This is a genomic window from Roseibium sp. ROS1, assembly GCF_054658215.1.
Genome location: NZ_BAAGIG010000005.1, coordinates 339,226 through 396,896 on the forward strand (window position 1 = coordinate 339,226; position 57,671 = coordinate 396,896).

At 57.9% G+C, this 57,671-nt stretch carries 50 protein-coding genes (1 of these 50 running past the window's edge); 31 read left to right on the plus strand and 19 right to left on the minus strand.

The window, feature by feature from the left end; translation table 11 throughout:
* Positions 1–313, minus strand: the 5' portion of a protein-coding gene (locus ACYQ6M_RS27715; protein ID WP_460076881.1) for a helix-turn-helix domain-containing protein. The gene continues 908 nt to the left of window position 1, outside the view; only the first 313 of its 1,221 coding nucleotides appear in the window; its start codon is at positions 311–313; its stop codon lies beyond the left edge, outside the window.
* A 104-nt stretch (positions 314–417) separates the two neighbouring features.
* Between ACYQ6M_RS27715 and ACYQ6M_RS27720 the strand changes: the two genes are divergently transcribed.
* From ACYQ6M_RS27720 to ACYQ6M_RS27735, 4 genes are all read left to right on the plus strand, one after another.
* Complete coding sequence (locus tag ACYQ6M_RS27720; protein ID WP_367021718.1) at positions 418–711, plus strand: hypothetical protein; 294 nt, start codon at positions 418–420, stop codon at positions 709–711.
* Between the two features lie 2 nt (positions 712–713).
* Positions 714–1,406 (plus strand): DUF899 domain-containing protein, encoded by a 693-nt coding sequence (locus ACYQ6M_RS27725; RefSeq protein WP_367021717.1) that lies wholly within the window; start codon positions 714–716, stop codon positions 1,404–1,406.
* Between the two features lie 442 nt (positions 1,407–1,848).
* Entirely contained in the window at positions 1,849–2,331 is a 483-nt protein-coding gene (locus ACYQ6M_RS27730) for a hypothetical protein (RefSeq protein WP_460076884.1), read from the plus strand.
* Positions 2,328–3,539 (plus strand): HlyD family secretion protein, encoded by a 1,212-nt coding sequence (locus ACYQ6M_RS27735; protein ID WP_022999521.1) that lies wholly within the window; start codon positions 2,328–2,330, stop codon positions 3,537–3,539. Before ACYQ6M_RS27730 ends, ACYQ6M_RS27735 begins: the two co-directional genes overlap by 4 nt.
* A gap of 221 nt (positions 3,540–3,760) precedes the next feature.
* Here the strand turns inward: ACYQ6M_RS27735 and ACYQ6M_RS27740 are convergent, their stop codons facing one another.
* The 8 genes from ACYQ6M_RS27740 to ACYQ6M_RS27775 form a co-directional block, all read right to left on the minus strand.
* Positions 3,761–4,513 carry a transcriptional regulator NanR gene (locus ACYQ6M_RS27740; RefSeq protein ID WP_286185517.1) on the minus strand — a complete coding sequence of 251 codons (753 nt, stop codon included), beginning with the start codon at positions 4,511–4,513 and terminating at the stop codon, positions 3,761–3,763.
* 72 nt (positions 4,514–4,585) lie between these two features.
* A complete protein-coding gene (gene apnL / locus ACYQ6M_RS27745; RefSeq protein ID WP_460076886.1) occupies positions 4,586–6,415 on the minus strand; it encodes a D-apionate lactonase in 1,830 nt (609 codons plus the stop codon).
* 1 nt (position 6,416) lies between these two features.
* A complete protein-coding gene (locus tag ACYQ6M_RS27750; RefSeq protein WP_460076888.1) occupies positions 6,417–7,442 on the minus strand; it encodes a Gfo/Idh/MocA family protein in 1,026 nt (341 codons plus the stop codon).
* Positions 7,443–7,452: 10 nt separating this feature from the next.
* Positions 7,453–8,517, minus strand: coding sequence for an ABC transporter permease (locus ACYQ6M_RS27755; RefSeq protein WP_055660605.1), 1,065 nt, complete (start codon positions 8,515–8,517; stop codon positions 7,453–7,455).
* Positions 8,514–10,076, minus strand: coding sequence for a sugar ABC transporter ATP-binding protein (locus ACYQ6M_RS27760; RefSeq protein ID WP_460076890.1), 1,563 nt, complete (start codon positions 10,074–10,076; stop codon positions 8,514–8,516). The genes ACYQ6M_RS27755 and ACYQ6M_RS27760 overlap by 4 nt, the downstream gene beginning before the upstream one ends.
* Positions 10,073–10,741, minus strand: a complete 669-nt coding sequence (locus tag ACYQ6M_RS27765) for a DUF2291 family protein (RefSeq protein WP_460076893.1) — start codon at positions 10,739–10,741, stop codon at positions 10,073–10,075. The genes ACYQ6M_RS27760 and ACYQ6M_RS27765 overlap by 4 nt, the downstream gene beginning before the upstream one ends.
* A gap of 112 nt (positions 10,742–10,853) precedes the next feature.
* Positions 10,854–11,792, minus strand: a complete 939-nt coding sequence (locus ACYQ6M_RS27770) for a D-ribose ABC transporter substrate-binding protein (RefSeq protein WP_022999528.1) — start codon at positions 11,790–11,792, stop codon at positions 10,854–10,856.
* A 110-nt stretch (positions 11,793–11,902) separates the two neighbouring features.
* Complete coding sequence (locus tag ACYQ6M_RS27775; RefSeq protein WP_460076896.1) at positions 11,903–12,727, minus strand: phosphogluconate dehydrogenase C-terminal domain-containing protein; 825 nt, start codon at positions 12,725–12,727, stop codon at positions 11,903–11,905.
* Between the two features lie 116 nt (positions 12,728–12,843).
* Here ACYQ6M_RS27775 and ACYQ6M_RS27780 point away from each other — a divergent pair, with 116 nt between their 5' ends.
* From ACYQ6M_RS27780 to ACYQ6M_RS27790, 3 genes are all read left to right on the plus strand, one after another.
* On the plus strand, positions 12,844–14,112 hold the full coding sequence (locus ACYQ6M_RS27780) for a ribulose-bisphosphate carboxylase large subunit family protein (RefSeq protein ID WP_460076898.1): 1,269 nt from the start codon (positions 12,844–12,846) through the stop codon (positions 14,110–14,112).
* Entirely contained in the window at positions 14,109–15,434 is a 1,326-nt protein-coding gene (locus ACYQ6M_RS27785) for a four-carbon acid sugar kinase family protein (RefSeq protein WP_460076901.1), read from the plus strand. The genes ACYQ6M_RS27780 and ACYQ6M_RS27785 overlap by 4 nt, the downstream gene beginning before the upstream one ends.
* 288 nt (positions 15,435–15,722) lie before the next feature.
* Positions 15,723–16,343 (plus strand): YdeI/OmpD-associated family protein, encoded by a 621-nt coding sequence (locus tag ACYQ6M_RS27790; protein WP_168687825.1) that lies wholly within the window; start codon positions 15,723–15,725, stop codon positions 16,341–16,343.
* A gap of 70 nt (positions 16,344–16,413) precedes the next feature.
* On the opposite strand, the gene ACYQ6M_RS27795 is transcribed toward ACYQ6M_RS27790, so the two are convergent.
* The 3 genes from ACYQ6M_RS27795 to ACYQ6M_RS27805 all read right to left on the minus strand — a co-directional run bounded on the left by ACYQ6M_RS27795 (position 16,414) and on the right by ACYQ6M_RS27805 (position 18,361).
* Positions 16,414–16,851 carry a PACE efflux transporter gene (locus ACYQ6M_RS27795; RefSeq protein ID WP_460076903.1) on the minus strand — a complete coding sequence of 146 codons (438 nt, stop codon included), beginning with the start codon at positions 16,849–16,851 and terminating at the stop codon, positions 16,414–16,416.
* A 270-nt stretch (positions 16,852–17,121) separates the two neighbouring features.
* Complete coding sequence (locus ACYQ6M_RS27800; RefSeq protein WP_031268836.1) at positions 17,122–17,568, minus strand: VOC family protein; 447 nt, start codon at positions 17,566–17,568, stop codon at positions 17,122–17,124.
* A 136-nt stretch (positions 17,569–17,704) separates the two neighbouring features.
* Entirely contained in the window at positions 17,705–18,361 is a 657-nt protein-coding gene (locus tag ACYQ6M_RS27805) for a glutathione S-transferase family protein (protein WP_460076906.1), read from the minus strand.
* A gap of 1,119 nt (positions 18,362–19,480) precedes the next feature.
* On the opposite strand from ACYQ6M_RS27805, the gene ACYQ6M_RS27810 reads away from it, so the two are divergent.
* Positions 19,481–20,572, plus strand: a complete 1,092-nt coding sequence (locus tag ACYQ6M_RS27810) for an acyltransferase family protein (RefSeq protein WP_460076908.1) — start codon at positions 19,481–19,483, stop codon at positions 20,570–20,572.
* A gap of 102 nt (positions 20,573–20,674) precedes the next feature.
* On the opposite strand, the gene ACYQ6M_RS27815 is transcribed toward ACYQ6M_RS27810, so the two are convergent.
* The 4 genes from ACYQ6M_RS27815 to ACYQ6M_RS27830 are packed head-to-tail and all read right to left on the minus strand — an operon-like array spanning position 20,675 to position 24,106.
* Positions 20,675–21,871, minus strand: a complete 1,197-nt coding sequence (locus tag ACYQ6M_RS27815) for a DegT/DnrJ/EryC1/StrS family aminotransferase (RefSeq protein WP_460076911.1) — start codon at positions 21,869–21,871, stop codon at positions 20,675–20,677.
* An 11-nt stretch (positions 21,872–21,882) separates the two neighbouring features.
* Entirely contained in the window at positions 21,883–22,572 is a 690-nt protein-coding gene (locus tag ACYQ6M_RS27820) for a PIG-L deacetylase family protein (RefSeq protein ID WP_447239580.1), read from the minus strand.
* Positions 22,569–23,489 carry a methionyl-tRNA formyltransferase gene (locus tag ACYQ6M_RS27825; protein ID WP_460076913.1) on the minus strand — a complete coding sequence of 307 codons (921 nt, stop codon included), beginning with the start codon at positions 23,487–23,489 and terminating at the stop codon, positions 22,569–22,571. Before ACYQ6M_RS27825 ends, ACYQ6M_RS27820 begins: the two co-directional genes overlap by 4 nt.
* The gene (locus ACYQ6M_RS27830) at positions 23,486–24,106 is read right to left on the minus strand and encodes a sugar transferase (protein WP_460076915.1); all 621 of its coding nucleotides are present in this window, start codon (positions 24,104–24,106) and stop codon (positions 23,486–23,488) included. The genes ACYQ6M_RS27825 and ACYQ6M_RS27830 overlap by 4 nt, the downstream gene beginning before the upstream one ends.
* A gap of 1,054 nt (positions 24,107–25,160) precedes the next feature.
* Between ACYQ6M_RS27830 and ACYQ6M_RS27835 the strand changes: the two genes are divergently transcribed.
* The 20 genes from ACYQ6M_RS27835 to ACYQ6M_RS27930 all read left to right on the plus strand — a co-directional run bounded on the left by ACYQ6M_RS27835 (position 25,161) and on the right by ACYQ6M_RS27930 (position 51,069).
* A complete protein-coding gene (locus ACYQ6M_RS27835) occupies positions 25,161–27,191 on the plus strand; it encodes a polysaccharide biosynthesis protein (RefSeq protein ID WP_460076918.1) in 2,031 nt (676 codons plus the stop codon).
* Positions 27,191–28,480 (plus strand): glycosyltransferase family 4 protein, encoded by a 1,290-nt coding sequence (locus ACYQ6M_RS27840; protein WP_460076919.1) that lies wholly within the window; start codon positions 27,191–27,193, stop codon positions 28,478–28,480. Before ACYQ6M_RS27835 ends, ACYQ6M_RS27840 begins: the two co-directional genes overlap by 1 nt.
* Positions 28,477–28,905: a GtrA family protein gene (locus tag ACYQ6M_RS27845; RefSeq protein WP_168687789.1), complete on the plus strand. Its 429-nt coding sequence runs from the start codon at positions 28,477–28,479 to the stop codon at positions 28,903–28,905. The genes ACYQ6M_RS27840 and ACYQ6M_RS27845 overlap by 4 nt, the downstream gene beginning before the upstream one ends.
* Complete coding sequence (locus ACYQ6M_RS27850) at positions 28,902–30,554, plus strand: ArnT family glycosyltransferase (RefSeq protein WP_460076922.1); 1,653 nt, start codon at positions 28,902–28,904, stop codon at positions 30,552–30,554. Before ACYQ6M_RS27845 ends, ACYQ6M_RS27850 begins: the two co-directional genes overlap by 4 nt.
* A 112-nt stretch (positions 30,555–30,666) precedes the next feature.
* Entirely contained in the window at positions 30,667–31,473 is an 807-nt protein-coding gene (gene rfbF, locus ACYQ6M_RS27855) for a glucose-1-phosphate cytidylyltransferase (RefSeq protein ID WP_460076924.1), read from the plus strand.
* 10 nt (positions 31,474–31,483) lie between these two features.
* The gene (gene rfbG, locus ACYQ6M_RS27860) at positions 31,484–32,620 is read left to right on the plus strand and encodes a CDP-glucose 4,6-dehydratase (RefSeq protein ID WP_460076926.1); all 1,137 of its coding nucleotides are present in this window, start codon (positions 31,484–31,486) and stop codon (positions 32,618–32,620) included.
* A 30-nt stretch (positions 32,621–32,650) separates the two neighbouring features.
* Complete coding sequence (locus ACYQ6M_RS27865) at positions 32,651–33,883, plus strand: DegT/DnrJ/EryC1/StrS family aminotransferase (RefSeq protein ID WP_022999556.1); 1,233 nt, start codon at positions 32,651–32,653, stop codon at positions 33,881–33,883.
* Between the two features lie 164 nt (positions 33,884–34,047).
* Positions 34,048–35,292: a class I SAM-dependent methyltransferase gene (locus ACYQ6M_RS27870; RefSeq protein ID WP_289809586.1), complete on the plus strand. Its 1,245-nt coding sequence runs from the start codon at positions 34,048–34,050 to the stop codon at positions 35,290–35,292.
* Positions 35,293–35,301: 9 nt separating this feature from the next.
* On the plus strand, positions 35,302–36,264 hold the full coding sequence (locus tag ACYQ6M_RS27875) for an NAD-dependent epimerase/dehydratase family protein (protein ID WP_460076927.1): 963 nt from the start codon (positions 35,302–35,304) through the stop codon (positions 36,262–36,264).
* Positions 36,261–37,250, plus strand: coding sequence for a glycosyltransferase family 2 protein (locus ACYQ6M_RS27880; protein ID WP_022999559.1), 990 nt, complete (start codon positions 36,261–36,263; stop codon positions 37,248–37,250). Before ACYQ6M_RS27875 ends, ACYQ6M_RS27880 begins: the two co-directional genes overlap by 4 nt.
* A gap of 3 nt (positions 37,251–37,253) precedes the next feature.
* Positions 37,254–38,381 carry a glycosyltransferase family 4 protein gene (locus ACYQ6M_RS27885; RefSeq protein ID WP_460076929.1) on the plus strand — a complete coding sequence of 376 codons (1,128 nt, stop codon included), beginning with the start codon at positions 37,254–37,256 and terminating at the stop codon, positions 38,379–38,381.
* A gap of 132 nt (positions 38,382–38,513) precedes the next feature.
* Positions 38,514–40,424, plus strand: a complete 1,911-nt coding sequence (locus ACYQ6M_RS27890; protein ID WP_022999561.1) for a GumC family protein — start codon at positions 38,514–38,516, stop codon at positions 40,422–40,424.
* Between the two features lie 293 nt (positions 40,425–40,717).
* Positions 40,718–42,490, plus strand: coding sequence for a GumC family protein (locus ACYQ6M_RS27895; protein ID WP_460076931.1), 1,773 nt, complete (start codon positions 40,718–40,720; stop codon positions 42,488–42,490).
* Positions 42,480–43,886: a pectate lyase family protein gene (locus ACYQ6M_RS27900; RefSeq protein ID WP_460076933.1), complete on the plus strand. Its 1,407-nt coding sequence runs from the start codon at positions 42,480–42,482 to the stop codon at positions 43,884–43,886. Before ACYQ6M_RS27895 ends, ACYQ6M_RS27900 begins: the two co-directional genes overlap by 11 nt.
* Positions 43,886–45,223 (plus strand): lipopolysaccharide biosynthesis protein, encoded by a 1,338-nt coding sequence (locus ACYQ6M_RS27905; protein ID WP_460076935.1) that lies wholly within the window; start codon positions 43,886–43,888, stop codon positions 45,221–45,223. Before ACYQ6M_RS27900 ends, ACYQ6M_RS27905 begins: the two co-directional genes overlap by 1 nt.
* Entirely contained in the window at positions 45,220–46,479 is a 1,260-nt protein-coding gene (locus tag ACYQ6M_RS27910; protein WP_022999566.1) for an O-antigen ligase family protein, read from the plus strand. Before ACYQ6M_RS27905 ends, ACYQ6M_RS27910 begins: the two co-directional genes overlap by 4 nt.
* 192 nt (positions 46,480–46,671) lie before the next feature.
* A complete protein-coding gene (locus ACYQ6M_RS27915) occupies positions 46,672–47,889 on the plus strand; it encodes a polysaccharide biosynthesis/export family protein (RefSeq protein WP_460076937.1) in 1,218 nt (405 codons plus the stop codon).
* Positions 47,890–47,902: 13 nt separating this feature from the next.
* Positions 47,903–49,096 (plus strand): glycosyltransferase family 4 protein, encoded by a 1,194-nt coding sequence (locus tag ACYQ6M_RS27920; RefSeq protein WP_460076938.1) that lies wholly within the window; start codon positions 47,903–47,905, stop codon positions 49,094–49,096.
* On the plus strand, positions 49,089–49,919 hold the full coding sequence (locus ACYQ6M_RS27925; RefSeq protein ID WP_075283062.1) for a sulfotransferase family protein: 831 nt from the start codon (positions 49,089–49,091) through the stop codon (positions 49,917–49,919). Before ACYQ6M_RS27920 ends, ACYQ6M_RS27925 begins: the two co-directional genes overlap by 8 nt.
* A 4-nt stretch (positions 49,920–49,923) precedes the next feature.
* On the plus strand, positions 49,924–51,069 hold the full coding sequence (locus tag ACYQ6M_RS27930; RefSeq protein WP_460076942.1) for a glycosyltransferase: 1,146 nt from the start codon (positions 49,924–49,926) through the stop codon (positions 51,067–51,069).
* A gap of 25 nt (positions 51,070–51,094) precedes the next feature.
* On the opposite strand, the gene ACYQ6M_RS27935 is transcribed toward ACYQ6M_RS27930, so the two are convergent.
* From ACYQ6M_RS27935 to ACYQ6M_RS27945, 3 genes are all read right to left on the minus strand, one after another.
* Entirely contained in the window at positions 51,095–51,766 is a 672-nt protein-coding gene (locus ACYQ6M_RS27935) for an HAD family hydrolase (RefSeq protein WP_460076945.1), read from the minus strand.
* A 129-nt stretch (positions 51,767–51,895) separates the two neighbouring features.
* Positions 51,896–52,867, minus strand: a complete 972-nt coding sequence (locus tag ACYQ6M_RS27940; protein ID WP_460076948.1) for an ATP-grasp domain-containing protein — start codon at positions 52,865–52,867, stop codon at positions 51,896–51,898.
* 203 nt (positions 52,868–53,070) lie between these two features.
* Positions 53,071–54,192, minus strand: a complete 1,122-nt coding sequence (locus ACYQ6M_RS27945) for a response regulator (RefSeq protein ID WP_460076950.1) — start codon at positions 54,190–54,192, stop codon at positions 53,071–53,073.
* 201 nt (positions 54,193–54,393) lie between these two features.
* Between ACYQ6M_RS27945 and ACYQ6M_RS27950 the strand changes: the two genes are divergently transcribed.
* The 3 genes from ACYQ6M_RS27950 to ACYQ6M_RS27960 all read left to right on the plus strand — a co-directional run bounded on the left by ACYQ6M_RS27950 (position 54,394) and on the right by ACYQ6M_RS27960 (position 57,582).
* Entirely contained in the window at positions 54,394–55,374 is a 981-nt protein-coding gene (locus ACYQ6M_RS27950; RefSeq protein WP_031268848.1) for a hypothetical protein, read from the plus strand.
* A gap of 436 nt (positions 55,375–55,810) precedes the next feature.
* Positions 55,811–56,245 carry a putative pterin-binding protein gene (locus ACYQ6M_RS27955; protein WP_460076952.1) on the plus strand — a complete coding sequence of 145 codons (435 nt, stop codon included), beginning with the start codon at positions 55,811–55,813 and terminating at the stop codon, positions 56,243–56,245.
* The gene (locus ACYQ6M_RS27960) at positions 56,242–57,582 is read left to right on the plus strand and encodes a sensor histidine kinase (RefSeq protein ID WP_460076953.1); all 1,341 of its coding nucleotides are present in this window, start codon (positions 56,242–56,244) and stop codon (positions 57,580–57,582) included. The genes ACYQ6M_RS27955 and ACYQ6M_RS27960 overlap by 4 nt, the downstream gene beginning before the upstream one ends.
* Positions 57,583–57,671 lie beyond the last annotated feature (89 nt).

Genomic DNA, 57,671 nt, shown 5'->3' on the forward strand with positions numbered 1-57,671 from the left:
GGTCACCACCGGCTTCGAGCGTCGCGCGGGTTGCACCGAGCGTTTGAAAGGAACGGCCGAGGTCGCGGCAGACCAAAGCGATCTCTGCTTCGGCAACCATGCAGCGTGCACGCGCCATCGGCTCATCCGGCCCGAAGGCGCGGGCCGCATCCTTCAGCAGCTCTCTGGCGCGCGCAAGGTCGCCGAGCTGGGCCATGGCAATGCCGCGCAACGCCAATGCCGGCGCGTCGTTGCGCAGTGCCACTCGTTTCAATACCGCCAGAGGATCCCCGGACGAAAGGGCGCGCGCCGCCGCGGCGATCAGCATGTCCATGGAAATCCCGCCAAACTTGTAACTCTCACCCGCCCCGTCTCCGCATCTATGTCTTTGCTCACCGGGCGATGGTCGCAAACGCCGGATCATACGGAGGACCGATAATGACGATGTTTGCAGGTACAGGGAAGACACAAGCACCCTCTGGTCACCACCGCGACACAGCAGGGTGCCTTCGGCTGGCCGCCGCGCCAACCTTTGGCTCAATGGCATGGATTTCCGCAACCGGAGTGCAGGGGTGGGAGATCTGTTCATCCGTTCCAGGCTTCCTGCCTGTGAATGACATGACCCTGATGTACGTCCTGATGGGCCTGTTCCACCTGCCGCCCTGGCTCAGGCTGATGTCCGCCCGCTCGCGGCGCTTCGATATCCCCACCACCCAAACTGAAGGAGAATGATCATGCAAAACGCTGTTGTTTCACATGAAGACTGGCTCGCCGCCCGGCGGGACTTGCTGCAAAAGGAAAAGGAACTCACGCACCTGCGCGACAGTGTCGCCAGCAAGCGCCTTGCCTTGCCGTGGGAACGCATCGAGAAGGACTACGTCTTCGATACACTTGACGGCCCGCGCTCGCTTGCCGGGCTTTTCGAGGGACGGTCTCAACTCGTGGTGCAGCATTTCATGTTTGCGCCGGGATGGAAGGAAGGCTGCCCGAGCTGTTCTTTCATGGCCGACCACGCAGACGGCATGAACCTGCATCTTGCCAACCATGACGTGACCATGATTGCGGTCTCCCGCGCACCACTTGCCGATATCGAACGCTACCGCAAACGCATGGGCTGGAGGTTCGGATGGGTCTCGTCCTTCGGAAGCGACTTCAACTACGACTTCCAGGTCAGTTTCACCCCCGAGGAAGTCGCCAGCGGGCACATCGACTACAATTTCGGCGGTTGGAACATGACGGGCGAGGAATGGCCCGGCGTCAGCGCCTTCATCAAGAATGAGGCCGGCGAAGTTTTTCGTACTTATTCGACCTACGGACGCGGTGTCGAAGTGATGATGGGCACTTATGCCATGCTCGACCTGACGCCCAAGGGGCGTAATGAGGCGAGGGGAATGGACTGGGTGCGCCGACACGATCGCTACGAATAAGCACCTGGGAATTGAGTGCGCAATGCATGTCGGCATCGCCGGAAAAGGTAAGATCGCCGGGCCTGCAAAGGCCCGGCAATTTGCAAATTAGCCTCTAGGCCCACCGGCTTCTTTCCGGACAGCTGCGACCAGGGCGAACGGCTGATTGGAAGCGGACGACCTGAGGCAACCCTCGCTGCGGCCAGCGTGCCATCACGGAGACCACAGTCGAAATCCTGAGGGTCGCTCGGGACGTCTACACCAACCATCTCGTCATTCCGGAAAGACATTGCCTGAAACCCTTCGATCCGGCCTCGGAAGGTGCGTGTCACACCGACTGCGGATCAGGCCGACCTAACGTGTCCTCGGTCAGAGGCGCAATTTCTTGTTTCAATCGGTAATTCCTGCAGACATTATGTTTCCGGTGACGTTGGGTCACAGCACATCGGGTGGGGGAACATTCATGAGCACAACGGCAACGACGGCGCAGACACTGGACCCACCGCCGGATTCCTGGGTCGCGCCCGGCGCCAGCGACGGCTTTGCCACGGCCGGGTTGATCACACTGCTGCTGCTCCTTTTCCTGGTGATCTACCTCTATGCCGTTTTCGACCGCTACGCGGAGCACAAGGGATCGAGGACGCCGATCCGCACCACGATCCCGACCATGCTGGTGATCGGCCTTGCCTATGATCTGGTGCCGCCCTTGCGGGACGTGAGCCTTCTGTTGCCGTTGACCCTGATTTTTGCCGCCTTTGCCTATGACGTCGTTCTCTGGATGAAGCCGGAACCGGCCGCGGACGAGACGTTGCAGGAAGAGGAAACAGCATCAGCCGAGACCGTTTCGCCTGCCAATGGGACGCCCCCTGCCAAAGAACAACCGATAGCAGAGCAGTCGGTTGCGGATCTGCAGACACCGGTCGAAGGAAAAGGAGCCAGCGCATGATCGAGCTGCTCATCACCTGCTTTCCGCTGTTGCTGCGCATGGCCTATCTGCGCTGGCGGGGACGCCCCGTGACGCTCTACAACGTCCACCGCGCACTGTTCGTCTGGATTGTCTTGTTCGTCGCGCTGATCTTCACGGTCGAGTATTATCATCCGGACACCCCAAATGCGTTGATCCCCTACCGTGTCGTGCCGATCGTCACCGAACGTGGTGGCACGGTTACCGAAGTGCCCGTTAAAGCCGGTCAAACCGTCAAGGTCGGCGATCTGCTTTTCACGGTCGATGACAGCAGCGAAAAGGCGGCGGTCGCAACCGCCCAGACCGCGGTCGGCGAGGTGAACAGCCAGATCGATGTCGTCAAGGCACAGATCAAGGCAGCCGCGGCCGACCTCGCCCGGACGAAAGCGGTTCTCGACACCGCCAACCTGACCCTGTCGGAACAGCAGGACCTCAAGGACAAGAACTCGCCCGCCTACACGCTGAACAGGTACGAAAACGCAAAGGCCGCACAGGAGCAGGCGGCCGCCAATGTGAACGCCGCCAACTCCAAGATGGAAGCGCTGCAAGTGCAGCTCGATCAGGTCCTGCCTGCAGAACTGAAGTCCGCGGAAGCCGCCCTAGACCAGGCCAAGGTCAATCTTGCCAAAACCAAGGTTTATTCGTCGGTTTCCGGCAAGATCGAGCAGCTAACCCTGAATGTCGGCGCTCGCGCCGCGCAGTTCTCGGTTAATCCGGCGATGGTCATCGTGCCGGATCGCGACGAGTCCGATCCCATCGAAATCGTCGCTGGTTTCAGCCAGACAAACAGCGCGGTTCTGCATGTCGGCATGCCTGCGGAGGTCGCCTGCGAGAACAACATCAACAGCGGCATGGCGAACACGGTGCTGGCAGCGCGCATCGTCCGCATCCAGGACGTTATCGCGACCGGCCAACTCGGTCCGACCGGCGTGCTGATGCAGCCGTCAGACCGTCGCGGCCCCGGTGACCTGGTCGTACATGTTCGGCTCGAATATCCCGAACAGAACGCTCTGCTGGTTGATGGTGCCAGATGTCTGGTACAGGCCTATACCACCCATATTTCCGGCTCGCTTCAGGGCACCTTCATGGGTGGCATCATCCAGGCCTGGGCGCTGGAAAAGGCGCTGATCATGCGGATGAAGGTCTGGATCATGCTCTTCGCTGGAACGGGACTGATCGGCGGGGATTGAGTCGGCAGAAAATCGTCAGATCCGTGACGCGATGCTCGATGTCATCCGCAAGGACAGCGCAAATTCGACTTGTTGACCAGCTGCGGGCATTCCCCGCTGATGATTGGGTCGGGTTTCCGGATCCTGACGAGAGCCGCCGAAAGACTGATATGGGGACGCTTTGCCGGCTGGCAGGCGCCGATGGCACCAACCGCGTGCGCAACGAAACCTTTGGTGCAGTGTCAAATGTGATGCCGGTAAAGGTCCTGAGATCTGTTCAGGTGCGAGCGCATTGCGCTTTCGGCCTCTTCAGCGACGCCGCCTTCGATGCACTCGACGATTTTCGAATGCTCGGCAAGCGTGACGTTCTCCCGTCCCGACCAGATCAACAGGTCCGTATGATAATTGAACAGCCAGTTGAGCATGGCGTCACTTACTGCTGCAAAAATCGGATTGCCCGAGATCGAGGCAATCTTGCTGTGAAACGCGATGTCGGCCTTGATGAAGTCGGACGGACTGTCGAGCATGTCCTCTTGATGGCTTATGAGGTGTTTGAGCTCGGAAATGTCTTCTGGCGTTGCCATTTCCGTCGCGATCCTGACCATGCCGACTTCAAACAGTCTACGCGCCTGCTTCAGGTGCTCCAGATTGTCCGAAGACGCAGACAGCAGCATGCGGGCCACCATATCCATCTGCCGAAACGCAAGATCGGCCGAAAGCTCACTGACCCTGGAGCGCTCACCCTGCGAGATCGAAATGAGACCCTGGGTGTGCATCGTCTGCATGGCCTCGCGCACCGCGGGCCGGCCGACGCCGAAACGTTGCATCAGTTCACGCTCAGACGGCATTGGGTCACCGGGTCCAAGCTCACCGCGTACAATCATTTCACGCAATCGATCGAAAACCTGATCGGAGAGTTTTCGCCGGACAATCTTGTCGTCACCGGTCCCCAAGCCGTTCCAGTTTTCCATGACCCGCCAATCTGATCTCTTCATTGTTGGGGTGTCTGAACGTCGCGACAAGCACGGCGTCAAATTCGCCAGCCGCTTCAACACCCTTAGGAAGACTTATAGCCGGATAACTTCAAATGGGCCAAACGTCCTGCGTTCCCCAAAGCCAATTTCCAGTTCCCGATTTGTCAGATTTGCAGCAAACCGCAAGACCTCACCGTCCTTCTCCACACAAAGGGCAGCGACGCTGGCTGGTGTTTCATCGCTGCAATCGATGACATCCCCTTCGCTTAGCCCAGCAAGGAGCGAGACAACTTCACCGACAGGCAGAAGAGATCCGCTTTCTGTGTCCACGATTCCTCTCGGGCCTGTGAAACTGGCCGGGATCCATTGGCGAATATCAGCGTTGGCAATTGCGGACGCATACCCCATGGTCCAGGCAGCGGCGAAAAGGCCACGCTGACGCGGATCGTCGTGGGTCATGCAGATGCGCTCGTTTCCGGGATTGGCGAATGTCTGCGAACCGTAAGGATTCTGGCGCATTCCTATGGTTGTCGGTCCCAGTCTGTATTCCTTGTCCTTGCCGATGATCGCACGGGCAGTGCGTGTGATGTGCGGCAGGGTCTCGAGTGTTTCGAGAACACTCTCGTCATCAGCGGCATGGACAATCGGATTGGTCGCGTGGGTCACGAAGTCAAGCAACGACACCGGAGGTCGCTTGCGATTCAACTCGGTGAAATAGCTGAACATGCCGCCCCCGAGCCTCATGCCGGGGAAACAGTGCCTTGCGGCCGTATAGATGCCCGCCAGGGGAGGGCATTGCGGCCATTCGCTTCCAGGTGGTGTCGATTGTCGGTCAACGGAAGGACAGACCGCAATGGAAGCCAACTCGAGCCCGCTTCGATCGATCATGTCGGCGAGGTTTTGAAACTCGGCCAAGAGGTCTCCCTTACAGGAAACCACATATTCAAGTTCATAGGACGCCGGGAAACGAACTTGCAACTCCCTGAAACCCTCGAGCGCCTCCTGCCCATGCAAAGCAGTTGGATCAAGGTGACACAGGATTGCTGGAGGGTTCACTTTCCTCAGGAGGTCAATGTGATTGATGGCGGACTTCAGGTCTTCCGGGCTGATCAACAAACCGATGCGCGGAAACCTGCTTTTTGTTTTCTTTCCCGCTTTAAGTTCGACACCCCCGGTGGAGGTGCTTAGCGGTGTTATGGTCGATGGGGCAGTCTCGTTTGCAAGATTTTCTATCTGAAGGGTAATCGACTGCTCGACCTCCTTGCCCGCTTCAATGACATATGGCCACGGAAGCGCCAGGGGTCTCACATAGGTCTTGTAGGAAGCGTCTGACCAGTTGCGCTGGTCCTCCATTTCGAACGTGTCGCCGTCCATCTGGCATCGGGCCTTCAAGTGCGGCGCAGGTGCGTGGGTCAGCGACCGGATCGACTTGAACGGTTGCCAGGGATCTATGAGGTCTGGAAACCAGGTTTGGACGACCGAACCATCACAATGCTCCACTTCGACAGGTTCACCGGCTACTCCGTTGATCGGATGCAGCACCGTGAAACCACAGCGGTTGGTTTCGAAGGCGCTGTCGGCAACAGCCGAGGAGGCAAATCTCAAGGAACCGGTTTCCGTGCCGGTGATGCGTGCCGTGACGCTGAGACCCGCCCCCTGGTTTTTGTAGCGGGAAACATAGGAAATCTCGAACTTCCCAGGCTCTTCCAGGACAACGAGATCGGAGATGGCTCCGGCCAGCGTGCCCCAGTCCTTGTCACGCACCACGTAGGAAATAGCGCGCAGCACTTCGTGGCCCTCGAAACCGACGTAGCGCAGGTTTCCGTCTTCCAGCCGTACTTCCAACGGTCCTGCGCGCAATATCCGGAAAGACTCCGGCGCACTTTCCGTTCCATACAGGCGCATGCGGCTCACGGTACTCATCTCAGGCGCTGCCCAGTATGATTGTTCGGCTGTTCCCGGCGGCAGAAAGATACGCAGCCTCGACCAGTTCCAGCGTCTTCAGGTTGTCCGTTCCAGATGTCTCTGGCGTGCTGGCAGCATTCAGGCAATCGATGAAGTGCCGTTGAATGTTGTAGACACTTTCCTGAATGTTGTGCCAGGGGCACTCCGCCCAGGAAAGCAATGGGGGCGAAACGTCCAGTTCTCTGGTGCCGGACGCATTGTGCAGCACCAACCTGTAATCAGGCATCAGCCTCAGCGTCCCTTCACTGCCATCCACTTCAAGAAGGCTTTCCGGAAAACTTTCCCGGGACAGCCGTGATGCGTAGCTGCAGTCGACAACACTGGTGACGCCGCTTTCGTGAACCAGCATCATGGTGGCAACGTCTTCCGCCTTTATTGCCGGATTGACCCGCTTGGTGCTTGCCGAGATGGTACGCGCGTCACCGAACAGGAAACGGGCGATATCCAGGATATGAATCCCGAGGTCCTGGATGATGAAACGGTCATCCGTCGCAAGATACGGCTGGCTGGCATAGACATCATAGGCCGAGCGGAAACTGACCCGCCCCCAGAACGGCGTTCCGATACTTCCCTTTTCGATTTCGGCTTTCGCCGCGCGGATTGCCGACTGCCAGCGAAAGTTCTCGTGCACCATCAGGGTCACGCCGGCCGATCCAGTAGCATCGACCATTGCTGTGGCGTCTTCCAGTGTGTCCGCGAAAGGCTTCTGGCAAATGATGTGCACTTTCGACCTCGCCGCGAGTTCCACCAGGGGCCGGTGGGTCTGAACTGTCGTCGCGATGTCGACAAAGTCGAGCTCTTCCGATTTCATGAGATCGACCGCGTCGGAATAGGTCCTTTCAATGCCAAAGCGTTCGGCCGTTTCCTGCAGGCGTTTGTCGTCGCGATCACACAGCGCGATGATGGCTGCTCCGTCGACATCGGCCCAAGCATGCATGTGATTTTGGGCGAAAAAACCGCAGCCGATCAATGCGCCTTTCTTCATGAAACTCTCCTCAAGCTGCCGCGGCCTGCTGTTGTAGTGCCACACGGGCCTGCAGCTTTTGCTGTGCCTGGTCGACAACTACGGCGGCGATGATCACCAGGCCCTTGATAACGGTCTGCCAGAAGGAACTGACCCCCATCATCACCAGTCCGTCGGACAGAACGCCTATCACGAATGCGCCGACAATCGTTCCACCGATCCGTCCGCGTCCACCCGACATGGATGTGCCGCCGAGGACCGCCGCCGCAATCGCATTGAGTTCGAAGGTCTCTCCCGTTGCCGGATGCGAAGCCACCAGCTGAGACGAGATGACAAGGCCGACAATGGCCGCGCAAAAGCCCGAGAACATGTAGACGAACATCTTGACGCGGTTGACCTTCACACCCGAGAGGGCGGCTGCCTTCTCGTTGCCGCCCACCGCATAGATGTGCCGTCCCAGTGGTGTTCGGCCTGCTATATACGCGGCAATCAATCCGACAGCTATCAAGAGCCAGATGGACACCGGGATACCGAGAAAGCTACCAGTGCCGAGCATGTCGAAACCCGTAGATCCATAGGCCTCCTTGCCGACGAGGTTTGGAAACGTCGCCCCGTCAGAGGAAAGCAGCGCTAGCCCGCGTGCCACGTAAAGCGTTCCGAGCGTCGCGATGAACGGTGCCACATTGAGACGCGTTATCAGCACCCCATTTATCGCTCCCACGAAAACACCGACGGCGAGCGTGATGAGAATGATCTCGAAGATATTGAAATAGAGCGAGTACCCGATCCCCAGATCGACACCGTTGAGAATGAGATAGCCGGCCACCATTCCGCAAAGGCCGACAATCGACCCGACCGAGAGATCGATCCCGCCGGTAATGATGACGAAGGTCATGCCGATCGCCAGAAACGCGTTCAGCGCCACGTGCTTGGACATGATGACGAAATTCGCGGTGCTGAGGAAATTTGGAGCCGCAAACGAGAAGAACGCAAACACCGCAATCAGGGCGATGAAGGTCCTGAGCTTCAGGAGCAGCAGGATCATCGGTTGTCCGCCGGAGGTGCCTGAAGGCTGCATGGTGGTGACTGATGTCATCCGTTACTACTCCCAATGAAATGACCTGCTTCGGAGGCAGGAGCGTGCCCGATCGCAGACGCCGCGATTATCTGTTCTTCCCGCACGTCGGCGCCCTCAAACTCGCCCGTAATGCTGCCGTTCGACATCACGATGATCCGGTCGGACAGGGACATGACCTCTTCAAGATCCGAGGTGACGAAGAGAATTCCCAGTCCTTCAGCCGCAAGCCGCCGCATGGTGCGAAAAACCTCGGCCTTTGCGCCAATGTCGATACCGCGGCTCGGCTCGTCCATAAGCAGGACCTTTGGCGAGGTCATCAGCGCCTTGCCGATCACGACTTTCTGCTGGTTGCCTCCCGAAAGAGAGCTGACCGGGTTTTCCATGCTGGCAATCTTGATGGCCAGGTCCTTCACGAACCGCTTCACCGTCTCCCGCTCTGCCTTGAGGCTGAGGTGAATGCCCTTCACGAACCTGCCGAGGCTCGACAAAGACATGTTCTCCCGGATTGGCAGGATCTGGATCAGACCTTCCGACTTCCTGTCTTCGGGGATTAGCGCCAGCCCGCGTCCGATACGCCCAGCAACGTCCGGTTCGTTCAGATGGCGTCCCTCGACGTAGAAGTCCCCTGTGCAATGGGGATGCTGGGCCATGATGCACTCGAACAATTCGGAGCGCCCCGCACCCATGAGGCCGTAGATGCCGACAATCTCGCCAGCCCGCAGGGACAACGACACGTCATCGACAACGAACTTTCCCGTCCGGCCCATCAGGCTGATGTTCTCGCAGCGAAACACTTCGTCGCCGAAGTCGTGCTCGACCGTCTTGGCGAAGTCCTTTGAGGCTGCACCGATCATGTTCTGCACGATCCAGGGCACATCGACGCCGTCCATGCTCCTGGCACCGGTTCGTGCACCGTCCCTCAGCACCGTGATGTAGTCGCCGATCCGGATCAGTTCCTCCAGGCGGTGCGAAATGTAGACGATGCCGACACCGCGTTTCTTGAGGTCCGCGATGACCCGGAAGAGGATTTCGACTTCTGCCGCACTGAGGGCGGATGTCGGTTCGTCCATGATCAGGATCCGGGCATCCTGGGCCAGCGCCTTGGCGATCTCGACAATCTGCTGTTCGCCGATGCGAAGGTCGGACACCATCGCATCCGGCGAAATGTCGTGCTCGAGACGCTGCATCAGCGCTGCGGCTTCCGACCTCTGGTCGCTGGCGGCGATATCCACCCCGGCGCGGGTCTTTTCCCGTGCGATAAAGATATTGTCGGCAACCGACATGTTGGGAAACAGGTTGAGTTCCTGGAAGACGATGCCGATCCCGTGTGCCGCGGCCGTGCGCGTATCGGGGAAAGAGACCTTTTTCTCTCCCATCAGAATATCACCCGAGGTCAGCTGCTCGACGCCGGCGATCACTTTCATCAAGGTGGATTTGCCAGCGCCGTTTTCGCCAACGAGCACATTCACTGCGCCAAGCCGGACATCGAAGTCCACGTCCTTCAGCGCATGTGTACCTGGATAGAGCTTGTTTGCGGCGCGCACGGACAAGCCGATCTGGTGCTTTGCTTCTCTCATGACCCACCAATTTTTGTCTCAACGGGTGTGATCAGGTACGGCGGACCATCACCGCGCACCGTAAAGGCACCAAGCACGTCAACCGTCTTGCCCACGAGATCGTCGCGGGGCAGATCTTTCAGAGCGCTTTCGTAAGCGCGTGTATTCAGGGAGCGGGAGAGCTGGGCAAACTCTATTTGATCGGTAAATGAGGAGAAATCTACAAAGGGAAGGATGTCCCGGAGTGCTGTTCCGCGGATCACCGGACCAAGCTGCAGGATAACATCTGCTTTGCCATCAGCGGTGACGTCCACTTCCGCGGTGGCGGCACGCGTATCGGTCTTGGCCGCCAAGATTGTGCCCTGTACCCGGGCTGCAAAGTTCCAGGGACTTCCCTCGCTGGACGGACGATAACCATGTGCTTCGCCGGCGACGTCAACATCTCCTGCGATCGCTTCGCCGAGAACGGCCATGTCGGTCGCCGTTTGCTGAAGATGTGGCAAAACCTGTTTGGACCAGATGTCGGCGACAAGGGCATCCATGTCGCCGCCAGGATCGCTTGAAACGACTTGCTGGGCCTGACCGTCACCGTCATTGGTGGCAACATGCTTTTCGAGTTTGCAGCCGCCCAGGCCGGCGACAACCGCAATAACTAACAACAGGGAAGGAACTGCGCCGCGATCCACTGTGCAACCTCCTTGAACAGAACCCTTCCGGCGGTATCCGGCAGGACTTTTTCAGGTTTTCGTGGGAAAGATCACACCGCCGCGGAGTATCCGCCGCGGTGTGATAAAGGGCCTAGTTCAGCGCGAAAGTCTCAAGGTTACCTGCATTCGAACCATTGATCAGGACGCAATCCATCAATTGCTTTTCGTCCTGACCGGTCGATCCTGTCTTCAGGTACTGGTCTGCCTGCTCCACTGCGATCTGAGCCTGCCGGTAGGCTGGTTGCAGCACGGTTGCCTTGATGCCGCCTTCCAGAATGGAGTCGCGTACATCGTTGCTGCCATCAAAACCGACAACAATCACATCCGTCCGCCCGGCTGCCTTGAGAGCCGCCCAGGCTCCCATGGCCATGGTGTCATTTCCTGAAATGACACCCTTGATCTCGGGGTTGGCCTGAAGGATGGTTTCCATCTTTTCGTAGGCTTCGGTCTGGCTCCAGTTGGCTGATTGCTGGGCAACCATCTCCAGATCGGGGTACTGGTCAATCACATCATGATAGCCTGCAGAGCGAATTCCGGCATTGGTGTCGGCTTCGCGGCCCAGCAGCTCGGCATATTTGCCTTCTTCACCCATCAGCTTGACGAACTCCTCCGCGCCGAGCTGTGCTCCCTGGTAGTTGTTGGAGACGATCTGGGAAACGGCAATGCCTGTTTCCTTGATTTCGCGATCGATCAGGAACGACGGAATGCCGGCTTCTTTCGCGCGGCGGACTGGAGCGACAGTCGCATCCGCACCGGCATTGTCCAGGATGATCGCCTTCGCACCACGGGCAATTGCCGTATCGAAGAGCTGGTTCTGCTTGTTCGGATCGTCATCGTGGACCAGCACGAGTGTGTCATAGCCGAGGTCTTCGGCACGTTTCTGCGCGCCTTCAGCTTCCGCCTTGAAAAACGGGTTGTCATGCGACGGTGTGATGATTGCAATGAGGTCGGCTGCGGAAGCGTAAGCGGGTGCAAGCAGGGTAGCTGCAACAGCAGCGCTGGCAAGCAGGATTCGTCTCGTGAATTTCATGTTGTCCTCCCAACAATAGGTTCAATCTCGTGCCAGGTCCCGCGGGGTCCCTCCAAGACCCCGGCGGCACCAATCTGAACGTTCGCCATACGAGATGGCGGACCGCTCAATCAGGTGATCTGCCGGATGCTTTCCCTGATTTCGTCCGGCTTGAACACGCCGATCCAGTCGTCTCGCATGAGACGTTTCTTGCCATTGGTGATGGCCTTGTTGCAGGCATCGGAGAAGACGCCGTCGACTTCTTCCATGACGACTGCTCCAAGAATGTTCATGTGTCCCAGAAGAAAGTCCCGGGCCGCCACGGGGTCGACTCCTCGCCGGATGACTTCATCCATTGCTTCCTTCATCACAACGAGAAGGGTCGCGCAGACGGTTTCGGACAGGCCCGGCTCCAGGAGCGCCATTTGTTCCACCGAGACCCGGTGCGAACGCAGGATCGGCTGAAAAATGGTTTTCGCGATCTCCTCCCCGATTGCATAGTCCTCTTCCGGACCCTGCATGAGGGCGTTCACGATCGCCTGTTTGGCAGCAATTCCGCCGAAGTAGTCGCGTTTCGCAGGCAACTGCGTTTCATCGTTGAATATCGGCGGATGGCAGGGATGGGTGACGAAATAGGTCACGTCCTTGCGCTCTGGAAAGTGCCCTGCAAAGGGGGCAGCTGCGTCCAGTGCGATCAGCATCGTTCCTGGCGCAAGCTTGTCGATGATGCCTTTCGCCACCGCCCGGATCGCAGTGTCCGGCACAGCAAGAATAACCGCACGTGCGTCTTCAAGCGCGGTGTCGACGTCGACACAGCCGACGCCGACTTCCGCCTTCAGCCGATCTCTGCCTGCATCGCTGACTTCCACATGGGCAACGTTGAAACGGGAGCCTTTCAGGTTCTGGGAGAGCCGCACTCCCATTTTCCCCCCCGCACCGATGAGAGCGATTTTCATGTGTCCTCCAAATTTGTTGCGCAAATAAATTCACATACAAATCATGTTGTCAACTGGTATGATAAGTTGATAGTCATATAAGCAATGCGCAACTTGGAACAGGACAGAGGACGAGAATGGGGAGGCTCTTTGCAACATATGATCTTGAAACACCGACAACTCTGGAGCGGGCCGCCGAGGTAATCGCAGGTGAACAATCCTCGGGAACATTCCTGAAGCTGCCGGGTGAAACAGACCGGTTAAAAGAGCTCTCCGGGGCAAGGGTCGAGCGGGTCACGGCAACATCGAGCAGCAGGGTTCCCTCGCTGCCGTGCCGGATCAGCGCGGAGACCTACACGCGCGGCGAGATCGTTCTTTCCTGGCCGCTCGAGAACATGGGCACATCCCTTCCAAACGTCCTGGCAACCGTTGCCGGCAACCTTTTCGAACTGACAGACGTGTCCGCGCTTCGCCTGACGGACATTTCGTTTCCTGAAGAATTCGCCGTGGCGTATCCGGGTCCGGCCTACGGCCGGCAGGGAACTCTGGCGCTTGCCGGGGTCAGGGACCGGCCGATGATCGGCACGATCATCAAACCAAGCGTCGGTCTCTCACCTGCCGAAACAGCGTCTCTTGTCGCAAAACTCGCCGACGGTGGAATCGATTTCATCAAGGATGATGAATTGCAGGCGAACGGTCTTCACTGCCCGTTCGAGGATCGCCTGAACGAAGTCATGAAAGTCATCAATTCGCATGCGGACCGCACCGGCAGGAAGGTGATGTACGCCTTCAACATCACCGACGAGCTGGACGCGATGCGCCGTAATGCCGACCTCCTGCAACAAGCCGGCGGCACCTGTGCGATGGTCAGCCTGTTTTCACTTGGCCTTACGGGCCTGACCGCCATCCGGCGGCACGTTGATCTTCCACTTCATTGCCACAGAAACGGTTGGGGCATCTATTCCAGATCGCCGGATATCGGCATCTCGTTTCGTGTCTGGCAGAAGTTCTGGAGGCTCGCCGGAGCGGATCATCTGCATGTCAACGGGATCGCGAACAAGTTCACAGAGGCCGACACCACGGTTATCGAAAACGCCCGCTCTCTCGATGATCCCTTGTCAGAAGAGCGCGGATATCAGGCGATGCCGGTATTCTCGTCGGGTCAGACAGCCGTTCAAATGGAAGAGACCTGCCGGGCCGTAGGGCACACCGACTTCATTTATTGTGCCGGGGGCGGGATCATGGGACACCCCGGCGGTGTTGCCGGCGGTGTCGCCAGCCTGAAGCAGGCTGCAGAGGCTGCCGTCGGCGGAATTCCGGCACATGTTTTCGCGAAAGATCACAAGGAACTTTCCGAGGCCCTGGACCTGTTCGGCAAAAAAGACGGCACCGGAGCAAGGAAATGACCGGCGATCTTCTCATTTCCTATTACGGTGACGATTTCACCGGATCGACGGACGTGATGGAAGCCCTGACAACCGGAGGCGTCGAAACCGTCCTGTTCACGTCAATCCCGGGTGAAAAACAGCTCGAAAAGTTCAAGCATTGTCGAGCGGTCGGCCTGGCAGGCATCAGCCGTAGCCAGACACCCGATTGGATGTCGGAGCACCTACCGGCGATTTTCTCCTGGCTGTGGACGCTCGATGCGCGTTTCTGCCACTACAAGACCTGCTCGACCTTCGACAGTTCGCCAGAAAAGGGCTCCATTGGCCGAGCCCTGGAAATCGGCCTGGAAACGTTCAGCCAGAAACGGACAGCAGTTGTGGTCGGGGCTCCTCAGCTTCGGCGCTACACCTATTTCGGCAATTTGTTCGCGGCTTACCGGGATGAAGTCTACAGAATAGACAGACATCCCGTGATGAGCAGGCACCCGGCAACACCGATGCACGAAGCGGATCTGGTAAAACACCTGTCAGGGCAAACGAACCTGCCTTTTGAATGCCTGACCCCGCTGGACGGTTCCATCGCCGCCAAGCACGGCAAGGTCCCGGACATCGACCAGGTGCGCAACCCCAATCTCCTGATAGATGTTTACGACAGCCTGTCCCAGGTGGCCGCGGGAAGTTATCTCGAAGAAAGCAGGCAGGGCCTGGGTCCATTCATTGCCGGCTCGTCCGGCGTTGAATACGCCCTCTTGCACAAATGGCGCGAACTTGGCCTGCTGCAGCCGCCGAAACCATCTCCGCCCCTGACGTCCAAGTCCCGTATCGCAGTTGTCTCGGGAAGCTGTTCACCAACTACCGCGCGCCAAATCGAAACCGCGGAACATTTGGGCTTCAGGGGCATCGAAGTCGATTTCAATGCACTGGCAACCGGCAACGGCATCAAGCAGGAATTCGAACGCGTGCTGCAGATCGCTTCCGAGGCACTCGAAACCGGCCAAAGTCCGATCCTTTACACCGCCAAAGGTAAGACCACCGAACAGGTAACAGGGTCCTTGAACCTCGATCAGGTCGGCAAAACCCTCGGCCGCCTTCTGGCTACCCTCAAGGACCGGCATGGTCTCGAGCGTGTTGCCGTAGCCGGCGGTGACACATCAAGCCACGCTCTGGCGGAACTGGACATTTTCGCCCTGACACTCCGCCAGGCCATCCCGACCACACCCGGTTCGCCAGTGTGCACCGCGCAAACCCGCGGAGGATCAGAACTCGAAATTGCGCTAAAGGGCGGCCAGATCGGAAATGACAGCTATTTTGCAGATCTTCGAGACGGCACGTTCAAGCCCTGACGACCAATGCGGGAAAGCAATTGCGTGGTCGCTCTCCGTGCTGAAATCCGCCCAAATGAAGCCCCACTCACGGTGGAGTTTCCACGGGTGGTATGTCGGTGGAATTACGGCTCCCTGACACCAGGCAAGCGGTGGCAACCTTCCATGAAAAGCCATATGGTCCTTTCATCGCCACAACCTTTGATATATTCCCGTGGAGAGTTCCCACCATATCAACAGGTCATGGGCTAACGCTGGCCGCAAACCCAAAATGAAGAATGCAAGCAAGAGGGCTGGCAACCGATGCCGATGATCACGGATCCGGAAGATTTTTTTACCAAGGGCTGTGGTCGTTGTGAACGCTTTGAAACGCCTGACTGTTCAACCCGTCCCTGGATCGACGGTCTGAGGCATCTGCGCCGTATCTGCCTTGACATGGAACTGGAAGAAACCGTCAAGTGGGGGCATCCCACCTATATGCACGCTGGTCGAAACATAGCGATTTTTGGGGCGTTTCGCAGCGATTTTCGTCTGAGTTTCATGAACGCCGGTCTCCTGAATGACACGGAAAATGTGCTTGAACCACAGGGACCGAACGCTCGTACGCCGAGCATAATCCGCTTTGCCGATGTGGCCCTGGTTGAAGAGATGGAACCAGTGATCCGCGCGTACCTTCGGCAGCTTATGGAGCATGCGGAAAAAGGCACGAAGCCACCAAAGGTACGAACGGAAATTGACATGCCGGATGAATTGGCTGAGGCCCTGCAAACGGACCGGGAGCTGGCCGATGCATTTTATGCGCTCACGCCGGGTCGGCAAAGAAGCTACATGTTCAATCTTAACCAGGCCAAACAGTCCGCAACACGTGTCGCTCGAATCGAGAAGTTCCGCCACAAGATCATTGCCGGCAAGGGCGCCATGGAACGTTAGAATGTGCGGCCACAGCTCTGGAACCGTTGCGGACGTCCAAGTCTATCCAGACGTTTTTTCTCGATTGCCACTACCTAGTAACGGGCCGATTTCTCCACTCGGGCAACGGGAAGAGTTTGTCGTAAACCCAGTTAAAGGCAAAAGCGTAGACCAGGTAGAACGCTACGAAAAACAGATCCATTACCAAAGCCTGCCAAAGGGACACACCCAGATACCAGGCAATGAATGGCATCAGAACGATCAGCAGACCAATCTCGAAGAAAATCGAATGGATGATGCGCACAATGAGCGTCTTCAGGGTCTCGCCCGTGAGGCGCTTGTAGGTCACGTCGAAAACGAAATTATAGACGACGTTCCAGAGCGTCGCGATGGTTGCGCTGACAACGCCGACGACGCCAACATCATGCATTGGCACGCCAAAGGCGACCGTTGCGAGCGGAACGGCCAGGACGAGTGCGATAATTTCGAAGCTTAGTGCTTGTCGAAGACGATCGAGTGGGGACCGCATTGAAACCTCAACAATGGTAGCGGGTCGTCCCGCTTTGTTATTTCCACATATGAGGTCGTCCTCAACGCGCCGATATAGAAATCCTGCACGATCTTTTCAAGTTGAACAGATGCAGCCTGAAAGTGCCTGGACCTGAGATGGTCACCCATCAAATTCGGCCTCATAATGCGGCTTCTCGGGCAAAAGCGACACCAAAATGTGCCGCAGCAAGTTTGGAAGCCAAAAGACCTGGTCCAAACGGCACGTCACTTCGACGGAGGGCGTTCCAGTTCAACCCTGCTGCGGGCGCCAGTCAGCCGATGGAATGACGTTGATCATCCATGGAATGCCGAAGCGGTCGACCAGAGAGCCGAAACCTGGTGACCAGAAGGTTTCTGCAAACGGCATCACCGTCTTGCCGCCTTCGGACAGTTGACCGAACCAACGTTCCGCTTCTGCCTTGTCTTCGGTATGCAGTGTGACATCGAAGCCGTTTTTGGGTTTATCGATGCCAGGCGCCCATCCGGTGTCCATATCGGCACCCATCAGCGCCTGGTCACCAACTTCCAACCAGCAGTGCATCAGCCAGGTCTTGTACGCCTCATCGGTGATGGGCATGCCTGGAGGTGCGTCGGCATAAGGCATGGCGGCTGTAATCTTCCCGTTGAGTACCTTCGCATAATACTCAAAAGCCTCACGACACTGGCCCCGGAAGCTTAGGCTGGTAACGATTTTCACGGTTGTCTCCTTTCGATTGGTGGTTCCAGGTGCTCCCCGCGAGACGCCGAGCCCGGAATTGCGAAACTGAGCTGCTCCTGTCTTTCAAGAAGCGCAACGGCGGCACGGTCGTTGGTATCGCGGAAGAGGTTCATTTTCAGGCGTCCGCATGCACTGCCACATCGATTGACGGCAATGGGGGCGCATCCAGGCCGTTGAAGGGGTCACGCCAGGCATCGATCTCTTCGAGCTGGTGATACCAACGAGCGATGCAAGAATAGTCTTCGATCGGCAGTCCTGCGACGTCATTGAAGGGCAGATACGCCGCCATTCGGAAGTCGGCATAGGAAACCGAATTTCCGACGAGCCACTCGCGTTGAGAAAGTTCGACTTCGAGAATTTCCGCGGACCTGCGGAAGAGGCGTAGACCTTCCTCGATTTTCTTCGGGTCAATCGAACCAAGCCGGTAGCGCTGTTTGGTCCCCCGTTCGAAATGAACAATATCGCAAGCTTTCTCGAAGTTCTCCTTGCTCCAGCTCAGCCAACGGATCATCTCCGGTTCGTCGTCGCCGGTGCGCCAGAAATTCGAACGTCCGAGGCGCGAAAGCCGGCAGGCAATTGCATCGGTCTCCCAAAGGCTTTTTCCCGAGTCTGAGAGTATGGGTAACAACAGATTGGGATTTAGCGGTAGAAACCTCTCGGCCTCACCAGGGGCGAGGGGCGAGGCAAATTCGAACTCGATATTTGCGTCGAGATAGCGAGCCACCGCGACCGCCAGTCGAGGATTGGGATTTCGGCTGAAGAACAGTTTCATTCCATATCACTCCCGGTGTTCGTCCATTCCAAGCGAAATGCTGACTGCACCCGGCGGCCTTTTCGTTAGCAGTAATATCAATCCAGACATTTCCAACATCGCCTTTGCAGAGGCATTCTTTCCGCAGACAAAAAGTAATCTGCCAGGCAACAAACCGTCGACCTTGGCACTGCTCGCAGGTGTTTTTCCCGACCTTGGCTCTACCTCAAGCAGATCTTTTTCCCTGTGAAGATCACTCTTTTGGCTCCCCACTCCGCGATTGTTTCGCCAGTCAAAGTAGGAGGACTATCGTGCGCCAGCGAAGGATGACAGATTTAGTATTAAAAAACAACTGACAGTATTAAAAAACTATCAACCAGCCGAAACTGTTCAAATTGCAAACACTTCCGCTGACTTGTCACCTCAAACGGTGGCTGGCGTTTCCTTGGCGTTGAGACCTGCAAGGCCAGGCTCTTCATTGTTCAAATAAAGAGAGAAGCCGTTCGCTTGTTCATCGCCCAAGTGAGCGTGAAGCAGTATGCTGGGGGTCAGGCAATCGCCTGCACTTTGCAAGCGGCAAGGGAGCGGCGGGACCTAATACCGCGCCTGCATCCTTCCCCCCCTATCACTTTGCCACCGGCTCGAACCCGCTGTCCGCGACCGGTCAACGCGATGAACCACGAGAGGTGGAGGGACAACATAACCCGTATAGTAAAGAACACCGTGATTGATCGGAAAATAGCGGCGCAATGTACCGGCTTGCTCAAAAGTGCCCCATACGAACCGAATCAGCGCAACATGCTCTAAAGTCAACAAAATTGAAAGAGACGTCTCCTCAAGCAATTTTGAAGAGGAGACTGAACTGCCTTTGATGAGATCTACCATCAGGCAAATCGAAATTGACAACGCTATTGTTTTCGATAATATTTTTGAAATACTAATTTGAAATTGAAAATAACGTTAGCAGTCGCACGGTCGTTGATAACGAAGAGATACCTGCGACCAGACATGCCGAGCAGGCTCGATACAAGACTTCTGATTGTACTTTTTGAATGTCGAGCAGCCACGTCGTTTCAGACCAACCAGGGCTGACAATGGACGTTAATCACCTTTGTTTTCGAAAATTGAATATGGTCCGCTATGAATTCCACTTCGCCGCAAAGTTCGCAATTCAACTATTCCGTACACGGTCTGCGCGGCGTTGCGTCGATCATGGTGCTGGTCGCTCATATTCTCGGTGGAACAGCCGAACACATCTACAATGACAGGCAGGGATATGTTGAAGGGATTGTGCCGTTTCACAACTTCGGCACATCCGGCGTCATGTTGTTTTTCGTAATCAGCGGGTTTGTCATCCTGCCGAGCGTGATGAGGTATTCTCCGTCAGAGTTTGCCCTCAGGCGCCTTCTGAGGCTCTATCCGCTCTTTCTCGTGTCGACATTGTTTTTTGCCGTCCTGAATGGCGCGACAAACAGGTACCCGGAACTGAACAACCTTGAGTCAGTCCTGTTTTCCCTGACATTCCTGGATTTGTTCACAACAACAAAGCAGGTTGCCCCGAACGCCTGGAGCCTGACCTATGAAGTGATGTTTTATACGTTGGCCTGCATGACGTATTTTTTCCTGACAAGAAAAATGAACATCGTCTGGAAGATCGCTTCCCTGGCGATACCGGTACTGTTTACCTACTACTATCCGAAGGCGCTGTTTTTTCTGTCCGGGGCCGCCATCTACTGGATGTACAGGAGCGAAATCACCAACGGCTTGAAGTACACGAAAACGCTTGAGGCCATTTCGTTTTTCGTCTGGGTCTATCTGGCTTCCACGTGGGACTTCAAGTTTCGGACCTACGAGTTCTATGAGGCCTATCCGACCATCATACCCGCCCCGGCGCTCCTGGTCCTGGCCACCGCGACCTACTTCTTTTTTGCGGCTTCGAGAGACAGCCTGACCGGGAAATTACTGAACAACAGGATCATGTTCTTCTTCGGAACAATAAGCTACAGCTTCTACCTGGTTCATCCGTATATATACTTTGCTACACGGCAAATTTTCTCATCTCTCGGCCTGTTTGGCGACAATATATTTGTGTCCCTTCTAATTTTTGGCACGGTCGTATTTATTCTCACAACAATCTTCTCGCACTTCTCCTATCTGATACTCGAGAGACTGCCGTACCAAATCTTCTTCGGTCAGAAAATCTACCGAAACAGAAGGGTTCAGAACGCCTGATAACGTGGCACACGCCAATCAACGCTGGACCGCGTGTGAACCCGAGGCATTGATGGCCTTATGGCCAATCTGGGTTGATCGGCATGACGCTGGCGGCTGCTTTCAGGCGGGGGCCTTTGCAGGTGACTTGTGCGACACCGCAAGCGATCGATCAGCGATCGAAGCGACTTTTTCGGCCAGCTCGATGATCCGCTCCTGTTCCCACGTGGTATCCACGAGGAAGGCGAGACTTGTCTCGCCCAGCTGCCTGGCAACGGGAAGCGGTTTGTCGGGCCCCAGCCCGCGGTCGCGAAACATTGCCTCTTTGTAGATCTCCGAACAGCTTCCGGAAAACGCGGGCAGACCCGCTTCGGCAATTTCGGCAAGGATCCGGTCGCGCGACCAGCTGTCGGCCATGGCTTCCGGGCGTACGAAGGCGTAAAAGCGATAATAGGCATGGGTGAGGGACTGAGGCGGAACGGGAACCCGTAACGCATTCGATCCGCTGAGGATTTCGGCAAGCGTCAAGGCATTGCGCGTCCGGTGGGCGCGGGTTTCCGAAAGCCGCGACAATTGTATGCGCCCGATAGCGGCGGAAGGTCCCGCCATGCGAAGGTTGGTGCCCGGGCCTGAATCATGCAGCCATCGAAAGCCGGGCTGATGGTCTTTTTCAAACACCGTCGCATAGCCCTTGCCATGATCCTTGAAACTCCAGGCGCGAGACCAAAGGTCGGGATTGTCGGTGAGAAGCATCCCCCCTTCGCCCCCTGTCGAGATTATCTTGTCCTGACAGAATGAATAGGAGCCGAAATCACCCAGTGTACCCACATGCCGTTCACCGATCATCGCGCCATGTGCCTGGGCGCAATCTTCGATCACCCAGATATTGTGGGCGCGGGCAAGAGCCAGGATGCCGTCCATGTCGCAGGGCCAGCCTGCCAGATGCACTGGCAGGATGCCGACCGTGCGCGAGGTGATGAGAGGGGCAATCGTCTCCGGCGTGATGTTCTGGCTGTCCGGATCAATGTCGGCGAACACCGGAATGCCGCCGGCCAGGAGCACACAGCTGGCAGATGCAACGAAGCTGCGTGGGGTCACGATGACTTCGTCGCCCGGCTGAATGTCGAGAATTCGCAGCGCGGTGTCCAGTGTTACAGAACCATTGGCCATTGCGATTGCGTGAGCAGCACCGGTGTAGTCGCAATATTCCGTTTCGAAGGCAAAGACGTCCGGGCCGGTCCAGGCATTCACCTTGCCGGACCGCAGGACGCCGGTAACGGCATCGATCTCTTCGTCAGTGTAGACTGGCCAACCGCCCATATCCTCTCTCCTCAGACCACATAACGCACAAGGACGAAACCCTCGGCGGCAGAACGGTGAACGGTCGCCCCGCGCAAGGTGGCCAGCGCCCGCAGAGACTCCACCGACCTTTCGTGGGGTGCCTCGCGAACCTGACTTGCGAACAGCTGGAAAGCCTCGAGCTTGCGGTCGAGCGTTGCTGAAATGTCCACGAACACATTGGGAACGAATGCCGGCGTGAGGTACGGCGCATTCCAGTTGGTTTCCGAAAGGGTTTCGTAAGCCGCAATGACCGAGGGGTGCCGGGCCTGATGGGGCCGGCTGGCGACCAGGGTGGACAGAAAGCAGAGCTGATGGTCGAGATGGATGTCGCCCGGATGTGGTGCCAGGACCAGCGTCGGGTCGAGATCCCGAACGAGCGCACCCAGCCCGCCGTTCAGATCGGCATGAGGATACTCCGCCAATTCAGCGGCAGGAAAATCGAGCCAGTGGGTTTGCGAAATGCCCAGATGGGCGTGCGCGGCTGCGGCTTCTTCGCGAACCTTGTGGATCTGCTCGGCTGAAAACCTGGGCGGACGTCCGCGTGTGACAATGGCGACATGCACCGCTCTGCCTTGATCCGCAAGACGGGCAATTGTGCCTCCTGCACCCAGGACTTCGTCATCGGGATGGGGCGCGATTACAAGTGCCGGGCCGTCGCCGGTGAAAATTGGAGAATTCATGATTTTGCACGACTGCTGAATTTGGAGTGAAGACCTGGGCACCGGTCAGGGCCGGTCCATTCGAGAATTTCAAGACATTGGCCGTCGCCACATGCGACGGTAAATACCGAACCGTCAACCGCCTGGACCTGGCCAGGAAGACCGATGTAACGGCCCTTGTGGGGGCAATGCCTGGCGCGGGTCACGGTCAGCATGACCCCGTCAGAGGTTTCCGTAAAAGCTCCGGGATAGGGGGGACCGACGGCACGGATTAGCCGATCGATCTCCGCCGCGGAGCGGGACCAGTCGATAAGCCCATCTTCCGGCCGCCGCCGCGCACATATGCTTACGCCGCTTTCAGGCTGCGGTTCGGACGGCACCTCGCCGGACTGGATCCGGGTCAACAAGGGCGGCAGCATCTGCGACACTGCATTCCTGACGCGGTCATAGAGTTCACGAGCGGTAATCGTTTCCGGGTCTATGTCGTACCGCATCTGAGCAGCGATCGGGCCATCGTCCACGCCCTCACCAAGCCAGAACAGGGTTGCGCCAGCCTCCGTTTCACCCACGAGGATCGTCCAGGGAATGACACCTCGGCCGCGCAGGCGCGGCAGGGCAGAGGGATGGAACCCGATACAGCCGAGCCGTGGTATCGCGCGAAAGTCTGGCCCGCAGATCTGCGACCAGCCGATAACAAGTATCAGGTCAGGGTCAACTTCCCGAAGGACCTTGAGCGTCTCCTCGCTGTCGGATCGTGCGGTGTGGTGTACCGGCACGCCGTACTTTTCGGCCGTCGGCGCGAGATCGGCAAAATCCGAGTGCCGGCCGGACAGCTGCGGCGGCAGTGTCACCACGAGGGCGGGAGCGTGACCGGCGGCGCAAATTGCGGCAAGAGCTTCAAGAGACCCTTCGACCGCACCCACAAAGACGGTCTTCATGCGGAAACCTGTTTGTTGTCGGCCCCGTTATCGAGACCTTTCCAGGAGCTTGCGGCATCGAGCCGGCTCGCGTTCTTGTGCTCACCGAAAAGTGCAACCCCGATGGTTTCAAAGATAATCTGAAGATCGAGCGCTGCGGAGCGATGCGCGATGTACCATAGGTCCAGTCGCAATTTCTCCTCGTTGCTCAAGGACGTGTTACCGCTCACCTGGGCCCATCCGGTCAGCCCCGGCCGCACGGCCCCGCGCCGGACCCCGTCTGCCCCGAATTCCATCACTGTCTCAGGCTTCAAGGGGCGTGGTCCGACCAGAGCCATCTCACCGCGAAGGATTGACAGCAGCTGCGGAAACTCATCGAGCCGCATGCGTCTCAGCCAAATTCCGGACGTGGAAACGCGACTTTCGTCGGGCAGCAGGTTCCCGCCGGCATCGCGCGCATCGCTCATGGTGCGCAGCTTGGCGAGGATAAACACCGTGCCGCCTTTTCCCGCACGCGTTTGCGTGAAAAAAACCGGCCGCCCCAAGGTAAGCAGTGTGAGCAATGCCGCGAACACGAAAAACGGAAATGCAAAAACCAGCGCACAGAGGCACAATAAAATTTCAATAAACCTGTTCATCGGAATCCTTGGCTCCTGAAATTAAAAAACAGAGAAGATTCTGAAGGCCAATAAAACCAAAATAGAAAGAAAACTACGAACCTAAGATAAGCATCTACCTTGCAATATTGACACACTAGCCAAATTTTACAAGTGGAAGTCACATCATTGTTTAAGCGCTTGGACAACAACCCGAATGCGCCCTGGGAATTCCTTTCCGGAGCCGCCAATTCAGCAACGGAAGGGCAGGGAGGGGCTACCTGCTCCGAAGCCGGCTAAGAATTGAACAGCGCCTTTACAGAGGTGCCTCGAAATTCCCTGACAGAATTCCATGGACAGTGTCTGTCCGCCGCCCTCGCTCCGCTCCAGCCACCCCGGCAGCAGGTCTAACCGGAGGGAAAACGAGTCGTCCGAATGCGGTTCGAACGGCAACAGGAAGGGACCAAATTCATCATAAATCAGGCTCCGCGATAGTGGCGATGACGTTTTTTGCACTGTCAGAATGCAGCATCCTGAACTGGCTGATTTTAATTGTTTTTTCCGTATTTTTTGGGGGTTTGGAAACGCTAAAAAGGCCATCTGATCAATCCGTCCAAGAAATTTGTGGAAAAAAACTATTTATTAACCTTGCGTTATGTGTTACACCTTGGGTTGAAATTGCAAGACTAAATTTAACATGAAATGCTGTGACGTATGGCATTTTTTCATGCTCTGAAGATTTTATTTTTGAGAACTGATCATTATTTTAGATGATCTATGTCCTTTTAAGGGACTAATCTTCGGAAAAACTGAAAATATTTGTCGAAACTACATTCACGAAGTGGGAATCGTTTTATTTATTTTCCATTTTGTAAATACGCCACCGTCGCAGCAACAAAAAACAAAGAATAATCAGTCCGTTAAAAAAATAACGGACGGCGAGGCACAGCTATTTTTGTGCCTCAAGTGTTTAGCGGAGCGTTTGCTTATGGCGGATTTTTATTCTTCTGAGACGACGTCGAAGATTGGGATAAAAGCATCGGGTCACTCTGTCTTGGAAAGTCGGCCGAAAATTAATCGGTGGTGCCAACAATTATTGACCGAGCTGAAAGCTAATCGCAGACTTGTCCTGGGTGACGTCGTTTCAATCACACTGTCTGCAGCGCTTGCAGTGCTCCTGACGGTGACCGGATCGGCTCAAAAGCAGTTATTGCCGGCGATACTGCCATTTGCAGCGCTGGCATGTGTCTGCGGTCTCGTGATTTTCCCATTGGCGGGGTTCTACCGCAGGGACACGCGATCAACTTCGTTGAGAGACATCGTTGTTCTGCTCAAGGGAGCCCTGCTCACAAGCGTTTCGCTTGCAATCCTGTCACGTTTCAACCTTGTGACAGCCTCCGTTCCCATTCCTGTCGTGATCGTTCAGTTTTACCTCGCCGTGCCTGCGCTCGGTGCGTTGCGGGTTATCGCCAGGGGCCGGGAGCTGACCCGTCAAAGCCGCCACCTCAAGGAGAAAGAGGTGGATTCGAGGATTCCGGTACTTCTGGTGGGGACCGGCGCAAGTTGCGATCTCTTCCTGCGCTCCTTGCGCAATACCGGCTCCCGCTACCTTCCGGTCGGAATTATCGATGATGCCCGCAACACGCAGGGGCTCTACTTCCACGACGTCCAGATCATCGGAACGCTGAGGGATCCTGAAAACGTGATCGAACGGCTTTCGCAGTGGAACATACTGCCACAGCGGCTGCTCCTGACCGAACCGACGACCCATTTCGACAGCGATGGCATCCAGAAACTGACTGTCTGGGCCAGTGGACATGGGGTGACCGTTTCAAGGCTGCACGGGCTGGAGGATCTTGGTTCCGCAGATCTGGGCGAAGGGCAGAACATGAGAACCGTGGATCCGGATGACATTCTGGATCGGCCGCAAAAGGCAGTGGAACGCTCGTTGCTGTTCGAAGTCTTCAAGGGGCGGCGGGTCCTGGTGACAGGGGCCGGCGGATCGATCGGCAGCGAACTTACACGGCAGATCGCGTCCTTCCATCCGGCAGAGATCGTGATCATCGACAACTGCGAATTCAACGCCTACTCGATCGATATGGATCTGTCGCAGCATTTTCCCGATGTGCCGCGGCGGATGTACGTGGCTTCCATCGTCGATGCGGACCGCGTCAACTCGATCTTCCGGCAACACCGTCCGGAGCTGGTGTTCAATGCGGCAGCCCTCAAGCATGTGCCGATCGTCGAGCTCAACCCGTGCGAAGGCGTTCTGACGAATGTTGTCGGATCGAGAAACGTTGCCGATGCGGCCCGCGAAATCGGTGCTCTCGCAATGGTACAGATCTCGACCGACAAGGCCGTCAACACGACCAATGTCATGGGGGCAACCAAACGCGTCGCGGAATTCTACGTCCAGGCGCAAGACCGTATCACCAACGAGACGGAAGAACGCACCAGGTTCTTCTCTGTTCGATTTGGCAATGTCCTGGGGTCCTCAGGGTCGTTGATACCGCTGTTCCAGCGCCAGATCTCAAACGGCGGACCGATCACGATCACCGATCCCAAGATGGAACGGTACTTCATGACGATCCGCGAAGCTGTCCAGTTGACACTGGTATCTGCGGCGAGCGGCCTGAAGTTCGACACCAGCCAGGGTGAGATCTTCGTCCTGGACATGGGCAAGCCGGTCAAGATCGTCGATCTTGCAGAACGCATGATCCGTCTTGCCGGTCTCACACCTCACCAGGATATCAAGATCAATTTCATCGGCATGCGTCCCGGCGAGAAGCTGTTCGAAGAGCTTTTCGACAAATCGGAAGCCCGCGCCGATTGCGGAATTCCCGGTGTCAGCGCCGCACGTCCGGAAGGCGTTCCGATTGCGCGGCTGCGGGCAATGATCCTGAAGCTGGAGCTTGCCGCACGGTGTCAGAACGGGCCCTTGGTCAACCAGTTGCTTCGGGACCTGGTGCCTGGCTACGGCACAAAAACATCGTGCGCGGTGGAGCCGGCCAAAGTGGGTGCAAGCGCTGCATGGTCAGGTGCGAAGGAAATGACCGTGAAGTTGCCAATTCCGCCCCATGCCGTTCTTCGGCCGGTTGGTGCACCTGAAGTGCTGAGTACTGGCTAATGAGCGCTTCTGCCAACCATATGGACTACGCGGTCAGTGTGTCTTCCAAGTCGGGGACCGGGTCTTCCGGGCGCCGCCGGCGGGCTGTGATCGTCGGTAGCCTGGGGTATTCGCTGGTCAATTTCCGGCTGGATCTGATGAGGCGCTTCCAGGCAAACGGCTATGAGGTGACCGCTTTCGCCGCCGAGATCGATGCAGAGACCGCCAGAATTCTGGACGAGAACGGGATCGCTCATCGCGAAATTCCCATGAAACGCACGGGGACGAACCCCTTCAGCGATCTTGTCAGCCTCTGGGCTCTCATTCGTGCACTTCGCGAGGAAAAGCCGGAACTCGTCCTCGCATATACAATGAAGCCGATCGTCTATGCCTGCCTTGCAGCACAGCTGGTCGGCATCCGGTCCCGCTACGCGCTGTTCACCGGGCTTGGATATGCCTTCATGGAAGAAAATCCAACCGGACGCAGGCGTTATGTCCGCAGCGCCTCCGTATTGCTGCACCGGATCGCACTGCGCAAGCTTACCGCGGCTTTCTGCTACAACAGCGCGGACCGCCGGGATATCCGGAACTATCGGCTGATACCGGACCAGGTGCCTCTTCACGACATTCCCGGTTCAGGCGTAGACACGGCACGCTTTTCGGCAACACCTGTTCCGCGGGGCCCCGTCCGCTTCCTGTTCGTGGGGCGGCTGCTTCGGTCCAAGGGGCTTGCTCTTCTTGCCGAAGCCGCGAAGCTCCTCAAGGCGCAGGGGCTCGAATTCGAGCTCGACATCCTGGGCCCGACCGACAGTAATCCCGATGCGATCGAACCAGAGCAGCTCGACGCCTGGCAAAGCGCAGGATTGCTGCGATATCGCGGCGCGACAAACGATGTCGTCCCCTTCCTTCAGGCGAGCAGCGTGCTGGTTCTTCCGACGTCGCTGCGGGAAGGCATTCCTCGTTCCATTCTCGAGGCCATGTCCTGCGGGCGCGCTGTCATCACCACCGATGCGCCGGGGTGCGGAGAGACCATAGAACACGGTGTTTCCGGCTTCGTCGTCCCGCGCGGTGATGTTCAGGCTCTCGCCGCAGCGATGAAAAGCTTCATCGAAACACCGGCGCAGGCTGCAAAGATGGGCGCGGCTGCGCGGGCACTCGTTTGCAGCAGGAACGATATTCACCGGGTGAATGCCAGGCTGATGCAGCTCATGGGCATCGAAGCCGTCCGATATGCTTCCGGCTCGCGTAGCCTGGGTTCTCCGGCCGAAGCCGAACTGGTCTGCCAGGTCTCGGAGGTAGCCCTCCCATGACGCAGTCCGTCACAACGGCCCGCACGGCATTCTCCGACCTGATGACTTCCCGGGTGGTGCGTTTTCTTGGCGCCGGCATAATCAATACGGCGTTCGGGTACGGGGTCTTCGCAATCCTCGTCCTGGCAGGTGTGCACCCGCAGGTCGCTCTCGTGGCGCAGTTCGGTCTCGGGGTCATCTGGAACTATTCCATCCATGCCCGGTTTGTTTTCGGTGTCAGCGGCTTTGGCAGGCTTCCGCTCTACGGGCTCGCCTATGTGGCGGCCTATGCATTCAACGCGCTGTTGCTTGCGGTCCTGACCGGCGCCGGGATACCTGCGCTCGGTGCCCAGCTCCTGTCGCTGCCGCCTGTCGTGGCCCTGTCCTATATTCTTGTTGCCCGCGCCCTCGGCGTGCGGGCGGGCAGAAAGGACGCACAGCAATGAGTGTCCTGCAGTCCAACCAGTTGGCCGCCGCGGCGGGTCAGGCTTCAAATGCCGGACACCGTCAGAAATGGCTGCGCCTTGCAGTCAGTGTGGCGTCGGTTGCGGGTGTCGCGCTGCTGCTTGGCGCTCTTTACGGCAGGCTGATGACCTTCGGTTTGCGGCGGGACGAGATGATGTTCGTTCCCCCCGCGCAATTTATGCCGGACTGGCAGCTATACCAGGACGTCTTCTTCAATCATGTGCCGAATGTCGCCTGGTTCTTCCACTCCATGCATATCGTCTTCGGCGATCAGGGTTTGCTGGGCTCGGCAAGGACAGGTGTCTTTCTTCTTTGGGTGCTGCTGATCCTTGCGATTGTCTGGACCACACTGCGCATTTCGCGATCCTGGCTGCTGGCACTGTTCTCGGCCGTGGCCATTCTCGCCGCGGATCCGTTGCTCGGCCAGGCCGGTATGGCCGCGACCAACAATCTGCTGCCGCTGCCGTTTGCGGTGCTGGGGCTAGGCCTTTTCGTGGTCGAGACCATGGAACAGCGGCCGCGATCCAGCCTGATCTTCGTTGCCGGAATATGCCTTTCGCTTGCGGCAGGCAGCAAGGTCAGTGCGGTGGTCTTCATTCCCCCGGTCGCGCTTGCCGCCTTCCTGCTTCCGGCACGTATTTCCTTGCGCACACGCCTGACCGGAACTGTTCTTCCGCTCGCCGCCGGCGGGCTGGTCGGAGCCTTGCCCGTCTTCTGGTATCTGCTGGACGATCCGCAGCTCTTTCTTGCGCATGTTCTGTCATTTCATACCGGCCCGCACATCGCCTACTGGACGGCGAACGCCGCCAGCGAACCCGGCCTGGCGATGGGGCTTGGCGGCAAGTTGCAACTCGCGTTCGGAGCCTGGCTGGCAGGTGGTTCGCTGATCCTTGCAACAGTGCTGGTTTACCTGTTCTGGATGTCGCTCCGGGCAGGGCACAAAGGTGAACGGCAGGACGGCAAATGTCTCGGACAGATTGTTGTCGTCCTCGCAGTCACGGCACTTGCTGCCGTTCTAAGCTTCGTTCCGACACCCGGTTTTCCGCAGTATTACATTCAGCCGCTGGTCTGCCTTCCGATCCTTGGTGCGTTGCTTTACCGGCAGATCGGAACACGGGACCGCCAGCAAGTGGTGCCGGTTCTTTGTGCCAGCATGTTTGTCATGCTCGTCATCACGCTTCCGCGGCTCATGCCCGGGCTCGCAAGCCTTGCCAAACCTGATGACTTTACCTCCTCGCGCCTGGTTCGCGGCGGCCAGGAATTGCAGCAGGCGCTGGCCTCGCACAATGTGCCTGAAGGCCCTGTGGCAACCTTCATGCCGCTTTACCCCATGGAAGCCGGTCTCGACATCTATCCGGAATTTGCCTCCGGTCAGTTCGCGTACCGGATCGCGCCTTACACGGACGCCGAACTTGCCGCTTTCTATCGGATGGTCGGCGCCGACGGTCTGGGAGATCTGTTCGGCAAACAGCCTCCGGCAGCCATCCTCATTGGCTACGACCCCGACCTTGAAGCGCCGATGCTCGAGTATGTGCGGGCAAACAACTACCTGGAAGTTCCGGTTGCCGAACTGAGCAACCGTTACGGAGAAGGCCGACTTTTTGTTCGAACAACGGGAGGCCAGGACTGAGCCGCCGGTCTGTGGCTCTCAATGTTTTGTCAGTGCGATCGTTTCAGTCGGACTGACTTCGTTTCACACCAAGATGTTGTTTTCAGTGTTTAGACAATCAGGGAGAAGAAAAATGCAAACCGTACTTCTTGCCGGAGGGTTAGGCTCACGCCTGGCTGAAGAAACAGTCACCATTCCCAAGCCGATGGTCGAGGTCGGTGGTCGACCGATCATCGCTCGCGTGATGGATATTTACAGTCATTTCGGCCATCGCGACTTCGTTGTTGCGGCCGGTTACAAGGCGTTGCTGATTAAACAGTTCTTCGCCAACTACCATCTGATTGCCAACAATATTTCCGTTTCGGTGGATACAGGAAAGCTGCGTCTCGTACCGTCGGAACCGGGCGGCTGGAACGTCTGCGTTGTCGACACGGGTTCCCACACGATGACCAGTGGCCGCATTCGCAGGCTGCGTGACTGGCTCAACAACGAAACCTTCATGTGCACCTATTCGGACGGTCTGGGCAATATCGACATCAACGGCCTGCTCGACTTCCACAAGTCACATGGAAAGCTTGCCACCGTCACCGCCGTTCAGCCGCCTGCACGCTTCGGCAACATCGAACTCAAGGGTGATCGGGTCTTCGCGTTTACGGAAAAGGTTCGCAAGCGCGACACCTGGATCAACGGCGGCTACTTCGTGTTCGAACCGGGTGTTCTGGATTACATGGTCGATGATGCCGAACCGCTCGAGCAGTCGCCCCTGACCCAGATGGCCAAGGACGGCGAACTGATGGCGTATCGTCACGACGGTTTCTGGCATCCGATGGATACCGTGCGCGATCGGGACACGCTCAATTCGCTGTGCGATGAGCTTCCGCCGCCGTGGTTGCGGTTCAATGAGGAAATGCCAGCCAATATGCCGGCACTCGCGATCTGAGACGACGACCATGTCCGAGTTTATCGATCCTCATATTGGCCGAGCTTTCGCCGGCCGCCGGGTTCTCGTCACAGGCCACACAGGGTTCAAGGGCGGCTGGCTTTCGGCCTGGCTGTTGCACCTGGGAGCCGATGTCGTTGGCCTGTCCCTGCCACCCAGTGAAGGACCGGGTGTCTTCAAATCCTGCGGTCTCGCCGATCGCATGGACAGCCGGATTGCCGACATCCGGGATCGGGAAGCGTTGCAGGAAGCTCTGCGCGGCGTGGATGCGGAGATCGTATTCCATCTGGCTGCCCAGCCCCTGGTGCGCCATTCGTACCGGCATCCGGCGGAAACCTTTGCAACCAACGTGTCGGGAACGGCCAACGTCCTGGATGCGGTTCGCCAGATGCCTTCGCTGCGCGCTGTCGTCGTGATCACGACCGACAAGTGTTACGACAACCGCGAATGGACCTGGGGCTACCGAGAGATCGACCCGCTTGGTGGCCACGACCCCTACAGCGCGTCGAAGGCGTGTACCGAACTTGTGGCGCAAGCCTACCGCCACGCCTTCTTCGCCGATAGCAACGGACCGCAGCTGGCCACGGCCAGGGCCGGCAACGTCATTGGCGGCGGTGACTGGGGTGAGGAACGGCTGGTGCCGGACATCGTGCGGGCAGCGTCAACCGGCGTTCCGCTCGAGATCCGCAGCCCCGAGGCGGTGCGCCCGTGGCAACACGTACTGGAGCCGCTTTCGGGTTATCTCCAGCTTGCGGCTCGGCTTGTCGACGACGGCTCCGAGTTTGCAGGCGCCTGGAATTTCGGTCCCGAGCTGGAAAGCACGGTCAATGTGCGCGAGCTGATGCAGATGGTGCGCACAGCCTGGGGGCAAGGCGCCCCGGAGGTTCGTTTTCCGGAGCAGCAGACGGGAACGTCATCGGCCCTGCACGAGGCCGGCATTTTGCGCCTCGACAGCACCAAGGCCCGCACCCGCCTCGGATGGCGGCCGCAGCTCAGGCTTGCCGAGGCAATCGGAATGACAATCGACTGGTACAAGGCACACGCGCTTGGCGACGACATGAGCGACTGCACCGAACAGCAGCTTGCCGGCTACAGCGCCCTGATGGCTGGCAGCAGTCTCACGCGCTACGCGATGGTCGCTGAATAGACAGCGCGAGATCACCGGAGAAATTGACACATGCGAGTTAATTACGGTCAGACAGTACACGGACAGGAAGAGATCGACGCCGTGGTCGAAGTGCTCAAGACCTCGACCCAGATGGGTCCGCGTGTCCGTGACATGCAACAGAAGGTCGCCGAGCTTTTCAGCAAGAACTTCGGGATCATGGTCAACTCGGGTTCTTCGGCCAATTACCTGGCCGTGGAGATCCTCGATCTACCCAAGGGCAGCGAGGTCATCACACCGGCGCTGACTTTTGCCACCACGGTTGCCCCGCTTGTGCGCCAGGGCCTTGTGCCGGCATTCGTCGACGCTGCCGAAGGCACCTACAACATCGACGAGACAGCCATCGAACGCATGATCACACCTGCGACTTCCGCAGTGATGATCCCGTCCCTGATCGGCAATCTGCCGAACTGGAAGCGCATTCGCGAGATCGCCGATGCCCACGGCCTCAAGGTGATCGAAGACAGTGCCGATACTCTGGGCGCGACGATTTCCGGTGAAAGCACGGGTATCTACTCGGATGTCTCGACGACGAGCTTTTACGGTTCGCACGTCATCAACGGAGCCGGCAACGGCGGCATGCTTTGCGTCAACACCCCCGAGCTGGCGCGCAAGGCTTTGTTGCTGCGTTCGTGGGGACGCAGTTCATCGCTCTTTGTTGAATCGGAAGCAATCGAGAACCGGTTCAATGTCCGCCTCGATGACATCGAATATGACGCGAAGTTCGTTTTCGAAGCGCTGGGGTACAATCTGGAGCCTTCGGAAATCAGCGCGGCGTTCGGCCTTGTGCAACTCGGTAAGCTGCAACACAACATTGCAGTGCGCGAACGGCATTTTGAAGCCCACAAGCGGTTCTTCGCCGACTATGAAGACTGGTTTGTCCTGCCGCGCCAGTTGGAAGGTGCCAGGACGGGATGGCTGGCTTTCCCGCTGACAATTCGGGACGACGCGCCGTTTACCAGGCGCGAGCTTCAGATCTATCTCGAAAAGGCCGACATCCAGACCCGCCCGGTCTTTACCGGCAATATTCTGCGCCAGCCGGCAATGAAGAACATCGACTGCCGCGTCGATCCGTCAGGCTATCCGATCGCCGACAAGGTGATGCGTGGCGGCATTCTTCTGGCCTGCCATCACGGCCTCAACGACGATCACGTCGAATACATGCACGCGCGCGTATCCGATTTCCTGAACCGGTTTTCCGCCGGTTTCGGTGCCATGGCGGCAGGCAACGAGAGGGTGGGATGACGCCAAGCCTACCGCACCCTTCAGGAGGTGCCTGTCGGGCGATGGGCAGGGACTTTCGGGGAGGAGCGGTGCCGAAAGCTTGAATTGCCGCGAATTCTGCCTGGTGGAATTCGCAATGAACCTGAACCTGACATTGCAAGTCATTTTAAGAGCGATTGAGAAAAATGAATAAATTCGAGCTAGACAAGTCCATTCGCCGTACCTGCAGAACCTGCGGTTCCGAGGATCTTTTGCTGTTCCTTCCCATGGGCGCCCATCCGCCGGCCAACTTGTTTGCCAGCGCGGCTGATCGCGACCAGCCCCAGGTTGCCTTTCCGCTCAACACGCAAGCCTGCCTCGATTGCGGCTTGATCCAGGTTGCGGATCAGGTGCCGGCCGATTTCTTCACCAACTACCTTTATGTACCTTCCGGCGCCGCGACGATGCATTCCCATTTCGCGGAGCTTGCGGAGGTTGCCGTCGGCAAGGCGAACGGTGGGCTGATCGTCGATATCGGCTGCAACGACGGGCTCATGCTGTCCCACGCCAACCGGCTGGGCGGCAAGACGCTTGGTGTGGACCCGGCTGCGAACCTTGCAACAATTGCGCAGGAGCGCGGCGTGAGGGTGCACACGGCATTCTTCAACCCCGAGACGGCTGCGGAGTTGAGGGCGTCCGAAGGTCCCGCCGCCGTGATCACGACTTCGAACACCTTCAACCATATCGATGACTTGCACGGCTTCACCGAGGGCGTGCTGACGCTTCTTGACGACGACGGTGTCTTCATCATCGAGGTGCCGTGGGGCAAGGAAATCCTCGAGACCAATGAATTCGACAATGTCTACCATGAGCACCTGTCGGAACTGAGCCTGCTTTCGATTGTCCGTTTGGGCGAAAGCGTCGGCCTCGATGTGGTCGATGTCACCAAGCTTCCGGTGCACGGAGGCTCGATGCGCGTATTCATGCAACCGGCCGCCTTGAAGGTGGAACGCGCGGCAATCGTCGACGAGATGCTTGAAGATGAACGCCAGGCCGGCATGACGGAGGCCGCGACCTATCAGGATTTCGCCGAGCGGGTTCACCAGATCCGCAACGATCTGACCGGGCTGCTGGCGGAATTGAAGGCAGAAGGCAAATCAATTGCCGGCTACGGCGCTCCCGCCAAGGGCAATACATTGCTCAACTTTTTCGGGATCGGCACGGAGACGCTCGATTTCCTGGTCGACAGGAACACGCTGAAACAGGGTCTCTTCTCTCCGGGCATGCACATTCCGGTTCTCTCGCCGGAAGCCGTCGCCGAGAGGCAACCCGATTACCTGCTGGTTCTTGCGTGGAATTTCCTGGATGAAATCCGCGAGCAGATGGCCGAATTCGAAGCAAAGGGCGGCAAGTTCATCGTTCCCCTTCCGGTGCCGAAAATCGTTCCCTGAGGCAGAACTATGGCGCGCGTTCTCATAACCGGAGCTTCCGGTTTTATAGGATCAAACCTGACCCGGGCCTGCCTGAAGCGAGGTGACGAGGTCAGTGTGATCTTGCGGCCCCGTTCGTCCACGGGCCGGATCGCCGATATCGCGTCGCGCGTTGGCCTCTACAGGCTCGACGTCACCGACGCTCGGGCTCTTCGCGGCTGTCTGGCAAAAGCCAGGCCGGAGATCGTTTTCCATGTGGGTGCGCGTACCCGTTTCGAAAACCGGCCGGACTTGCAGGATCTCGCCGACAGTGTCGAGGAGAACGTCTCGCCGCTGATCGCGCTCCTGTCGGCCCTTGCCGCTTGCGATTGCCCGCCCCGGACTTTCGTCAGGACGGGGACGATCGCCGAATACGGGGACTGTCCGACACCCTTTACAGAAACCGAGCGAGAAAGACCGGGCGGATCCTATGCCGCCTCACTCCTGGCCGGGACGCATTATCTGGAGATGGCGCAACCGCGACTTCCGTTTTTTGCCGTTACCGCACGGTTGGCCCTGACCTATGGACCCGGGCAGTCGGAAAGTTTCCTGATCCCGCGCGCCATCACTCAGTTGCTGGCCGGCCAGAAAGTGAGTGTCCGCAGCCCTCTGGATCGCCGTGACCTGATCCATGTCGATGACGTGACCACGGCGCTCATGATGCTGGGCGACAATCCCGAAGGTGCCGGACCGGTGGTCAATGTGGGGACAGGCGATTCCCCGACGGTCGCCGAGGTCATGAGGACATTGATCAAATTGACCGACGCCGACGTGGATCTCGTGAAATTCAGCGATCAAGTCCGCGATCCCGTCGAATTGATCGTCTCTGCCGAACGCATCCGCGAACGCCTTGGCTGGTCAGCGGAAATCAAGCTTCAAGATGGCCTCGAAAGGACCGTGAAATGGGCACGAGAGAACATCATTCCAAACCTTGCAACGGAGATGCAGGCATGACTCTCGTCTCGATCCTGATCCCGGCACTGAATGAAGAGGACAACGTTCGCAACACCTACAAACGTGTCATGGACGTGTTCGAGCAGCTTCCCGACTATGAGCCGGAACTCATTTTCACCGACAATCATTCCAGTGATGAGACTTTCTCCATTCTCACGGAAATCGCTGCCGAGGACCCACGGGTTCGCGTGATACGGTTCTCTCGGAATGTCGGATACCAGGCTTCGGTGCTGACCGCCTACCGGGCTGCCGAGGGCGCCTGCGCCATACAGCTTGATTGCGACCTCCAGGATCCGCCCGAACTGATCCCGCAGATGCTCGATACCTGGCGCAAGGGCTACCACGTCGTCTACGGAATCCGGCGGAGCCTGCCGGACGGTCCGGTCGTCGCGTGGCTGCGCAGAACCTTCTATGCACTGATCGACGCGATCAGTGAGGACGACCTTCCCCGGAACGCAGGCGAATTCCGGCTGACCGACCGGCGCATTCTCGATGAGCTGCGCCGCGTGGAAGACCGCTCGCCCTATGTCCGCGGTCTGATCAGCGGCATGGGTTTCAACCAGACCGGTTTCGAGTACGACCGAAACGCTCGCGTGGCTGGAGATTCCAAGTTCCCGCTCCGTGCGATGATTTCCCTCGCGGTCGATGGCCTGATCAACCATTCGCTTGTGCCGTTGCGGCTGGCGTCCCTGATCAGCCTTCTGGGCGGCCTTTGCGCCTTCCTGCTGCTTTCGGGCTACCTCATCGGCAAACTCGTCTTCGGCCAGGAGTGGCCTGCCGGTTTTGCGACGACCACGACGCTGATCCTGCTTTCGATGACGGTGAACGCGATGTTTCTCGGCATTCTGGGTGAATATGTCGGACGGATATTCCTGCAGTCGAAGAACCTGAACCGGCCACTGGTTGAAATCGAACTGAATGGCAACGGACAACGAAATGATGCGGTTCCGAAGGGTCGACGTACCATGGTGGAGGCTGCGGAATAAACCATGAAACTGCTCTTCGTTCAGGCTAGTTTTGGCGCAGGCGGCACGGAAAAGATCGTTGCCATGCTGGCGGCTCATCGTGCTGAGCTTGGCGATGAAGTGCACGTCGCAGCAATGACCTGCCCCGATGCAGGATCGTATTTCGACTATCCGGACAACGTCGTCCTGCACGTTCTCGATCGGGACAACGGCAGAGGGTTGCTTCCCCTGCCGTTGCGCCGGCTCGCCAGTATCCGCAAGCTGGTGCGGGCTCTATCGCCGAATGTGTGCCTCTCGTTCCTGACCAAGGTCAACGTTCTGACCCTTCTGGCCACCGGTTCGTCGGTGCCTGTGATCGCGTCCGAGCGCAACAATCCGCTGGCACAAAAGGCCCATCCGCTCTGGCGCCGTGCCCAGAATGCCCTGATGCCCAGAGCCTCCGCGATGGTCATGCAGACCGAGCGGGCACGGCAGGACCTGCCGGCGCGAGTACAACCCTGTGCCCAGGTGATCCCGAACCCCTGTGCGCCGATCGACGGTGTGGCCCCTTCACCCGGCGGAAAGAGGCTCGTTGCCGTTGGACGACTGGATCACCAGAAAGGCTTTGATCTGCTCATCGACGCCATGTCTCTGCTGCGCGAAAAACAGCCGGATGCAAGACTGACGATCTATGGAGAAGGCGCCGCCCGTGCTTCCCTGGAAGCGCAGCGTGACCGTCTTGGTCTTCAGGATATTGTTTCCCTGCCGGGCAAGAGCGCAAGGCACGGAGAATGGATCCGGACTTCCGACATTCTGGTTCTATCGTCTCGTTTCGAAGGGTTTCCGAACGTTGTCGCCGAAGCTGTCGTCAGCGGGCTTCCCGTCGTGGCGTTCGACTGCGCCTACGGCCCACGGGAACTGGTCTTCGATGGCGTGAACGGACTTCTGGTTCAGGACGGCAATGTCGGGGCACTGGCTGACGCGATTGGCCGCCTGATGTCCAACCCGACCCTGAGGGCCGCAATGGCGGATGCGAATGTCCGCCTGCAGCAAAAACTAGCACCTGAGACCATTCTAGCCCTCTGGGACCGGACGATTTCCGACGCGGCCCGGAAGGAAGCATTCAACCGCGGCAAACCGGCAGGGGAGGGCTATTCACATGCGAATGCGTGAACCTTTCAGCCCTGCAGGTGCCGCGATGTCCGTGGCAACGGACCTGGTGCGAACCGATATCGGAGCGCCCAGCAAAATCGACTTCAATACCAGGACAATCCGGCGGAATTCGTCGGCATTTGGGGGATCTTCATGAGCAGTATTGTTGACTCGCAGCAGGAGCAATATGCATTCGCTGAACGTCCGATACAGTTTGGTTTCTTTGCCATTTTCAAGGTGTTGCGAAGGAACTGGATCTGGCTGACCTTGGCCATGTTGCTGGGTCTGGGGGCCGCCTATCTTGCTCTTCAGGTCATTCAGCCAAAATATGCCGCTCGGTCGACCATCATTCTGGCGAAGGTCGAAACGAGAATTAATCCGACAGAGACGACAATCGAGAACTCCGACACGTCGCTTATCCACATCGAGACCGAGATCGATTTTCTTCGCTCAGTCGAATTCGCTCGCAAGGTCGCCAGCGAACTGAACCTGATCTCAGACACCTATTTCAATCCGTACCTTTCGGCGACCGAAACACCGGTTCCCACCGATGAACAGCAATTCGAAGCGGTGCTGGTACGCATGCTCAACAGCTACACGGTTGAACGGCGAGGCGAGAGCCTGGCGCTCGATATTCGTGTGCGGCATCCAGATGCCGTCATGGCTGCGCAACTGGCCAATACACTCTCAAGTACCTACATCGATGACTCTCTTCGGGACAAGAAGAAAGCCGTACAGTATTCAATCTCAGAATTGTGGGACCGGATAACGTTACTCGGCGGTCGCCTGAGCGAGATGGAAGCGCGTCTTGCGGAACTCATTCGCGAAAACGAACTGGACGACACCAGCCTCGGCGACGAGTTGAGGGCAGAGCTGAACAGATTGACGTCTATCCTCAATCTGGCGCGCGACCAGAATGCGTCTTCCATCCGGATCAATGAAAGCAAACAGCGTCTTGCCGAGGTGGAAACGAAGCTTGAGGAGCGAACGCGCGCCGAACTGACACAGTCCAAGCTGCAGAGGTCGCTGGATGCGGATCTTGCCAGGTACCAGGCACTCGTAGACCGGCGTAACGCACTGGAAACACAGATCGACTTTCTTCAGCCCGATGCCCGCCAGGTGACGGTGGCTTCCGCTCCGCTGAAACCGGCGACACCCAACCGTCCCGTCATTTTTGCGCTTGGGATTGCCGGCGGCCTGATTGTCGGTCTGGCCTTGGTGCTGTTGCGCGAATTGTTCGACCGCCGGGTCTGGACCGGTACCCAGACGATGCAGTACCTGGGCCTGCGAACCATCGGCTACGTTCCGCGGATCCGGTACTGGCGGAAGAGGGACAAGCAGGAACTCTTTCTGAGCAGAACCTCCAGGCAGGAGAATTCACCGTACCAGCTGGCGTTGCGGAGCCTGCTCACACTGCTTTCCAACCAGATCCGGAAAAAGGACAGCATGGTCATGGCCGTAACGTCGGCACTTGCCAACGAAGGCAAGACGACCCTGACGTTCTCACTCGCGGTTTCCGCCGCCCAGGAAGGACACCGGGTGCTGTTGATCGACCTCGACATCCACCGGCATGGCCTGACACGCATGTCAGGTTGCGAAATCCCAAAGGAAACGCCTCAGGAAATCTGGGAGGATCAGAACGTCTTCGACGCGCAGATAGTGCCTTGCACCCGTTTCGGACAGATCAATCTCCTGTCGTTCGCTCAGGATTCCATCATTCCGAGGCGCGTTTTCAATACGCCTCGTGGCAAGGCGATTTTGAGAAAATTGCGCGCGTCCTATGACGTCATCCTGATTGATACGGCCCCCGTTTTGGCAGCCGACGAAGCAAACCGCCTGGCGTCGCTTGCGGACTTCGTGATCCTCATCGCCCGCTGGGGACGCACTTCGGAAGATGCGCTTGGAACGGCGGCAGAAGCCTTGCGGTTCAATCAGATCCCACTCGCTGGCGTGGTGTTGAACGACATCGACATGCGGCGATATTCGCTTCGCGACTACGGAGCTCACCGGGCAGGAGGATACTACGCCTATAACAACGGCTACATCTACAAACCGCCAAGTTGAAACAGCTTCCGTGGCGGTGGCACGACCCTTTCAGTCGACACGATCCACCGAAAAAACCGTGTCTGACATGCTGTTTTATCTGGAGTTTTTCGACAGTTCGCTGCGCACCAATGTTTCACGCGCAGCTTATTGAAAATTGCATCAAGTGCCGCGGCGCCGGTCAAGTTCTGATCTGGTGTTCCACAATTTCAAGCGATCGCTTGGTTCGGCGCACACGCGCGACACAATGAAGGAGACGATCCCTGTTTTTGATCAACACCAGCTCTCAAACCGCCGGCAAGGTGGCTGATCAGGTGTCAAAACGTGATCGCCATGCCGAAGGTGCTGCCGATTTCAGACCAGAGAATATCCAGATTCTGACGCTGATCTTCAGAAATGCGGTTCTGATCGTCCTGTGCATACTGGCCTCTGGCGCCCTGATGTGGTTCCGGCTCACCACCGTTGTGCCGACTTACAGTGCGCAGGCCACGCTGGTGCTTGATGACGCGGTCCTGCGTCTCGATCCATTCGGTGCCCGGTTGCGGGCCAGAACCTTGTCGATGCTTCAACTGGCCACCGAAATCGAAGTCATGAAGTCACGGGAATTCGCAGCAAGGGTAGCGGAGGAGGTCGTACCTGATGAGATTTCCGGAACAGGTCAGAACGTCTTGTCCGGAAGGGAAAGCACGGTCGATCGCATTCTGGAGAGCTATCAGATCATCTGGCATCCCACGACCTTCGCCCTGGACATCCTCGCCACGGACGCCAGCCCGCAATTGGCAGCAGACATCGCGAATACTGTCGCCCGGAACTATGTCGACTACACGCTTGAGATACAACGCGCCGATGTCGAACGAACCAAGATGTCGATCATGTCGCGCCAATCCGCGCTGCAAGAGACGTTGAAAGATGCGGAAGCCAATCTTCTGGAATTCACCAGAACCAACAATCTCGACGATCTGACCGAGACGGAAACCCTGACCAACAATCTTCGCCGCCTGCAGGCGCAATTGGCGCTGGCAGAAGAACGCGGAGTACCCTTGCAAGAGTCTGCAGAACTCAAGGCCGACCTGGATGCGACGCTGGCAAAACTCGACGCACGTTCGGCGGCCGAAGTTGAGAAAACCGGCTTCGAACGGAGACTGGAATCGATGCGAAAACAGGATGATCTTCTGTTCGATCAGCTTGAAGCACTCGCATTGCAGGAAGCGCTACTGACCCCGGTCGCGCGGCAAGTGTCCATCGCTATCCCAACGACCAGACCTGTTTCGCCTTCTCCCAAAACCGAAATGGTGGGCGCGCTGATCAGCGGGCTCACTTTCGGTTTCCTTCTGGCGCTCTTGCGGGAAAACCTTCGCGGACGTCTGCGGTGGCCGCAGCAGATAACCGCGTTCCGCGCACCGGTTCTGGGGCAATTGCCTCCCCTTTCACGGAAATTCGTAAACCGTATGGCATGGACGACCAGGAGCGGGAACTTGCGGCGGGCGCTGCACAAGATCGCACCCCTGCACACCGCCGTGCGGACAAACACCAGGGCGGACAACAGGACCGAGAATGGGACCGGTGCAATGGTTCTGATCACGTCACCGGGGAGTCGGGAGGGCCGGAGTACACTCAGTTTCGCACTTGCCGCATATGCGGCCGCGGGGGGTGAAGATGTTCTGCTGGTCGATCTTGATCCTTCGCCGAGGGACTTGATCTCAACCCTCTCGCGCAAACGCACTGCGAACGGATTTCTCGATCTTCTGAGCAACCCTCTGCGGATCGATGCAGCCGCGTGGCATCTGCCCGGCCATCCGCATCTGTCGATAGTCGCCCCTGCATCGGGGCCCGTACCAGTGCGGTTCAACAACATGTCCAGTGTCGAAGCGTCACTCAGCGTTCTGCGCCGCAAGTACTCGTTAATTGTGGTCGATTGCCCACCGGTACTGAGCGACGACGCGACATGCCGCCTCGGCAGTGTCGCGCAGGCAGTGCTGCTGGTCGCGCGCATGAAGAAGACTCACTTCGAAGACCTTTCGAAAGCCGCTCAGCAACTCGAACTGAACAACGCCTCAAACGTCGGGATCGTGGTGAATGATGGCTAGGAACAGAACACAGGCTGCAGTCCTTATCGTCTTCGGCCTCTTGATGTCGCAATCGCTGGCGGCCGAGGCCGCGCCTCGAGCTTTTCCGGGGGCGGTCGGGTTCGGAGCATCTGCAACCGGCTGGACCGGAGGGGAGGTCATCCCCGTCACAACGCTGGCAGATGCTGGCGCCGGCTCTCTGCGAGCCTGTGTGGAAAAGGGCGAAATGCCTCGGATCTGCGTCTTTCAGGTGAGCGGAACGATCACGCTCGACACCCCCCTCTTTTTTCGCTCAAACCTCTACGTCGCAGGTCAGACTGCACCTGGGCAGGGAATGCAGATCAGACTGGGCAAGTCCCGCGCCACGCCCGTCATCATCAAGAATGCCAACGATGTCGTCGTCAGGTTTCTCAAGGTACGCCCGGGACCGAGCGAACAACCTTCGTCGTCGGTCGATGCGGTGACGCTTGAAAACGCGACGCGCGTTTATCTTGATCATCTGTCCTTGATGTTTTCGACCGACGAGAACCTCGGCATCCACGTTTCCCGCGAACGGTCCAGCGACATTACGGTCGCCAACAGCATTTCCGCCTGGGCTCTGGATCATGCCAACCACCCGAAAGGGCGCCACTCCAAGGGGGCCTTGATCTGCTCTGGAGACGGCCGGGATTTCGATTGCGGACGCGTGAGCCTCTGGCGAAACCTGTTCGCTCACAATCGGGACCGAAATCCCGATATATACGGCCATGATGACGGGCCGGTCGAGGTCGTGAACAGCGTATTCTACAATCCGATCAGTCAATTCGGAGAGTTTCGAAACTACTACGGCAACGCGTTTATCGTCTATGCCGGCAATGTTGCGCTGACCGGCCCGAGCACCGTCGACAGACGGCCCGCAGCAGTTGAAGCAATCATGGCAAGCGACCAGTACAGACTTGAAGTTCAGGTCGATGACATTCTCGCAATCGACCGTGGACGCTGCGACCAAGACCGCCCCTTTCGGCAAGTCGATGCCGATCCCGGAGCGGAGATCATCGAGGGTGTGACCGGCACACTGTCCGTCCCGCGCGTGAAGGCAAGCGAAGTGCTCGACCTTGTGCTTGAAGGGGTCGGCGACCGCCTGCCATCGGGCGAACATCGGGACTCGCTCGACCAGCAACTTGTCGAAACCGTTCGCGATTGCAAAGGCAAGGTGATCGATTCCCCATCCGAAGTCGGCGGTTGGCCGGACCTCCAACCGGAAGAACGGGTCGTGGACAGTGACGGCGACGGGTTTCCTGACACTTGGGAGCAGTCAACAACGGGGCTTGATGCCGGCCAGCCGGACGATCCCTGGCAGATCGTTGCAGGAACGGACAAGTCCTACATACAGCTTTGGCTGGCAGAGCTTGCCGGCGACCGGGAGCTGGATGACTGATGGCCCGCCTGATCAACCTCTCTGCTGAAGACAGCCAGACCGCCGGCCGGCTCATGCGCAATTTTTCATGGGTCTTCTCGTCCCAGGCGGTCAGCGGGGTGATCAGCATCGGGACCCTCGCCATCATGGCCCAGTCGCTTGGTCCGGCAGGCCTCGGCCTGTTTGCGATCTTCCAGGCTTATGTTCGCATTGTCGACCGGCTGCTGCGGCTGGAGCCCTGGCAAGCCGTGATCAAATACGGTGTCGACGCTCTGTCAGATGATGACGGCGACAGGTTCATGCGGTTGCTGAAGGGTTCGGTTTACGTGAACCTGGCAGGCAGCACGCTGGCTGCCGGGGTTTCGATCCTTGCAGCTCAGGTGACCGTACGAATGATGGGCTGGCCGGAGGACAGTGCCGCTTATCTGGCTTTGTTTTCCCTGGCGCTTCTCTTGAACCTAAAGCCGACCGCGGTCGCGGTCCTGAGGATTTTCGACCGGTTTGATGTTCTTGCCAAGGTCGATGTCGGTATCGCCCTGCTGCGTCTGGTGCTGTCGGCCGGCGTGTGGTTGATGGGCTACGGCCTTTGGGGGTTTGTCCTCGTTGCGGTGATCGAAGGCCTGGCGAACAGTCTGCTGCCGTTCGTCTATTCGCTCCGATATGTCCATCAGCGTGGCTACGGCAAGTTCATGCGATTGCCGATCAGGGGCATACGCGAAGAGAACCCCGGAATTCTGCGGTTTCTCTGGAATTCGAACTTCAATGTCATCATCCGCCAGACAGTCCAGCGTCTTGACGTAATCCTGCTGTCGGTTCTCGTTGACGAGAAATTCGTCGGATTTTTCCATATTGCCCGCAGGGTTGCCGACAGCGCGCTCAAGCTGGGGCGCCCGCTGAACCAGGCGATCTTTCCGGAACTGGCCCGCAAATGGAGTTCCGGCGAGGAACGCGGGTTTTACAAGCTCGTCAATGGCGTGCTGCTGGCAATCGCTGGCCTTTGCGTGGTCGTACTGGTTCCTGCCGCTTTCCTGATGCCATACGTCTTGTCGGTCATGTTCGGCGCGGGCTTCAACGAAGCCGCCAACATGGTCAACGTCCAGTTGCTGGCGGTCATACTTCTCCTGGCAACCATGGTGCTCAATCCGGCAATGTTGAGCATGGGGCGCGACCGCGAGCTTCTGTGGGTGACCTTGCTCGGAAGCGTCATGTTCCTGGCCTGTTTCGCCCCACTGGTCGGGATGCTGGGGCCGGTCGGGGCTTCGGTCGCTCATGTTCTGTTTAATGGCACGCTCGTGGCAGGCACCTTGTTTGTCCTTTACTGGTCGCGCCGACAGCCCAGCGTGAGGAGGCCGGCTTGACCCCAAGCGCGATACCGATCTCTTCCCACAGCGGTTCCCCTGTCCGGAGCACGACGAGCCAGGAAATCGAACGCCTGCTTGTCATCGCCGCGGTGTTCCTGTCGCCAATGACATATCTTCGAACCGACATCGTGTTCTTCACGCTGTCCGATCTCGTCGCCAGCGCCGCTTTCGTCGTGATGATTGCAAACAGGCGCGTGCCGCTTCGCCCGTTCGCGGACATGACGTCTTTCTGGCTGTTCTCGGTATTGCTTCTTTGCAGTGGCCTGATTGCCGGATCGTTGTTGAACGGCGATCCGCTTACGGGTGCGGTTGGCGTCATCCAGTACGTCTTTTCGTTTGTATGCATACCGCTGCTGCTTCTGGGGCGTCCTGCGCGGGAGACGATGTTCCTCTGCAAGGTGATGGCGTTTTCCCTTGTGTTCGTGATGTTGCATGGAGTGCTCTATTCGGTGTTCAGCCCGGACGACGCGCGTTTCTTTTCCAGAAACGGCCGACTGACCGGACTGATCGAGCGGGAAAACGGGGTCGGTCTCCTGGCCGGAGTAGGGATCGTCTATGTGATGTGGCTTTACTTCATCTCCCAGATATCCGGCATCGTGTTCCTGGCACTGGTGGCACCCGTTGCCTACGGCCTGTTGTTGTCCGCATCGAATTCAGGGTTCATCGTCGCGGTTGTCGGGATATTTGGAATCTCTTTTTTCCACGGCTCCGCCAAACATATCCTGGCTTTCATCGGGATTGGAGCTCTTGCACTGGCGGCCCTGTTCCTGTTCGGACAGTATTTCCTGCCCGAGGTGTTTCAGGAGCGGGTCTACGGCGCATTGACGACCGGCGATTCCAGCGAGGCGGGAACCTTCGATGGGCGACTGCTTCTCATCCAGGAGGCAATTTACCTGATCGATCGGTCGATCTGGTTAGGGGTCGGAGTGGATCAGCACCGGTTGATCAGCCAGTACGGAGCGCCGGTTCACAATACCTATCTGTTGCTGTTTTCCGAAGGCGGCCTCGTTTCGCTGCTCGGCTTCGTCTGCTTGCTGCTTACACTGGCATTCGTCGGCTGGCGGTCGTTCAGCAATCCCGACACGCGCTGGTCCGGGGTCCTGATGTTCACGATACTGCTCATGTTCGCGGTTGCCCTCAATGGAGTGACCCACGTTTACGGCAGGTTCCTGTCCGTTCCCCTTTTGCTTCCGGCGGCGATCTGTCTGTCGGGTTACCGGGTTCGCCGGCACCGGAAACGGGAGCACAGATGACCCATGAAAAAGGTCCTTACCAACGTTCGTCGAGACCATCGAATAAACCGGATGCAACTAAAGCATCCCGAAATAATCATGAATGCTATTTCGGGAAAAATTCCTTTTTCGTTGTTTTCCGATTTTCGTGATAATCTTGGATATATTGATAATAATTTTGTTTCTTTAAGTTAAAATATGGGAGATCGCGCATTGAGTATTCGGTTTATAATTGCCGTACTTTCATTATCGACTTTTCTTGTGTCGGGTCTCTCGGCCGAACAGTACAGGCTGTCCGGCGGTGAGACACTGGAGCTGCGTGCTGGCGCCTGGGATGCCAGAAACAAGACCTTTGCCAACTGGGATGGCGTGGCCGGTTCCTACAAGATGGCACCGGACGGCAAAATTCATGTCCCGATTGCGGGAGCCGTGGAAGTTGTCGGCAAGACCCTGGACGAGGTCGCGGATACTATTGCCAGCCGCATGCAGCGCATCGTCGGCTTGACGGAATTACCCGCGGTCTCCGTCGAAGTATCCCGGTATGCCCCGGTGTTCGTGGGCGGAGCGGTTACGGCTCCCGGACAATTCGACTTCATCCCCGGCATGACGGTCGAAAAGGCCCTGGCAATTGCCGGTGGCTATTATCGCCTGCCGAACGAAGAGGGGACACAACAGACCTCGCTCACCCGAATAACGGGGGAGATCAATCAGCTTCGCGGAACCGCATCCAAACTGTTGCAGCAGGAGAAAAGGCTCGAGCAGGAAGTGCAGCTCTATTCGGCGGAGACATTGCCAGACGCCGTGGAGTCGCAATCATCCGACCCTGTGCAGTCGAAGATCCTTTCCGCCAACATCAAGGTGATCAAGGCCGAGCTCCAGAGCCTCAAGGATCTTCGTGTCCTGCTGAACGAGAAAATCTCTCAACTGTCCGAAGAAATCGTCCTGCGTGACAACCAGATCGAACTGGCCCGCAAGGATCTCGCATCGATGGAGCATCTGAAGGACAAGGGGCTGGCCGTGACGACCCGCGTGTCCTCTGCCAATACGGCGCTCAACGATCTGGAGGCAAAACGTCTGCAGCTCGAAGTCGCCCGTCTCGACGCACAGCAGCGTCTCAATCTTGCATCGAGAGACGCCGCGACCCTGTTCGACAGGACCCGCGGGGAAAAGCTCTCCGAACTCACGGAGGTGAAATCAAAGCGTTTCGAGGTCGAATCCCGTCTTGAGCTGGCCCGAAAGGTCTACGCCGAGACGCTGTCCGCGAACTCGGTTGATACCACCGCCCAGGACAGCATTGTCACACCTTCCTACAGGATATCGCGGCTCGAGAACGGCGAGATGCAGAGCCTGGACGTCGACCTGAATGCCTTCATGCGTCCGGGCGACAGTCTGACGATCAACCTGACGATTTCTGAACCAGCGTCCAAGTAGGTCCGGAGCAGTGATGAGACGCATTCGAGTATTATTTCCGTTCGTAGGCGGACCTGTCCTGGGCGGCAGCCACATTTCGGCGCTCAGCCTTGCTGCCGCCCTGGATCCGAACCGTTTCGAGGCGCGTGTCCTCGTCCATTTCGAGCCTGGTGCCATTGGCCAAAAGGCACGGGAACTGGGGCTCGATTACGAGGTGCTGGAGGACACGCCACTGATGTCGTCGCCCGGCCTGCCTCTGCCCGGCCGCGTAGGCGGGCTTGGCTATCTGACGCGAACACTGCCGGCCTTGCGACGAACGCTGAAAAAGATCGATCCCGATATCGTGCATACGAACGAAGGACGCATGCACGCCAACTGGATCATGCCGAGCAAACTGTCTGGTTGTCGCCACCTCTGGCATCATCGCCAGGACCCGGCTGCGAAAGGGGCGAACATGCTCGCCCCCTTGCTTGCCGACCATATCGTGAGCGTTTCACATTACGCCATGCCATCACGTCCGATCCGGCCGATTGGCGACCGTGCAAGCGTGATCCGAAGTCCTTTCGATTTTCCAGCCATACGGCCCGATCGCACAAATTCCCATGACAAGCTTTGCGACGAACTCGGCCTGCCGAGGGACGCGGTGCTGCTCGGGTATTTCGGCTCGATCATCAAACGCAAACGTCCCGACGGCTTTGTTCGGGTGGTCGATGCGGTTCGCCGCGCCTTGCCGGAGCGTCAGGTACACGGATTGCTGTTCGGCGATACCGTCGATGCAACCCGGGGCCTGGACGAAACCTGCAAGGCGTTGGTCAGTAGCCTGGGACTGAACGACAATTTTCATTTCATGGGCTTCCGCTCACCGGTTTTCGAGGCAATGAGCGGTGTCGATGTCATGCTTGTTCCGGCTGTCAACGAGCCATTCGGCCGGACCCTGATCGAAAGCATGTATCTGGGGACGCCTGTCGTCGCGACACGGCACGGTGGCAACATCGAAGCGATCTCGGACGGTCTGACGGGGTTCCTTGTTGAGCCGGACGATCCGGAGAGCTTTGTCGAACCTATTTGCAAACTGCTCAGTGACCCTTTGCTGCAAACCCGGATTGCCGACGCGGCGCAGGCAGATGCCGCGGCCAAGTATGGCGCCGAACGCCATGTTTCCGAAATTTCCCGCCTTTACGAACAGCTCGTCGAAGGCACCCAGGTAGCAGGTACCGCATATGCTTGACTCAAACATACGATTTCTGATTTTCGGCGCGGCCAAGTCCGCAACGACCTGGCTGCAAAGATCTCTGGAGCGCAGTCCGACGATATCGATGCCCAGCCCGGAGCTGCATTACTTTTCCGATGAGTATCACCGTGGAGCGGACTGGTACCTGTCTCAATTCGACTTCAGTAAACCGGACGCAATCGTCGGAGAGAAGTCGAATACCTATCTCACGCAGCCCGAGGCGGCGGAGCGCATCCGGCGGGACCTTCCCGATGTCCGGCTGATCGTTCAGATGCGGGAACCGTCGGCGCGTGCCTACTCCGATTATTGCATGCTCTTGCGACGCGGGGAGGTGTCTCGAAACATCGAGGATCATCTCGACCCGGCGAAGGCCGCGGGCCAGCGTTTCATCAACGACGGCCGTTATGCCCTGCATCTTCGCCGGTTCTACGATCTGTTCCCGCCGGAGCAGATCCTGCTGCTGCTGTTCGAGGATATCCGGCGCCAGCCTGAAAATCAGCTCGCCCGCCTTGCCACGCATATCGGTCACGAAGCTCCGCTGGCTCCTCCGGTGGACAGCAAGGTGAAAGACAAGAACGCCGCCATCGTTCCACTGCCCCTGCGCAAGGTCCTGAAGCCGTTTCGCCCCGTTCTGGACGGCGTTCGGCATACCAGGCCAATGAGGGTGCTTCGCGATGCCGTCGCCCGGCCACAGGAATACCCGCCGTTGAGCCCCGATCTGGAAAAAAGGCTGCAGGACTTTTTCGCTCCGGAAGTCAGCGAACTTGAACAGCGGATCGGCAGACCGCTCGACGTCTGGCAGGGTGCACGAAAGGCGTGACCTGATGGACTACGTTGGCAGCGAAGGTGCTGGACTGGAGATCGGAACGGACGCTGCCGCGCCGGTCATGCATGTGATTACGAATTTCGCCGCCAGCGGCGGAGCGGAAACGATGCTGGCAAGACTCCTGGCAGCGACATCCGAACCGACAATCGTGGTCCCTCTGATCGGCGTTTCAGAGCGCAACCAGAGTTTGGCCGGACGGCCGGACGTGGAATATCATCCGCTCAACGCACGCGGAGCGGTGCACATGCCGGGTGCAATCCTGAAACTGACGGGGCTGATGCGGGAGAAGCGCCCACGAGCGGTACTGTGCTGGATGTATCATGCAATGGTTGTCGGCACCTTGTCGGCGCGCCTGGCCGGGGCGCCGCCCGTCTTCTGGACGGTGCGCCAGGCACTTGACGATCCGCGCAGCCTGACGCGAAGCACGCGCCTCGCCGTTGCAGGGGCACGCATGCTATCGTCTCGCGCTGCCGGCATCGTTTACAATTCGGCACGGGCAAGAGAACAGCACGAACAGTATGGCTATGCCGCGCGGTTCGGAAAGGTCATCCCGAACGGCGTCGTGGTTCCCGAGCAGGCGGACCCCACGCCGCGCAAGGCCCGTGTGTTCGGTATAGCCGCGCGCTTTCATCCTCAAAAGGACTACTTGAACTTCTTCCGGGCCGCAGCGCAGATCGCCGCACAATTTCCCGATGCTCGCTTTGTTGCCGCAGGTTTCGGTCTTGATGACCGCAACAGCGAAGTTCTGGCCATGATTGAAGACGCAGGGCTTGATCCGGCACGACTGAAATTGCTTGGGGAGCTGCGTGACATGGGGGATTTCTATTCGCAGATAGACGTTCTCGTCCTGTCGTCCAGAACGGAAGGGTTCCCGAATGTCGTCGCCGAAGCCATGAGCCATGCCCGTCCGGTGGTCACCACCAATGTCGGCGACGCGGCACTTGTTGTCGCGGATACCGGCAAGGTTGTTTCACCGGGCGATCCGGATGCGCTGTGCGATGCGATGGCCGAATTTGCCCGAATGCCCCCCGAGCAGGTTGCCGATCTCGGCAAAAGGGCTCGGCAGCGCATCGTGGAGAACTACCAGGTGAAGCACATTCTCGGTGAATACCAGGAGGTTCTGTCGCAGCGTGGTCCAGCCTGAAGGCACACTTGCGGTCCACAGTTAGCTATTTCATCGAAACCGTCTGGACCGTCAACGCGCCGTCGAGTTCATCCAGCGACGTTATTTCGACATGGGCCGCGTGTGCATCATCTTTCGCGTGCGGCGGATGCACGGCGCCCGCCCGCCGGATCTGAACAGTGATCCAGCCGCGCGCTTTTGGCGTCACGAAGTCCTTGGCGGGATTGTCGGCGACGTAGACCATCGGCCCGCCGTCTGCCGCAAGTCCTTCCATTTCCTCGTAAGCGCGGGGATGTGGTTTGCCATATCCTTGAGGCCAGTCTCCGGTCTTGCGGATATTCTCAATCCAGCGGTCAAGACCAAGGGCAACGATCTTGGCATTTTGAGTTTCCGCCGGACCGTCCGTAATCAGACCGAACGGACCGCGGTGACGCTCGAGAAAACGCGCCGCATCCGGAGCCAGCGCAATCTGCGGCGGGTGGCCACGGTAAGCCGCAACAAGATCAGCGATCAAATGGCTGTCGCCGCAGTGTCCGAGCCTTTCAAGCGCGCGGTTGAAAATCTGACGCCGCTCGCCTTCCTCGAACAACACCTTGCAGGCGTTGCCAAAGCCTTCCAGGCCTTCGCGTTCTTTTACCCAACCGTCGAGAAAACGATAGCCGCTGAACGCAAACTCCCGCTCCAGATAGAGCGTATCGTCCAGATCAAAAACAATCATCGCAATCCGCCAGTTAACGAATGTGGGGTCGACCGGACAACGCTACCGGCCAGGGCTTCTACTGCCAGGACAGAGCCGAGGTGCGGGTCCTGACAAAAGACCATTTCGGCTCCGGCAAACCTGAGACGATCAGCCGTCGTAGATCGCGCTGTCGTATCGGAGCATTTTGACATTTTCTCGCCAGTCATCGTTTGCGCTGCACGGGAAGCCCGACACTTCCTCAAGAAGCCATTGTGCAAAACGCGCACCCGCATGGTCGGCCAAGGGATACCCGCCCCCAAATCTTGCATTGATTTCAATGACACGCGGTCCCAGCTCCGGGTCGTCGATCACCTGGAAACAGGCCACGCCGGTCAGGCTCGGCAAGGCCCGGTGCACGCCTTCGGCGATTTGCCGGAAGTCATCCCGTCGAACCGTTCTTCCCTTCTCGACTTCACCCGCGCGGATCTGGATGCGCAGATGAGGAACCACCGTTCGCAGGCTGCCGCCTGAATCGACGAACATGTTGATCGTGAATTCCGGGCCACGCAGAAACTGCTGAAAGACCATTGGTTCCTCAAACCGGCCGGGCAGCTCTTCGATAGCCTGAAAGACCTGCAGTCCCCGGCTGGCGCTACCGCCGCTCGGCTTTGCAAACACCGGCCAGCCGAGTGCATCCGGATCGGACAGCAACGCTTCATGTCCCAGCGATTTCGGCACCGGCACGCCTGCCGCCTCGAGCATCTCCGACGTCAGCCGCTTGTCCCTCACAATTTCGATGACTTCAGTCGACGCCACATGCACCCGCGCTCCCAGCTGGATGAACGCGTCGGATACGCAGGCAAGCGCCATCAACTCCGTGTCAATCGTCGGAACCACCAGATCAACCCGGTTGTCACGCACAATGTCGAGAATGGCGTTGGCATAGCTCGGGTCGTCGCAACGCGGCACGGCAAACGCCCGATCCGCAGCTGCGCATGCTGCACTTAAATCCGGAGCAAGGTCACAGGCGAGGATTTCCAACTGGATTCCCAGATGGTCGGCAGCAGATCGGAAACATTGAAGCAAACCAACGCGGCGTCCCGCAGAACAAAGCAGCAATCGTAATTTTTTGACCGGCACAACAAATTCTCCGGAAATGTGAGAGGCAATTCAAATGGAATATCAATTCAGTATACGCGGCAATTTCGACCGCAGAGAGAATATAACCAGCCTTGGCTAGTTTGTGAATTCAGTTTCACGAACGTAATGAAGTCAGCGTGATCTTTTTGATTGTTGAAATTCACCTGCGTAACAAATTTGCCGGCATGCTCATCTTGGTGTCGTCACGTTGTTGGAAGCGCTTCAGCCTTTCCACGTTTCTCAACGTCCCCCTGCGGTTCCTTGATCGAGACAAGGCCGGTGAGAAGCAGTGCGATGAGGTCTGCCTGACGATTGGTTCCGGTCTTTTCGAAGAGATTGCGCAAATGAAAAGCGACTGTCGTCGGTGCGATTGAAAGCTCCTGCGCAATGTCTTCCTTTCGCCGCCCCTGCGCCAACGCACGGGCGACCTCCGATTCAGTCGGCGTCAGATCGAACAGGCCTGCCAGGATCTCGTCCGGCATCCTTGGCCGATGCGCGAGATCCGAAATGAATATCACCGCCTTCGCGTCATCGTTCGGCAATCCCGTACTGTCCGGGAGCGAACAGACCGTAAGCAGAAAATCACGGCGTCCGGACGGTCTTTGCACCGTCAGGCTGGCAAGGTGGTCCTGGCCCTTGCAGGCAGCCTCACAGGCATTCGCCAGCAGTTTCCTGATATCGTTGGCGAGCTGCGATGAACCGGTATGGAGTGTCCGGTCGATCACCAGCCCGTCCCTGGCCATATGTATTTCCCGAGCTGCTCTATTTGCGAAGACAACACCGGACAATGATACCAGCACGATACCGAAGGAAAGCACGTTAAGAACGCTCTCCATGCCGTTCATTCCAAGCGGTCGGTCCGGTCCGCTGCCTGCCAGGGCTAGCCGAAGCGTTTCCAGTTCGTTTTTTTGCCTGTCATCGATCCGGCTGACCTGGCGCAAGCGAGCCTCGATTGTCGCCAGTAACAGGTCATAGTCTATCGGTTTGACCAGATAATCGTCCGCACCCGCGCGCTTGCCATGAATGATCTCGTCGCGCTGGTTTAGAGCCGTCAGGAAAACGAAAGGAACATCTGCGAGATGCGTGTGCCTGCCTCTGACGGTTTCGAGCAAGCCGTAACCGTCGAGCCGGGGCATGGAGATATCGCACAAGATGAGATGCGGGCGGATCATTTCCAGCACGTCCAGCGCTTCACGGCCATCAGCTGCACCGACCGCGTCATAGCCTGCAGCGGAAAGTTCATCGATGATGTCCTGGCGAAGATGGCACTGGTCCTCAACACAGAGAACCGTCAGTTTCGAACGGGATTTGGGCATCGATTGCATCAACTGCTCTTTGAACCAGACCACGTTGAAATCTGACCATGATGATCCCGATCATCGGTTCCATGGATGGCGGCGTCAATGGGCGGTCTTTCTTGACGCGATTTCATTCTCCTGTCCCCGTTCAAACGCAGGGGGACAGCATTCACGTTCGACAATATTCTCCCGCCATATTGCAACAGAGCGTTCAAGGAGACGCCAAATATGTGGGATTTTTCTATTGGCCGTGCGTTAGGCCTGATGTTTCAGACACTGCCTTTCATCATCTTGCGCATGGCGGTCTATTTCGGAGCTGCCGTTGCCTACATTCTTGCAACGGGTGTCGGTGCCGGGGTCGGCTGGGGCATCGGCGGGTTCGGCGATGCCGATTTCCAGGCAACGACCACCACCTGGGGCGGCGTCATCGGGTTCGGTGCGGTCGCCGTTGTGATGTATCTGCTGAGAGAATACGTTCTGTATGTCGTAAAGGCCGGGCACATTGCCGTTCTGGTCAAGCTGCTCGACGGCAAGGAGATGCCGGGCGGGCGGTCTCAGATTTCCTACGCCCGCGAAGAAGTCTCTCAAAGATTTATGCAGGCCAGCGTGCTTTTCGGCGTCGACCAGCTGATAAAGGGTGTGCTGCGCGCAATCACGGGCCTGGTGCGGGGCGTCTTCACGCTTCTGCCGATCCCCGGTGCACGGCAACTGATCTCGATTGCCGAGGCCTTCCTGCGCATTGCGGTCGGTTTCATCGACGAGGTTATCCTCGCCTATACGATCCGCACAAACTCGGACAACGTGTGGGCTTCGTCCCGGAGCGGGCTGGTGCTTTACGCCCAGAATTACAAACCGATGCTCAAGAATGCCGCCTGGCTCACTCTTATCGTCTACGGCCTGTCGTTTCTTGTCTTCCTCGTCATGTTGGCTCCGGCCGCCCTGGTCGCATATCTCGTTCCAGGCAGCTGGTCTGCGGGCGGCATCGTGTTTGCAATTTTGTTCGCGTGGTCCGTCAAATCCGCCTTGCTGGAGCCTTTTGCAGTCACCTGCATCATGGAGGTCTACTTCCGGACGATCGAAGGGCAACAGCCTGATCCGGCCTGGGAAGCCAAGCTCGAACAGCTTTCGACGAAATTTTCCAGTCTGAAGGAAAAGGCAGCGTCCTATCAGCCTCCCCGGATCAACGATCCTGTCAAGGCGGCTGGCTGATCATCACGCACTCAGTCAGGACTACCTTGTCCTGTCTGCACCGGCATCCGGCATCCGGCAAATCAGCGCCCTGTTTCTTGTTGTTCGCGTCGCGGGAACTCGGGACAGGGCGAAATACGCAATTTTCGGCGTGCGCAACATCGGAGGTCTGGCATCGGTTGAATATTTGCAACATCGACAACCGGTGCCATAATGATTTTTTTGACCTTTGCGGACCCGATCATTGATTGAAGCATCTGAAAAACAAGCGTTACCGGCAACGAGACGAAAAGACATGGCAGTGGCGTTGTGCCGGTGTTGCAGTCACCTTCGCTGCTCCTTCAGGTTCACCAATCTGCTTTCTTCCCTCAAACCGTCAAAGGCATTTGCAGGGACAATGCTCATGCTGATCGGGGTCGGTTTATCCGTTGCGACAGCTCGATCGGAAAACATGTCATTGACCGCCCCAGCAGGCGAAGTCCGGCTGACAGTCACCGGCAATATCCGCAAGACAAACTCAGAGGCCGCCGCGCTTCTTGACGATGCAATGCTGGAAGCACTGCCCCGTCACACACTCGAGACCTCAACCGTCGTCACGGATGGCGTAAAACGCTTCGACGGCTTCCTGATGCGCGACCTGCTTGAATTCGTCGGCGCCGACGGCACAACGGTTACCGCCAGTGCGCTCAACGATTATACCATCGACATCCCGATGGAAGACTTCGTGCGGTACGATGTTCTTGTCGCAACCCATATGGATGGCGAACGGCTACAACCCTCGGACAAGGGCCCTTTCTGGATCGTTTATCCCCGGGACGGCCATTCCGACCTTCAGGACATCCGTTACGACTATCGCTGGGTGTGGCAGTTGATCCAACTGAAGATCAAATGACGCGCAGAAGCGATCTTGTCGCCTATATCGTCGCAGGCACTGCATCCGTTGCCTTCGTCTTGCTGCTCGTTTTTTCCCTCGCACGGCTTCTCGATACCGAAGCGGAATTGCGGCGCAACGAGGGGGACAACATGCTGTGGGCGATCTCACGAACGCAGTCCGCGGCGCTCCTGCTGGATGCCGAGGTCTCCCGTCATGTCGGCACCATCTCCCGTAAGCCGGCTGAACTGGACAAGCGTTACAACGTGATGCTTAGCCGCCTGAACCTGTTATCGGAGGGGCCTCAACGACGCTACATGCGAGAGCTTGGCCTGGACGGAAAGCTGGAAAAGGTGGCTGGGGCGCTACGAGCGCTTGAGGCCAAAATCCTGGACATGTCATATGGCGACGTCCAGACGGGTTCTGCCGTGCACGACCTTCTCCAGCCCTTGATTGAGGATCTCGGCCGCGCCGGAAACCAGTCCATGGTCCGGCAATGGGAGGCAACGGGTGCGCGGCTCGACAATCAACGTGCCGCAATCGTGCAGGTCATCATTTCCATCGTGGCGATCATTGTTCTCGGCGCCTTTCTGTCCTTCACGATGTTGCGGGCGATGGCCGAACAGCAACGCATCCGGCTGTCGCTTTTGCGTGAACGCGAAACCGCCGAGATCTATCGCAGTTTCGTTGCCCTGGTTTCTCACCAGTTTCGAACGCCGCTCGCCGTCATCGATTCCGCGATGCAGCGCGTCTTGCGGAGCGGGAACCAGATGCCAACTGAAGAAATCAGGCAACGGGCAAGCCAGGTGCGCTCCGAGGTCCGGGGCCTGACAAGCCTGCTGGAAGCGACGCTGGATGTCGTTCGGCTCGAAGAAAGACAGCTGACGGCCAGACCCGGAAACTGCCATGTCGAGGATCTCATTCAACGGGTTGTCGCCCGTCAGAGTGAAGAGACACCGGAGCGGGCTTTTTCCCTGGAAATTGGCAACAAGGTTCCCCAAACGATCGAGACGGACCGGTTGCTGGCGGAACAGATCCTCAACAATCTTCTATCGAATGCGGTGAAGTATTCGCCGATTACCGAGCCAGTTTCAGTGAGTGTCCGGGCGCAGAACAGGTCCATTTTCATCTCCGTGCACGATCTGGGTGTTGGTATTCCGCCGGAGGAGCAGGAGCGCGTGTTCAGCCGCTTCTTTCGCGGTCAGGGCACGGCGGGAATTCCCGGCACGGGTATCGGGCTGAACATCTCTTCCCAGGTTGCAAGGTTGCTCGGGGGAGAGTTGTCTTTTGAAAGTCAGGCGGGAATAGGATCGGCCTTTACTTTGAAACTGCCGGAGAAATGGCCGGGTGTGCAATAGATGGCGTTCTTGTCACCAAAACTGCTATGAGACTGGATTCACGGCTTTTGTTCGCATGTGAAGCGCGAACATTGATCTGAGCACAAACC

Bases quoted from the DNA above. Each gene is read 5' to 3' on its own strand.
- ACYQ6M_RS27930 (WP_460076942.1), top strand. From the start codon at position 49,924: ATGGACTACGTTGGCAGCGAAGGTGCTGGACTGGAGATCGGAACGGAC.
- rfbG (WP_460076926.1), top strand. From the start codon at position 31,484: ATGTCCGAGTTTATCGATCCTCATATTGGCCGAGCTTTCGCCGGCCGC.
- ACYQ6M_RS27900 (WP_460076933.1), top strand. From the start codon at position 42,480: ATGATGGCTAGGAACAGAACACAGGCTGCAGTCCTTATCGTCTTCGGC.
- ACYQ6M_RS27720 (WP_367021718.1), top strand. From the start codon at position 418: ATGACGATGTTTGCAGGTACAGGGAAGACACAAGCACCCTCTGGTCAC.
- ACYQ6M_RS27815 (WP_460076911.1), bottom strand. From the start codon at position 21,871: ATGGGCGGTTGGCCAGTCTACACTGACGAAGAGATCGATGCCGTTACC.
- ACYQ6M_RS27850 (WP_460076922.1), top strand. From the start codon at position 28,902: ATGAGTGTCCTGCAGTCCAACCAGTTGGCCGCCGCGGCGGGTCAGGCT.
- ACYQ6M_RS27935 (WP_460076945.1), bottom strand. From the start codon at position 51,766: ATGATTGTTTTTGATCTGGACGATACGCTCTATCTGGAGCGGGAGTTT.
- ACYQ6M_RS27845 (WP_168687789.1), top strand. From the start codon at position 28,477: ATGACGCAGTCCGTCACAACGGCCCGCACGGCATTCTCCGACCTGATG.
- ACYQ6M_RS27760 (WP_460076890.1), bottom strand. From the start codon at position 10,076: ATGAGAGAAGCAAAGCACCAGATCGGCTTGTCCGTGCGCGCCGCAAAC.
- ACYQ6M_RS27725 (WP_367021717.1), top strand. From the start codon at position 714: ATGCAAAACGCTGTTGTTTCACATGAAGACTGGCTCGCCGCCCGGCGG.
- ACYQ6M_RS27780 (WP_460076898.1), top strand. From the start codon at position 12,844: ATGGGGAGGCTCTTTGCAACATATGATCTTGAAACACCGACAACTCTG.
- ACYQ6M_RS27805 (WP_460076906.1), bottom strand. From the start codon at position 18,361: ATGAAACTGTTCTTCAGCCGAAATCCCAATCCTCGACTGGCGGTCGCG.
- ACYQ6M_RS27880 (WP_022999559.1), top strand. From the start codon at position 36,261: ATGACTCTCGTCTCGATCCTGATCCCGGCACTGAATGAAGAGGACAAC.
- ACYQ6M_RS27875 (WP_460076927.1), top strand. From the start codon at position 35,302: ATGGCGCGCGTTCTCATAACCGGAGCTTCCGGTTTTATAGGATCAAAC.
- ACYQ6M_RS27810 (WP_460076908.1), top strand. From the start codon at position 19,481: ATGAATTCCACTTCGCCGCAAAGTTCGCAATTCAACTATTCCGTACAC.
- ACYQ6M_RS27740 (WP_286185517.1), bottom strand. From the start codon at position 4,513: ATGAAGAGATCAGATTGGCGGGTCATGGAAAACTGGAACGGCTTGGGG.
- ACYQ6M_RS27960 (WP_460076953.1), top strand. From the start codon at position 56,242: ATGACGCGCAGAAGCGATCTTGTCGCCTATATCGTCGCAGGCACTGCA.
- ACYQ6M_RS27730 (WP_460076884.1), top strand. From the start codon at position 1,849: ATGAGCACAACGGCAACGACGGCGCAGACACTGGACCCACCGCCGGAT.
- ACYQ6M_RS27750 (WP_460076888.1), bottom strand. From the start codon at position 7,442: ATGAAGAAAGGCGCATTGATCGGCTGCGGTTTTTTCGCCCAAAATCAC.
- ACYQ6M_RS27950 (WP_031268848.1), top strand. From the start codon at position 54,394: ATGTGGGATTTTTCTATTGGCCGTGCGTTAGGCCTGATGTTTCAGACA.
- ACYQ6M_RS27840 (WP_460076919.1), top strand. From the start codon at position 27,191: ATGAGCGCTTCTGCCAACCATATGGACTACGCGGTCAGTGTGTCTTCC.
- ACYQ6M_RS27825 (WP_460076913.1), bottom strand. From the start codon at position 23,489: ATGAAGACCGTCTTTGTGGGTGCGGTCGAAGGGTCTCTTGAAGCTCTT.
- ACYQ6M_RS27920 (WP_460076938.1), top strand. From the start codon at position 47,903: ATGAGACGCATTCGAGTATTATTTCCGTTCGTAGGCGGACCTGTCCTG.
- ACYQ6M_RS27890 (WP_022999561.1), top strand. From the start codon at position 38,514: ATGAGCAGTATTGTTGACTCGCAGCAGGAGCAATATGCATTCGCTGAA.
- ACYQ6M_RS27820 (WP_447239580.1), bottom strand. From the start codon at position 22,572: ATGAATTCTCCAATTTTCACCGGCGACGGCCCGGCACTTGTAATCGCG.
- ACYQ6M_RS27945 (WP_460076950.1), bottom strand. From the start codon at position 54,192: ATGCAATCGATGCCCAAATCCCGTTCGAAACTGACGGTTCTCTGTGTT.
- apnL (WP_460076886.1), bottom strand. From the start codon at position 6,415: ATGAGTACCGTGAGCCGCATGCGCCTGTATGGAACGGAAAGTGCGCCG.
- ACYQ6M_RS27865 (WP_022999556.1), top strand. From the start codon at position 32,651: ATGCGAGTTAATTACGGTCAGACAGTACACGGACAGGAAGAGATCGAC.
- ACYQ6M_RS27785 (WP_460076901.1), top strand. From the start codon at position 14,109: ATGACCGGCGATCTTCTCATTTCCTATTACGGTGACGATTTCACCGGA.
- ACYQ6M_RS27770 (WP_022999528.1), bottom strand. From the start codon at position 11,792: ATGAAATTCACGAGACGAATCCTGCTTGCCAGCGCTGCTGTTGCAGCT.
- ACYQ6M_RS27830 (WP_460076915.1), bottom strand. From the start codon at position 24,106: ATGAACAGGTTTATTGAAATTTTATTGTGCCTCTGTGCGCTGGTTTTT.
- ACYQ6M_RS27925 (WP_075283062.1), top strand. From the start codon at position 49,089: ATGCTTGACTCAAACATACGATTTCTGATTTTCGGCGCGGCCAAGTCC.
- ACYQ6M_RS27775 (WP_460076896.1), bottom strand. From the start codon at position 12,727: ATGAAAATCGCTCTCATCGGTGCGGGGGGGAAAATGGGAGTGCGGCTC.
- ACYQ6M_RS27755 (WP_055660605.1), bottom strand. From the start codon at position 8,517: ATGACATCAGTCACCACCATGCAGCCTTCAGGCACCTCCGGCGGACAA.
- ACYQ6M_RS27905 (WP_460076935.1), top strand. From the start codon at position 43,886: ATGGCCCGCCTGATCAACCTCTCTGCTGAAGACAGCCAGACCGCCGGC.
- rfbF (WP_460076924.1), top strand. From the start codon at position 30,667: ATGCAAACCGTACTTCTTGCCGGAGGGTTAGGCTCACGCCTGGCTGAA.
- ACYQ6M_RS27735 (WP_022999521.1), top strand. From the start codon at position 2,328: ATGATCGAGCTGCTCATCACCTGCTTTCCGCTGTTGCTGCGCATGGCC.
- ACYQ6M_RS27795 (WP_460076903.1), bottom strand. From the start codon at position 16,851: ATGCGGTCCCCACTCGATCGTCTTCGACAAGCACTAAGCTTCGAAATT.
- ACYQ6M_RS27790 (WP_168687825.1), top strand. From the start codon at position 15,723: ATGATCACGGATCCGGAAGATTTTTTTACCAAGGGCTGTGGTCGTTGT.
- ACYQ6M_RS27870 (WP_289809586.1), top strand. From the start codon at position 34,048: ATGAATAAATTCGAGCTAGACAAGTCCATTCGCCGTACCTGCAGAACC.
- ACYQ6M_RS27885 (WP_460076929.1), top strand. From the start codon at position 37,254: ATGAAACTGCTCTTCGTTCAGGCTAGTTTTGGCGCAGGCGGCACGGAA.